The organism is Labrys sp. Lb11 (genome assembly GCF_057554225.1).
On sequence record NZ_BAAJOT010000003.1, the window covers coordinates 845432 to 900114 of the forward strand.

The window sequence follows — 54683 nt, forward strand, 5'->3', positions numbered from 1 at the left end:
CGGCCGAGGCCGCGGTCAATGCGGAAGCAGCGGGCAAGGTGCCCGAGGCCATCCGCAAGAGCGGCGTGCTGCGGGTCGGCACCAACCTGCCCTACGCGCCGATGGAGTTCTTCGAGGAGGACGGCAAGACGCTGACCGGCGTCGACGTCGATCTCATCAACGCCGTCGCCGCCCGCCTCGGGCTGAAGACCGACTTCGTCAACATGAACTGGGACGGCCTCATCCCCGCCCTGAACAGCGGCCGCTTCGAGGTGATCGCCGCCTCGGTCGGCGACTTCGTCGAACGGCAGAAGCAGGCCGACTTCGTCGACTACATGGCCACCGGCGTCTCCGTGGTCGTCGCCAAGGCCGACACCACCGACTACAAGGCCAACAAGGACCTGTGCGGCAAGCGGCTGGGCGCCTCCAAGGGCACCGACGCCTCGCGCATGGTCGGCCTCCTGGCCACGAAGTGCTCCGCCGAAGGCAAGGCGACGCCTGCGCCGAGCCTCTTCCCGGAGGACAATGCCGGGCTCCTGGCGGTGCGCAGCCAGCGCATCGACGCCTATGCCATGGATTCCATCTCGGCCGGCTACGAAGCCTCGACCGAGAAGGGCCGCACCGTCTACCGCAACGTGCTGCCGGACTTCCAGACGTCGAAGGCGGTCTACGGCTTCGTCGTCGCCAAGCCCAACCGGCCGTTGACCGAAGCCATCGCCGCCGCCCTCGGCGACGTGATGGCCGACGGCACCTATGCCGCCATCCTGAAGAAGTACGGCGTCTCCGACATGGCCATCCCCGCCGCAGCCATCAACGGAGGCGGCGAGAAGGGCTCGATGGAATGACGGCGGCCCCCGCGCCGAGCCGGACGCCGGGGTCGGCCCCCGACGCGCCGGTTCTCCCGATCAACGCCATCCCCGCCCGGTATCCCGGGCGGTGGATTTCGGGCGCGGTCTGCCTGGTGCTGGTCGCGCTCGTGGTCCGTGCCTTCGCCGCCTCCCCGCACATCGAGTGGTCGGCGGTCGCCAGCTACTTCACCGCCGCCAGCGTGCTGAACGGCCTGTGGCTGACCATCGTCCTGACCATCGTCGCCCAGTCGATCGGCATCGTCGGCGGCGTCCTCCTGGCGACGATGTCCATGTCGCCGAACCCGGTGCTCAAGGCCGTGGCCGGCGCCTATATCTGGCTGTTCCGCGGCACGCCCGCCCTGATCCAGATCATCTTCTGGTTCAACGTCAGCCTGGTCTTCCCGACGATCGCGCTCGGCATCCCGGGCACGGGCATCGGCTTCGAGGTCTCGACCAATGCCGTGATCACGCCGATGGTGGCGGCCGTGGTCGCGCTCGGGCTGAACGAGGCGGCCTACATGTCGGAGATCGTTCGCTCCGGCATCATCTCCATCGACCGCGGCCAGTCCGAGGCCGCGACCTCCATCGGCCTGACCCATGCCCAGGCGATGCGCTACGTGATCCTGCCCCAGGCCGTCCGCACCATCATCCCGCCGACCGGCAACGAGTTCATCGGCATGCTGAAGAGCACGTCGCTCGTCTCGGTGATCTCCGCGCAGGAGCTGCTGACCTCGGTCCAGCAGATCTACGCCATGAACTTCCTGACGATCGAACTCCTGATCGTGGCCAGCATCTGGTACCTGATCATGACCACCGTCGCGACCATCGCCCAGGGCTATCTCGAGCGCGCCTTCGAGCGCGGCGCCCGGCGGAGCCAGTCGGCTCGCAGCCGGTTCCTCGCCATGCTGCTCGGCGACGGACGACGCGGGCCCCACGACGCGGGAGCCCACTGATGCCCCTGCTGCGCGCCGACCATGTGCACAAGACGTTCGGGTCCGTCACCGTCCTGAACGACATCTCCCTTTCCGTGGAGAAGGGCGAGGTCATCTGCCTGCTCGGGCCCTCCGGCTCCGGCAAGTCGACCTTCCTGCGCTGCATCAACCGTCTCGAACGCATCGACGCGGGCCGCATCTACGTGGACGGCGTCCTCGTCGGCTATGAGGAGCGCGGCGGCAAGCTGTACGAGCTCAAGGAGGGCCCGCTCTGCGCCGCCCGGCGCCAGACGGCCATGGTCTTCCAGAACTTCAACCTGTTCGCCCATCTCACCGCGGCCGAGAACATCATGCTCGGTCCGCAGCGCGTGCTCGGCGTGCCGAAGCGGGAGGCCCGGGCCGAGGCCGAGGCCCTGCTGGAAACGGTGGGCCTCGCGGGCCGGGGGACGAGCTATCCCCGGCAGCTCTCCGGCGGCCAGCAGCAGCGCGTGGCGATCGCCCGGGCCCTGGCCATGAAGCCCAAGCTGATCCTGTTCGACGAGCCGACCTCGGCGCTCGACCCGCAGCTCGTCGGCGAGGTGCTGGGCGTGATGCGCCGCCTCGCCGATACCGGCATGACCATGCTGGTCGTCACCCACGAAATGGGATTCGCGCGCGACGTCGCCGACCGGGTGGTCGTGCTCGCCGGCGGCCGCATCATCGAGCAGGGGCCGGCGAAGGAAGTCCTCGCCCGTCCCTCCGACCCGCGCACGGCCGCGTTCCTGGGAAAGCAGCATTCCGATGTCCGATAGTCTCAACGGCCAGCGCGTCGCCATCCTCGGCGGCGGCCTGGTCGGCCTGTTCAGCGCGCACTACCTGATGCTGCGCGGCGCCGAAGTGGTCATCGTCGAGCGTCGGCAGCTCGGGTCGGGCGCCGCGCGCGGCAATGGCGGCCTGGTGGTGTGGACGGAGTCCACGCCCCTGGCGGCGCCCGGCGTGGTCTCGCACACGCTGCGCGCCCTGTTCTCGCGCACCAGCCCGTTCTTCGTGAAGCCGTCGTCGCTGCCCGGCAATCTCGGCTTCCTCCTGCGCTTCGCCCGCAACTGCACCGCCGAGGCCTTCCGGGCCGGCGTGGCGCGCCTCGACGTGCTGAACCGGCGCACGCAGGGGCTCTATCGCGAGTTGAAGGATGCGGGCATCGCCACGGGCGTGTCGGAAAGCGGCATCCTGCGCGTCTTCGGCGCGCGGTCCTCGGCGGAGGAGGACTATGCCATGCTCGGCATGCTCGCCGCCCGGGGCCTCGGTCCGCCGCCCGGCCCGCTGATGGGCCCCGACGACCTCAGGGACTTCGAGCCGGCCCTCGGACGGGCCGCCCGGTTCGGCTTCGTGCAGCGGGGGGAGGCCTATGCCAACCCTTCGGTGGTGGTCGACGAACTGATCGCCTCGCTGCGCAGCCGCGGCGTCGAGGCGCGGGAGGAGACGCGGGTCCTCGACGTCGTCGAGGATCGGGGCGGCGTGCGCGTCATCACCGATGCCGGCGAGGTCAAGGCCGACAAGTGCCTGATCGCCATGGGCGCCTGGTCGCGCGAGCTTGCGGGGCGGCTCGGCCTCAAGCTATCGCTGGTGCCGGGGAAGGGCTACAGCTTCTCCGTCGCGCCGGATACGATGCCGCAGCGGGCCATGGCCTTCGTCGACGCCCATGCGGGCGTGACCCCGCTCGGCGGCGGCAGGTTGCGGCTGTCCGGCACCATGGAGTTCGACGGCAGCTATGACCGCCTCAACCCGCACCGCATCGCGGCGATCCGGGCCGCCACCGAGCCCTATCTCGGCGCCATCGACTGGACCACGGCGAGCCAGCAATGGGTGGCCCCGCGGCCGATGACCCCGGACGGCGCTCCCTATATCGGCCCCGTTCCCGGACGGACCGCCACCTTCATCGCCGCCGGCCACAACATGCTCGGCTTCAGCCTCGGCCCGGCCACCGGCAGCCTGGTTGCCGAGATGATGGCCGGCGAGGCCAGCCCGGAAGCGCTGCAGGCCCTCTCCCCGACCCGATCCACCTGAAACGGAGACTTTTCCATGTCCAGCCAGCCCGTCTTCATCCCCGATCCCGATCCGGCCTCCCTGTCCTCCGACGTCGCCGGCCACGGCGACCTGCTCGTCTCGACGCAGATCCCCTCGCTCGAGGACGGCACCATCGAGCTCGGCGACATCACCGCCCAGAGCGAGGCGACGCTGCGCAGCCTCAAGACGGCGCTGGAGCGCGCCGGCAGCTCGATGGACCGCGTGCTGCACCTGACGATCTATCTCACCGACATGGCCGACCGCCCGGCCTTCAATGCCGTGTACACCAGCTACTTCAAGAAGCCCTACCCCGTGCGCTGCGCCGTCGGCGTCGCGGCCCTTGCGGTCGAGGGCATGCGCGTGGAGGTCACGGCCCTGGCGGCCAAGGCCTGACGCAGCGGTTGCGGCCGCGGTTTCCGGCCTCGGCCGCGGCCCGTGATGGCCGGCGAGGTCATGGTGCGTGTTTTCCTCGCCGGCGCCGGTCCGACGCTTCCGGCCCATGTCCGGAACCGGATGCGATTCGGGTTCCCCCTCCGTCAACGCCATCTTCACCTGCATCGGCGTTCTGTATCCCCTGGTGGCGGTCTTCAGCCAGTCGCCCCTGAAGTCGGATCGCGACGAGGGGATGGCATGAGACGGGCCCCTTCCACGCACCAGGCGGCCTGCCGCCGTCCGGGCGCCGATCCACACTGAATCCAGGCAGATAGGGGGGACGCACCATGCCCATCTCGAAAGACGTCTTCGGCTTCCTCGACGACCGCGCAGTCGATCGCTACACCATCACCAATCGGAACGGCCTCACCGCGCGCGTGATCACGTTCGGCGCACGGCTGACCTCGATGATCGTTCCCGACAAATCCGGCACGCCGGCGGACGTCGTCCTCGGCTTCGACGACGTGGCCGCCTATGCCACGACCGATCACTATCTCGGTGCCACTTGCGGTCGCTACGGCAACCGCATCCGGCAGGGGCGGTTCACGCTGGACGACAAGGCATTCCAGGTCGGCATCAACGAGGCCGGCAACCACCTGCATGGCGGCCGCAAAGGATTCGACAAGTATATCTGGGATGCGGTAGCGGACGATGCCGGCAATTCCGTCACCTTCACCCATGTGTCCCGCGCCGGAGACGAAGGCTTTTCCGGGGAGCTCGTCATCAAGGCGAAATACACCCTGACCGATGATGACCGGTTGATCATCGCCATGTCGGGAATCACCACCGAGCTGACCATTCTCAACATGGTCCACCATTCGTACTGGAACATGGCCGGGCACGATTCCGGCAGCGTCGTCGATCACGAGTTGCGGATCGACGCCGACTTCTACACCCCGGTCGGGGAAGCCCTTCTGGCAACCGGCGAAATCCTCGCCGTGGCCGGAACGCCGTTCGACTTCCGGAGCGCCAAGCCGATCGGCACCGATCTCCTGGCCGTGCCCAATGCCGGCGTCGCCGACCTCGTCGGCGGCGGCTACGACCACAACTGGGTGCTGCGCGGCTTCGGCCCCGGCCTCAGGCCGGTGGCGACGCTACGCGACCCGGCAAGCGGCCGGCGCCTGGTCCTGCACTCCACCGAGCCGGGCGTTCATGTCTACACCGGCGGCTACATCAACGAGCGCATGATCGGCAAGGGCGACAAGCCCTACAGCGCCTATGCCGGCCTGACCTTCGAGACGCAGAAATTCCCGGACTCGCCGAACTTCTCGCATTTCCCGACGACCCGCCTCGAATCCGAGGCCATCTACAACCATGTGATGGCGATCCAGTTCTCGGCGGACTGAGGCCCGGGAGCCCGGCCTCTCCCGGCCGCGGTCGAGCGCGTCACGCCGGCCCGGCCGCATCGGCATGCCGGTGGACCAATGTCCACGCGCCGTCGATCCGGCGGCGACGGCATTGCGTCCGGGATGGCCGGCTTCGGGCCGCCGCCCCAAGCCGCCGCCCCGGCGTCGGAGGCGCGCCGCCCGTGACGTCGGCATGTTCTCCGGCGTGGTTCGAGGCGAAGGCCGGCCGACCGCTTCGGCCGCTCTACGCCGGCTTCATCGCCCCTTGTCCGCAGCGAGCCGTCGCTCGATCAGGCGGACCCAGATGCTGGCGCCGATCGGCAGGATCGCGTCGTTGAAATCGTAATTGGTGTCGTGCGCCGCCGCGGCGTGATCGTCGTCGGCCTGGCCAAGCAGGAAATAGCAGCCGGGCCGCCGTTCGAGCATGTAGCAGAAGTCTTCCGACCCCATCTCGGGCGGTGGATCGACGACGACATTGTCCTCTCCCACGACCTGTCTGGCCACATCCGCCAGGATATCCGCCTGCGCGGGCGTGTTGACGGTCGGCGCGAAAGGCCGCTCATAGACGATCTCGGCCGTGGCGCCGCGACACTGGGCTTCGGCCGAGGCGATCGCCCGGACCGCCGCCTCGATCTGCCGCTGCACCTGCACGGAGAAGGTTCGGACCGTGCCGGTGATCGTCGCGACATCCGGGATGGTGTTGAATGCGTCGCCTGCCTTGAAGCTGCCGGTCGTGACGATCGCCGGCTCGTGCACATTCGTCAGCCGGCCGGGCAGCGCCTCGATGGCGAGCAGGATGCGTGCGGCAATCGGAATGGGATCGATGGCAAGGTGGGGCATGGCCGCGTGGCCGCCGCGCCCCTTGATGGCGATCTCGAAGCGGTCGGCCGCGGCGGCCACCACGCGACGATGCACCGCGACGGTTCCGACCGGTCGCTCGACATTGTGCAGGGCATACACTTCGTCGCACGCAAACCGCTGGAAAAGCCCGTCCTCCAGCATGGCCGTGGCGCCGCCCAATCCCTCCTCCGCCGGCTGGAAGATGAAATGCACGGTGCCGGCAAAGTCCGGCGACCGGGAGAGGGCCGCGGCGGCGCCCAGCAGCATCGCGGTGTGGCCGTCGTGGCCGCAGCCGTGCATCTTCCCCGGCACGCGCGAAGCGTGCGGGAGGTTGCGCGCCTCGATCATGGGCAGCGCGTCCATGTCGGCGCGCAGCCCGATCGCGGCGCCGGACCCGAGGCGCCCCCGCAAGGTGCCGACGACGCCGGTCCTGCCGATGCCGGCCGTGACGTCGAGGCCCCAGGATCGGAGCTTGTCCGCGACGAAGCGGGCCGTCTCGTGCTCCTCGAACCCGAGTTCCGGATTTGCGTGAAGGTGGCGGCGCCAGACGGTCATCTCGCCATGGAATTGCTGCACGGAGGGGACGAGCTTCATGAGGCTGCCTTCGATCGCAAACGCTGGCTGCGGACATGCAAAGCCGCCATCAGCGTCAGAAGCACGGCGGAAAAGATGATCAGCAGCACCGCGACCGCCGCGATCGCGGGGCTGATCGATTCACGCACGCCCGAGAAGATCATGCGCGGAAGGGTGCGTTCGCTGCCGGTCGACAGGAAGCTGGCGACCACGACCTCGTCGAAGGAGATGATGAAGGCGATGATGGCGCCGGTGACGATGCCCGGCGCGATCAGGGGAAGCACGACCTTGCGGAAAATGCGCGCGCGGCCGGCGCCGAGGGACGCGGCGGCGCGGACCAGCGTCCGATCGAAGGTGGACAGGCTCGCGACCACCGTGGTGACCACGACGGGGACCGCCATCGCCGTATGGGTGAAGATGATGGAAAGCTTGCTGCCGACGAGCCCGATCGTGGCGAAGAACGAAAAGGCGGCCACCCCGACGATGATGACCGGCACCACCAGCGGCGCCGCGATGACGGCGAAGATCAGGCGCTTGCCCGGAAACCGTCCCCATGCCAGCGCGATCGCCGCCGGCACGCCGAGCCCGCAGGACAGCGCGGTCGTGGCCAGGCCGATGACCAGCGAATTCCAGAGGGCATTCGGCCAGCGACGGTCGATCCAGAGTTCCGCATACCATCGCAGCGACCAGCCCGGCGTCGGGAAGGCCAGCGCGTTGCTGCTGGTGAGCGACATCGGCACGACGATCAGCAGGGGTCCGATGATGAAGGCAAGCAACGCCAGGGCGTAGGCGTACATCAGCCGGCTGCGGATGCGGTCGGCCGTCATGTCGGACGCCTGGATCTTGACCGGAAGAGCGCGCCGGCCGTCCAATAGAGGAATGCGAACAGCGCGAGGATCATCAGGAGCTGCAGCGAGAGCGCGGCGCCCATGCCCCAGTTCAGCGTATTGTTGGTGTAGAAGGCGATGTAGCTCGACACCATCTGGTCGCCGGGGCCTCCGACGAGGGTGGGCGTGATATAGTATCCGAGCGCGAAGACGAACACGATCGCGGCGCCGGACAGGATGCCGGGCAGGATAAGCGGTAACTGCACCCGCCGCCAGGCCGTGTGCCAGGGAGCCCCCAGCGACAGCGCCGCCCGCATGTAGGTCGGCGGCACCCGGCGCATGATCGAGACCACGGACAGCACCATCATCGGCAGCAGGACCTGCACCATCGCCACATAGAGCGAGAAGCGGGTGTAGACGAGATCGAGAGGCTGGGACACCAGCCCCAGGGTGAGCAGCGTCGCGTTCACCGGCCCGTTCTTCTGCAGCACGATGATCCAGATCACCGTGCGGACGAGGAGCGATGTCCAGAGCGGAAAGAGGACGAGGGCGAACATGACCCGCGACCAGGCCGGCGGAGCGCTGACGATCGCCTGCGCCAGCGGCAGGGAGAGCACGGCGCAAAGCATGGTCACGACCGCGCTGATCCAGATGGTTCGCAGCAGCACGCCGAGGAAGATCGCCTTGTCGGGCGGCGCAGGCTCGATCCCGCCGCCCTCCGCGCGCCGCAAATCCAGGCTCGCCAGCAGGTAGTAGTCCGTATAGGCCTGCCGCTGGCTGGCGATCTGGCGCCAGAGTGCGGTGTTGCCCCACCCGGGCTGGCGGGCCAGCAGCGCCTCCTTGACCGGGTGCGTGGCGAACCGGCCCTCGGCCGCGTCCTTTGCCGTCTTGATGATGAGAAAGCGCGTGCCGACGATGCGCTGGTTGATCAATTGCGCCAGCACGCCGTCCCGCCCGGCGCGCTTGGCCTCGGCCAGGTCGTCGACGAGCGCGGCGAAGACCGGCTCGTCGGGAAGGTCCGCCCCCCGGCCCCGGTCGGCAAGCGCCGCGACCGTCCGGGGCAGGCTTTGGACGATCTCGGAATTGTCGACGCCGAGCGTCAGGAAACGCCCGACCGGCCAAAGGAAGACCACGAGCGCGAAGACGACGGCCGGAACCGCCAGCAGAGCGTATCCCGCGCTCCGCCGGCGGCGCCGCGCCGGCATGGCATCGGCCGGCATGGCATCGGCCGGCATCCGCCGCCTCACTTGGCTTGCCAGGCCTTGAACCGTTCCTCGAGCGCTTCCTTGTTCTCGGTCCAGAAATCGTTGTCGTAGGCCATGCCGTGGCTCAGGTGCTCCGGCGCTGTCGGCAGGTTGTTCTTCCAGTCCGCCGGGACCAGAGCGGCCGCGTCCTTGAGGCCGGTGCCGTAGGCATAGAGCTTGGAGAAGCCGGCCTGGTTCTCGGCGACCGAGAACCACTTCAGGAGCTGGAGAGCCTCCTTCTCGTGCGGCGCGCCTTTCACGACCGCCCAGAAGTCGGTGCCATAGAAGAAGCCCGCATCCCAGACGATCTCATACGGCTTCTTCTCGTGGATCGCCTCGTTGGTGATGCGGGCGTTGAAGGCATCGCTCATCACCACCTCGCCGCTGTCGAGGTTCTGGATGCCCTGCGTCGTGGTCGACCACCAGACGATGTTGGGCTTCAGCTTGTCGAGCATGGCGAAAGCGCGGTCGACGCCCTCGGGCGTGCGCAGGACCTTGTACATGTCCTCCGGCTTGACGCCGTCCGCCATCAGCGCGTTCTCGAGAGTAAACTGCGCCTGGGCGTAGACGCCGCGCTTGCCCGGGATCTTCTCGACGTTCCAGAAGTCGGCCCAGCTCTTCGGCGCCTCCTTCACGGCATTCTTGTTGTAGGCGAGGACCGTCGCCCACGTGTCGGACGCAACGCCGCACGCATGCAGCGTGCCGGGCAGGTAGCCGGCAGGGTCGCCGGTGATGTCCGGCGCGAGCGGAACGAAGAGCCCTTCGGCGCAGCCGACCTCCATGCCGGGCGCCTCGGTCGAGACGACGTCATAGGTGATGTTGCCGGCCTGCACCTGCGCACGGACCTTGGCGATCTCCCCGCCCCATTCCTCCTGGACGATCGGCACCCCGGTCTGCGCGGTGTACCTGTCCCACACGCCATCCTTGTAGGCCTTGTCCCAGGTTCCGCCCCACCCGACCACGGTGATCGGGTCGGCGGCATGGGCCGCGCACATGCAGGCAGCCAGGGCCAGGGCCGCCACGGAGGCCGTCCTCAACACGCTCGTCATTGCCATTCCCCTCTTCAGCTTTATTGATTTGATCAAATTTCAATATCAAAACCTCTTGAGATGCAACATGAAATCGCTATAGGATCCAAAATATCGAATTTTCCCATCGGATTTGATCGAATGTCCAAGGGTGCCATGCCGCCGCGCCGCAACGCCAGTCTCGACGCCGTCCTGGCGGAATCCCGACAACGCTTCACCGACGCGAACCCGAAGAGCCTGGCGCGCCACGAGGCCGCTGCCTCGTCGCTGCCGGGCGGCAACACCCGGGCGGTCCTGTGGTACCAGCCCTTTCCGATCGCGCTGGTCTCGGGCAGCGGATGCCGGGTCACGGACCTGGACGGCCACAGCTATGTGGACCTGGTCTCGGAATACTCCGCCGGTTTCTATGGCCACTCCGACAAGACGATCGCGGACGCGTTGATCGAGGTCATCGGCGGCGGCATCCTGCTCGGCGCGCCGAACCGGTACGAAGCCCGGCTGGCAGAGGCCATCGTCGACCGCTTTCCGGCCATCGAGCGGGTGCGCTTCTGCAATTCCGGCACCGAGGCCAACATCATGGCGATCTCGGCGGCGCGGGCCATAACCGGCAAGCCGAAGATCCTGGCTTTCCGGGAGGGCTATCATGGCGGGGTCCTGACCTTCGCGCATGGCGGCTCGCCGCTCAACCTGCCTTTCCCCTTCATGTTCGGCGACTACAACGACATCGAAGGCACCGTCGCCCTCATCAGGGAGCATGCGGCCGACCTGGCGGCCGTCATCCTGGAGCCCATGATGGGCGGCGGGGGCTGCATTCCGGCGGACCGGGCGTTTCTGTCCGCGCTACGCGAAACGACGCGGGAGACCGGCGCCCTGCTGATCTTCGACGAAGTGATGACGTCGCGCCTGCACTACCGCGGCCTGCACGGCGCGCACGGCATCAACCCGGACCTTGTCACTCTCGGCAAGTATCTCGGCGGCGGCGCGAGCTTCGGCGGCTTCGGCGGCCGCGCCGACCTGATCGACAGGTTCGCCCCCGGCTCGGCCAACGCCTTCAGCCATGGCGGCACGTTCAACAACAACGTCCTGAGCATGGCGGCAGGCTTCGCCGGCCTGACGCAGGTGCTGACCGAGGACGCGAGCCGCGCCATCAATGCGCGGGGCGACCGCCTGCGCGAACGGATGAATGCGGCGCTCGAAGCCCACGGGGTCGAAGGGATCGTTCTGGGCCGCGGCTCGCTGATGAACCTGCATTTCGTCAAGAGACCGGTGAACACGCCGGCACCGCTCGACCAGGCCGACCCGTCCTGCATCGCGCTCTGGCATGTCGAGATGATCCTGCGCGGGTTCTACGTCACGCCGCGCGGCATGCTGGCGCTGTCCCTACCCTTCGGCGACGCGGAACTCGAGGGTTTCGTCGCCGCGTTCGAGGACTTTCTCACCGTCAATCGGCATGTCCTGCCGCCCAGGTTCGCCTGATGGCCGGTCGACAGCCGGACGGGGGAGCGGGGACGGCGCATGTGCGCGTGCATGCCGGCCTGAAGGAAGCGCTGATGAACGGCGAATTCCTGCCCGGCCAGCGGCTGGTGGTGCGGCAGATCGCCGAGCATTTCCACACCAGTGCCATGCCCGTTCGCGAGGCGTTTCGCCAATTGGTGAGCGACGAGGCCCTGTTCGACCATCCCAATCGCGGCGTGATCGTCCCCGAGGTCACGGTGGAGAGCATCACCGACCTGGTCAGGGTGCGCCGCACGATCGAAGGCACCGCGGCCGAATGGGCGGCGGGCACAATCAGCCAAGCGGAGATCGAGACCCTCGTCAGGCTCAACGCGCGCATGGGGGAAAGCACGGTGATCGGCGGCCTCAACGGCTATTTCGCGCTCAACCGCAGCTTCCACTTCGCCATCTATCGCGCCGCGCGGTCTCCCACGCTCTCGCAGGTGATCGAGAAGCTCTGGCTGCGTGCAGGGCCGTGGTTGACCATCGTGCGCTCGGAAGGGACGCTCGGCCTCGGCCTGCATCATCACCTCGCGATCATAGACGGCCTGCGCCGCGGCGACGGGCCGGCCACGCGCGAAGCCTTGGTCGCGGATCTCAGCGATGCCGCGGACATCATCCTGCGCGCCGCGTCCGCGGCGCGCCCGAATCCCGGACCGAGGCCCCGATCCCGCCGCCGCGCCTCGCCCCGGACGGCCGCGCAATGACGCCGCCCGTTCATGTCCGCTTCCAGAATGTCGGCAAGCGCTACGGGGATACGGTGCGCGCCGTCTCGCAGCTCGATCTCGATGTCCTGCACGGAGAGTTCCTGACCCTGCTGGGCCCGTCCGGCTCGGGCAAGACGACCGCGCTCATGATGCTGGCCGGGTTCGAGCAGCCGACCGAAGGCGAGATCCTCATCGACGGCCGGCGGGTCGATCATGTGGCGGCCAACCGCCGCGGCATCGGCATGGTCTTCCAGAACTACGCGCTGTTCCCGCACATGACCGTCGCCGAAAACCTGGCGTTTCCGCTCGAGGTGCGCGGCCTGAGCAAGGACGAGATCGCCAGGAAGGTACGCGGCGTGCTCGACATGGTGCGCCTGCCGAACGTCGCCGGGCGGCGGCCGGATCAGCTCTCGGGAGGGCAGCAGCAGCGCATCGCCGTGGCCCGGGCCCTGATCTTCGAACCCCGGCTGGTGCTGATGGACGAACCTCTCGGAGCGCTCGACAAGCAGCTCCGCGAACAGATGCAGTTCGAGATCAAGGACATTCATGCGCGGCTCGGCGTCACCTTCGTCTATGTGACGCACGACCAGACCGAAGCGCTGACCATGTCGGACCGGATCGCGGTCTTCAATGCGGGCCGTGTCGAGCAGCTGTCGACGCCGTCGGACCTCTATGAGAGGCCGGAAACCGTCTTCGTCGCCGGCTTCATCGGCGAAAACAACAGGCTGGCGGGCACCGTCGACCGGCTGGACGCCGATGGACTGGCGACCGTCGCGCTGGAGCGGTCCGGCGAACGCGTCCGCGCGGTCGCGCCGCCCTCCGGCTGCGCGCCGGGAGATGCGGTCGTGCTGTCGGTCAGGCCCGAGCGCGTCGCGCTCGTTGCGCACACCCACGGTGCCGGCAACGTGATGCCGGCGACGATCCGCCAGCGCATCTATGTGGGCGACCATCTGCGCCTGATCGCGACGACCGCATCGGAGCAGTCCTTCGTCATCAAGATCGCCAATGACGCCGCCACCGCCGCGCCGGAACCCGGAGCCGAGGTCCGCATCGGCTGGCGTGCGCGCGACTGTCTGGCGTTTCATCCATAGCAAAAGCGAACAAGGTTGGGGGGAAGCATGCAAAAGAGTTCGAAGGTCATCATCACCTGCGCGGTGACGGGGTCGATCCACACGCCGACGATGAGCCCCTATGTGCCGGTCACACCGAACGAGATCATCGACGCCGCGGTCGGCGCCGCCGAAGCCGGTGCGTCGGTCATCCATCTGCATGCCCGCGATCCGGAGACGGGCAAGCCGTCGCCGGATCCACGGCTGTTCATGGATTTCCTGCCGCGCATCAAACAGCAGACCAACGCGGTGATGAACATCACCACCGGCGGCGGCCTGAAGATGAGCCTGGAGGAGCGGCTCGAGGCCGCGCATGCGGCCAAGCCGGAGCTCTGCTCGCTCAACATGGGGTCGATGAACTTCGTGCTCAGCCACATCGTCCCCAAATATCGAGACTGGAAGTTCGACTGGGAGAAGAGCTACCTGGAGGATACCAAGAAAGGCATCGTCTCCAACACCTTCGAACAGATCGAACGCATCATCGTCGAGGTTGGCCAAGCCTACGGCACGAAGTTCGAATTCGAATGCTACGACGTCAGCCACCTCTATACGCTGGCCCATTTCCTGGACCGCAAGCTTCTCAAGCCGCCGCTCTTCGTGCAGACCATCTTCGGCCTGCTCGGCGGCATCGGCGCCGACCCCGAGGACATGCTTCACATGCGCAGGACCGCGGACCGGCTCTTCGGCAAGGATTATCTGTGGTCGGTCCTCGCCGCCGGCAAGCATCAGATGGGCCTGTGCACCATGGGCGCCGTCATGGGCGGAAACGTGCGCGTCGGGCTGGAGGACAGCCTGTACCTGGGCAAGGGCACCCTGGCCAGGAGCAACGCCGAGCAGGTGGCGAAGATCAGGCGCATCCTGACGGAGCTGTCGCTCGAGATCGCCTCGCCGGACGAGACCCGCGACCTGCTTCAGCTGAAGGGCGGCAACGAGGTGGCGTTTTGACGGGCGTCATCACCTTCGCGGGCGTCGTGCATCCCTGGATGTGCGACGCCATGGGCCATCTCAACGTTCGCCACTACGTCGCGATGTTCGACGACGCGGGCTTCCAGATTCTCGGGCGGGTGGGTGGCAGGGATGCGAGCCCGTCTCTCGGCTGGGCGGACGTCCGGATGGAGATCGAATACAAGCACGAGACGCCTGTCGGAAAGCTGGTGACCGTGACCAGCCGGATGGAGGCGATCGGCACCTCGTCGATCACCTATGTCCACGAGCTGCGGGGCACGCTGGATGACGTTCTCCACGCGACCATGCGTACGGTGACGGTGCGCTTCGACCTCGAAGCCCGCGCAAAGCGGCCGCTGGATCAGGAGGAGCGAGGCCGCGCGCAAGCCCTCATGGTCGCAGCTGCATGAGCCGCAGGCGCGCCTGCCGCGTCCTCCGGCCGGCGAGCCGTCGCTCCTTCCCCCGGGGGTCATCCCTTCGTCGACGCCGCGGCGCAGCCTCCGCTCCCGGGGCACCGCCTGACGCCTTGCCGGAGAGCGAGGCTTCGCCTCAGCTGCCCCTTGCCCGCCGGACGAGCGCCAGCAGCGCGCCGCCCATGACGCCGGCGTGCTCCTCCCGCGTCAGCCCCGGCAGAGGACCGGCGGGAAAGGTGCGGGCAAACGGCACATGCTCCAGGGCAGGACTGAAATCCGAGCCCCAATGGCAGCGGCCGGGGCCGAAGCGGTCGAGCAGCAGGGCGACGAAGGGAGCGGCAGCCGCATGCGGGTAGGCCGGATCGACCGCATAGAGGCCTGAGAGCTTGACGCCTGAATGGCCGTGCCGGGCCAGCCGCAGCAGCGGGTCCAGCCGCTCCGCCGCCTCTGTCGCCGACGGCACGGTCGCGTGGCGGCCGGGCAGGCCGAGATGCGAGAACAGCACGGCGCAGCCGGCCGCCGCCGCCACCACCGGCTCCAGCACGGCCGTCGCCTCCGGCCGCGCGTTCAGCGACAGGACGGCGCGGCGGCGGTTGAACCGGTCCCAGATCGCCGGCGGCCAGGAACCGAGCCCGAGCCCGGCCGCGGCGTCGGGCAGGTAGACCGCCAGGCCGAGATGGCCGGCATCGAGCAGGGCCTCGATCCGCTCCGGCTCCGGAGCGGGCATCGCGTCGACATAGGCCAGCGTCGCCATCCAGGGGCGGCTCTTCGCCAGGGAGCGGAGATAGGCGTTGTTGGCGGGATCCATGCCGTCGGCCTCATAGCCGATCACCAGGCCGGCCTCGACGCCGTGCCGGATCCGCAGCGCCTCGTAGGCGTCCACCTCCGACGCCTCGCCCGGCGGCGAAGCGCCGGCGCGATAGCCGTGGCGGAAGAGATGAAGATGGGCATCGGCGATGCCGGTCATGGCGTCGCGGCGCCGTGCAGGCTGGCAAGGATCATCTCGGCGGCGACGAGGCCGTTCACCGCATCGCTCGGCGTGACCGGCGCCAGGCAGCGGCCGGCCCGGATGCCGGCCAGAAAGCCGTCGAGCTCGTTGCGCAGCGGATCGTCGTCCGCCGGCGGCTCGATGCGCCGCGGCTGCCGTCCATGCACCAGGATCGGGCCGCCGGCCTCGAACTCGATGCTGCCTTCGGTGCCGACCAGCTCGACCCGATCGGCCGGCACCGACCCGGCCGGATGGATCCAGCCGGTGACGAGGTGCCAGACCGCGCCGGTCGAGCTTTCCAGCCGTGCGCTGGTGACGGAGCGGCTGCTCGCCCGCGGCAACCGGCTGGCGCTGGCGCGGACGGCCTCGCCGCCGTCGAACCAGAGGGCGAGATCGATGTCGTGGATCAACGTCATCAGCACGGGATCGATGTCGGGATAGCGCCGGGCATGGTCTTCGTCGCGGTAGCGCCGCGAGACGACGCCGACCAGCGTACCGACCGCACCGGCGCGGAGGAGGTCGGCCGCAGTCCGGTGCTGGGCGCAGAAGCGCAGGACATGGCCGGGCAGCAGGAAGGCGCGGCTCGCTGCCGCAGCTTCGGCCAGCGCCAGCGCCTCGGCCGCGGTGGGAGCGACGGGCTTTTCCACCAGCACCGGGATGCCGCGCCCGAGCGCCTCGGTCGCGAGCTCCGCATGGGCCGCGGCGGGAGTGGCGACGACGACGCCGTCCGGGGCGAAGCGCCGGAGCAGGGCCGAAGCATCCGCGTCATGGTCGGCAAGGCCGAACCGCGCCGCCGCGGTGGCGGCCGCCTCCGGCCGGATGTCGGCGACGGCGAGGTCGAGGCCGCCCGTGCCGGCAAGGCGGGTCAGGTGTTCCCGGCCGAAGGCACCGGCGCCGGCCACCATCAGCCTCATGGCACTGTCCCTTCAAGCCCGGCGCCGCAGACCACGGCGCAGATGCGGCCCGCCTGGCGCAAGGCCGGATGGCCGCTGCGCAGGGCCGCGACCGAGGCGGCGCCGGCGAGGTCGGCGGCGATGCCGAACTCGTGCCAGAGCCAGCGCGAGGCGCTGACCATGGCCTCGTCCGGAACCAGCACGATGTCGGCCACCGTATCGCGCACGATCTTGAAGATGCGCTCGTCGGTGGCGCGGCAGGACATGGTCGGAACCCGGCTGGTCAGCTCGGCGAGGGTAACGCGATGGCCGGCGTCGAGGCTGGCCTTGAGCGTCGGCGAGCCGGTCGGCTCGACGCCGACGATGCGGATCCCCGGCCGGCGCGCCTTGATCGCCGTGGCGACGCCCGAGACGAGGCCGCCGCCGCCGATGGCGAGGATGAGGGTGTCGAAACCCTCGATCTCGTCGAGCAGCTCCAGGCCGAGCGTGCCCTGGCCGGCAACCACGAGGGGATCGGCGAAGGGATGGAAATAGGCCGCGCCGGTCTCTGCCGCATGGGCGTGCGCCGCCGCATTGGAAACGGCCCATTCCTCGCCGACGATGCGCACGTCGGCGTTCCAGCTTCGCATCCTTTCGACCTTGGCCGGCGAGACGCCGGACGGCACGAAGACGACGGCCGGCACGCCGGCGACGAAGGCGGTGCGGGCGACGGCCAGGCCGTGATTGCCGCCCGAGGCGGTGACGATGCCGGCGGCGACCTCGCTCGCCGGCGCGCCGAGGAAGCGGTTCATCGCTCCGCGCGCCTTGAACGAGCCGGTGACCTGCTGCAGCTCCAGCTTCAGCACCACCTCGGCGGCCGGCAACGGCTCGCGCGCCGAGGCAACGGCCATCACTGGAGTGCGCCGCACATGCGGGGCGATGCGGATACGGGCGGCCTCGATGTCGGCGATGGTGATCATGCCACCACTCCCTCGTAGGGCGACGCCACCACGACGCAGCAATTGCCCGGTGCGACGCGGCCGGGATGGCGCCGGCCGAACAGGATGCCGTCGATGCCGTAATGCACCGGCACCGGCTCGGCGCCGAGGTCCCAGGTGCGATGGATCAGCCCGGCGACTTCGCCGGCCGACACCCTCTCGCCATGGGCGTGGAACGGCTCGAAGATGCCGTCGGCGGCAGCGTAGGCATGGGCGCCCCCGCCGCGCAGCTCCAGCACCGGCCGATCGCCGCGGCGAGGCTCTGCCGCCGGCGGCTCGATGACGCCGAGATGGGCGAGGACGTTGCGCACGCCGCGCCGGCAGATCGCCAGGGCGTCGAGCGAGACCGCCCCGGCGCCGCGCATCTCGGTGCCGACCGTCACCAGCCCGGCCCGGCAGGCCGTGGCTGTGGCTGTGCGCGGATCGCCGTGGTTGCCGATCACCACGGTATAGGGCGCGTCGAAGGCCTGCACCGCCGCGACATTGCGCCGGTGCAGGTCGGGGTCGTCCGTCGGCTCGATGATGGCGCTCGGCAGCAGGTCGAGCGAGGAGCCGCCCGAATGCAGGTCGAGGAAGGCGTCGCCCAGCGGAAAGATGCGCTCGGCGACGAAGGCGGCGATCTGCTCGGTGATGGTGCCGAGCGGGTTGCCGGGAAAGACGCGGTTGAAGTTGAGCCCGTCGACCGGCGAGGTGCGCGTGGCCGCGGTGACGGCATGGACGTTGTTGGCCGGCATCAGGATGAGCCGCCCCTGGATCGTACCGGGATCGAGGGTGCGGGCGAGCTCGGCGATGGCGATCGGCCCCTCGTACTCGTCGCCGTGGTTGCCGCCCTCCAGGACGACCGTCGGGCCGCGTCCGTTGGCGATCACGGCGATCGGCACGCGGGTGACGCCCCAGGCGTCGTTGTGGGGCGAATGCGGGAACATCACGAAGCCGACCTGCCGGCCCGGCCGATCGAAGTCGATGTCGGTGAAGGCGGTTCCGGCGTATTCGGGAAGGGGCGAGGGCATGAGGTCCGTCTGCATCGAGGATCCGCGCAAGGGTCAGCCGGCGCGCAGGGTTGCGATTGTCCGCTCGAGCCTGGCGGCGGAAGCGGGGTCGAGGGCGCCGAAGCGCATGCGGGCGCGGAAGGTGGCGCCTGGCGCCACCGTGACGAGCTGGCCCTTGGCCGTGGCTGCGGCGAGCCCGTCGGGGGGAGCGGTGGCGGGCAGCACCAGGCCGAGCACGTCCTGGTCCGGCCCGCGGGTGATCCAGCGCACGGCATGCGGCAATTCGGCCGGCCGGTGGCTGACGAAATCGCCACTGCCGTCGGGGTGGCGCTGCAGGGCGTGGGCCCAGCCTTCGGCGTCGGCCGCCGCCCGCATGGTCAGCACCAGCTCCGGCTCGATCGGCGCCCCCGGCACGAGCCGGCGGTGCCGGGCGGGATCGGCGACCACGTCGGCGTGATATGAGGCGAACGCCGCGTCCGGCGCGGGTGGCGCGGCACGCACGGCGATGTCGCGGCGATCCTCGCGCACGGTGTCGACGAGGTTGGCGCCGTCGACAGGGCGGAAATTGATGTGCCCGAGATACATCAGCGCCATGGGCGAGCGCTTGCGGTTCTCGATCGCCATCTCGGCCTCGACCGCCGCGTCGCCCAGGTGGAGCCGCAGCCGCGGCCGGGCGACATAGTCGTGGCTGAAGGCCAGGGTCTGGCGGCAGCCGCCGGTCAGCTCCATGAAGGGGCCGGCGTCGTCGCGGCCGACGATCAGCTCGGCGCTGTCATAGCAGGCGTTGGGCAGCTCGCCGTGCAGGGGATGGGAGTCGGCCGGCCCGGGATTGCCCATGGCGGCCGCGCCGCAATGGATGAAGAACGCGCCGTAAGTGGCGAGATAGTCTCGCGTCGGCATCGGCTGCTCGAACATCGAGCGCATGGTCAGGGTGCGTCCGAGGAAGACGGCGTCCCAGATCTGCTGGCCTTGCCAGGGCAGCAGGACGAGGTGGCCGGCGCCGTTCTCGATGCGCAGCGCCGCGACGCCGGAGGGATAGCGGAACGCCGACGCCGTCAGGCCGGCATGGCGCGCCACGACGGCTTCGCGCTCGCCGAACTGGGCGGGCACGAGCGCGATATGGACAATATCGTCGGACATGGCTGGCGCTCCGGCTGCAACGGCTTCAGGATGCGCGGGGACCGCGCGGCACGGCATTGGCCTCGACCGTGTGTCCCATGCGGGCGAACAGGCCGGCCGCGGCCTTGCGGATCTCGGCGAGCAGGCCGGGCTCGTCGAGCGCGACGAAGCGTCCCTTCTCCAGCACGATGCGGCCGTCGACGATCACCGTGTCCACCGACTTGGAACGCGAGGCGTAGAAGAGGTTGCGGACCATGTTGGTGGTCGGCACCATCTCCGGCCGGTCCAGGGTGTGGATGACGAGGTCGGCGCGCCTGCCCGGCTCGAGCGAGCCGATCTGCGTCTCGAGGCCGACGGCGCGGGCCCCCGCCCGCGTCGCCATGGCGAGACCGTCCTCTGCGACGAGATAGGTGCGGTCGCCATGGGCCTCGCGCGCCGCCATCACCGCCAGGTTCGCCTGGCGCCAGAGGTCGAAATCGTTCGACCAGTTGGCCGAGTCCGAGCCGAGCGCGATGTTGGCGCCGCGGCGCCACAGCTCGGCATGGCGGCCATGGAACGAGCCGCCATGGCCCCACATCATCGAGGCGGCCGGCGCCCAGGCGATCGAGGCGCCGCGCTCCACCAGCGCATCGCATTCGGCGTCGGTCAGGTGGTTGCCGTGGCCGAAGGTGACGTTGCGGTCGAGCAGGCCGATCTCCGCCAGGTGCAGCAGCGGATCCTTGCCGAAGCGGCTCCGGTCGGCCTCGGTGTCGGCCGGGCTGTAGGACTGGTGCAGGTTCAAGGTGACGCCGGCCGCATCGGCCCGGCGCTTGGCCTCGACCATCAGCTCCTCGCTGGCGGTGCCGAGGCCGAGAATGGCGACATGGCCGGTGACCAGCGCCTCCGGGGCGGCGTTGCGGGCGAGCTCGGCGCCCATGCGGTCGAGCGCCTCGGCCCGGCTCTTCGGCGCGCGGGCGAGCACGGTGCGGATGCGGGCCTGGGCGGCGCAGGCGCCGCAGGCAGCCCCATGGTCCTCCAGCATGCCCTGGGCGAAGCCCTGCGGCTGGTCCCAGATGAAGGCATCGCCCAGGATGGCGCGGATGCCGACCATTTCGGCCGCCCGCGCCGCCTCGGCGGGCGAGAGCACCGTGCCCGCCTCCATGAAGCAGGTGGTGCCGTTGCGGATCATCTCCATGCAGGCGAGCAGGACGGAGAGGAACTCCTCCTCGTCGTTGACCGTGTTGAAGAAACGGCTCTCGAAGCTGTCGAAGGCGTCGCTCTCCTTCATCTGGTCGGGCAGCGCGCCCCGGAAGATCTGGAAGGAGGCGTGCAGGTGGCATTCGACGAAGCCGGGATGCACCGGCGCCCCGCCCGCATCGATGCTGCGTGCCGCGACATAGCGCGGGGCGATCGCGGCGTCGTCGCCGACGGCGAGGATGCGGCCCCTGTCGACCACGACCGCGCCGTCGGGATGGATGCGGCCGGCATCGTCCATGGTGATGACGTAGGCGTGGCGGATGATCAGGTCCGCCGTCTGCGGCGCCCTGCCCTGTCCGGCGGTGCTCATGGCGTGTCTCCCCTCAGCAGCGTGGCCGCGGCCTGCGACCAGGCGAGCATCACCGGCGCGCCGACGGCGATCTCGTCCGCCTCCTCGTCGCGCAGGTCGGCCCAGATGACGGCGCCGTCGGCGAGCCGGGTGCCGACCCGGACGCTGGCGCCGAGATAGACGATCTCCGCCACCGTGCCGGCGACGCCCCGCCCCTCCGGCGGCGGCGCCTCGCCGCGACGCAGGCGGATGGCCTCCGGGCGGACCGACAGGCTGGCCTTGTCGCCGACCGCCAGCGGATGGGCCGGCTTCGGCACCCGGAACCGGGCCTCGGCCACGGCCAGCACCGCCGCATCGGCCCCGGCCTCGACGACGGTGCCGTGCCAGAGGTTGGTCTGGCCGATGAAGTCGGAGACGAAGACCGAGGCGGGCCGGCGGTAGATCTCCTGCGGCGTGCCGGCCTGGACGATGCGGCCGCCATTCATGATGGCGATGCGGTCGGACATCACCAGGGCTTCGGTCTGGTCGTGGGTGACGAAGATGAAGGTGGCGCCGAGCTTGCGCTGGATGGCGCGCAGCTCCAGTTGCATCTGCTCGCGCAGCTTGAGGTCGAGCGCCGAAAGCGGCTCGTCGAGCAGCAGCACCTTGGGCTCGCCGGCCAGCGCCCGGGCAAGCGCCACGCGCTGGGCCTGGCCGCCGCTGAGCTGGGTGGGCGCGCGCTCTCCCAGCCCCTCGAGGCGGACCAGCGCCAGCATCTCCTCGACCCGGGAGTCGATGCGTGCCCTCGGCCATTTGCGCAACTTGAGGCTGTAGGCGACATTGTCGCGCACGCTCATATGCGGGAACAGCGCCCCGCGCTGGAACACCATGTTGGTCGGGCGGCGCTCGGGCGGCCGGTCGGTGACGTCCTCGCCATAGATGCGGATCCGGCCTTCGCTCGGCGGCTCGAAGCCGGAGATGATGCGCAGCAATGTCGACTTGCCGCAGCCGCTGGCGCCTAGCAGCGAGACGAACTCGTTGTCGGCGACGGCGAAGTCGACCCGCTCCAGCGCCCTGGCCGCGCCGAAATGCTTCCTGACACCGATGATTTCGACGGCGGCCTCGGTCACGATGGCGTCTTTCTGTTGAACAGGTTCGAGGCGACGACCAGGCAGACCAGCAGCGCCAGCAGGATCGTCGCGATGGCGTTGATCGACGGGTCGACGCCGCGCCGCATCAGTCCCCAGACCAGCACCGGCACCGACTGCTGGTTGCCGATGTTGAACCAGGTGACGACGAACTCGTCGAGCGACAGCGCCGCGGCGAGCAGCGCCGCGCCGATGACGGAGGGGCGGATCAGCGGGAATGTGATGTCGCGGAAGGTGCGGACGGGCGAGGCCCCGAGGTCGCGAGCCGCCTCCAGGGTCGAGAAGTCGAAGGTCTCGAGCCGGGCGTTCATGGTCAGCACCACGAAGGGCAGGCTGACGAGGACATGGCCGATGGCGGTGTTGACCAGCCCCTGCGGCATGCCGAGCACGCGGAAGAACACGGCCAGCGAGATGCCGATCACCAGAAGCGGCACGATCGCCGGCAACAGGCTGGCGGCCAGCAGGGCCTCGCGCAGCCGCCGGCTCTTCAGGGCGGTCAGGCCGAAGGAGAAGGCGGCGCCGACGATGCCGGCCAGCAGCGCCGAGAGGGCGGCGAGCGTCAGGCTGTTGGCGAGCGCCGTCGACATCAGGGGGTTGGTCAGGGCGTTCTCGTACCAGCCGAGCGTCAGGCCCTCGATCGGCATGCTGAGCCGCGGCGAGGTGGTGAAGGAGAACAGCACGATCACCACGATCGGCGCGTAGAGATAGAGCAGCACCGCGATCGCGAACAGCGCGGGCAGCAGGCGGGAACGGCTCACCATGTCGTCACCCAGCGGATGGCGCGGGTCACGGCGAGATAGATCGCCAGCATCGCCGCGACGGTGACGAAGGCGAGGGCCGCGCCGAGCGGCCAGTTCGAGCCGATGCCGCGGAACTGGTCGGCGATGACATTGCCGATGAGCAGGCTCTGCGTGCCGCCGACCAGGCTCGGCGTGACGAAGTCGCCCGCCGCCAGCAGGAAGGCGAAGGCGAAGGCCGTGCGCACGCCCGGCAGCGCCATCGGCAGCAGCACGGTGCGCACCAGGTGCAGCCGGCCGGCGCCGAGGTCGCGGGCCGCCTCCAGGTGGTCGCGCGAGATGTTGAGCATGGCCGAATAGATCGGCAGCACCGCCAGCGGCAGCAGCAGGCCGCTCAGCGTCACCACCACGGCGAAGTTGCTGTAGATCAGGAACTCCAGCGGCTCGCCGACGACGCCGAGCCATTGCAGGGTCGCGTTGAGCAGGCCCTGCTTGCCCAGGATGGTGCGCCAGGCATAGATGCGCACGAGGTAGCCGCTGAACAGCGACAGCAGCACCAGTTGCAGGATCAGTTGGCCGCGCCGCTCGAACACGAAGCGCATGCAGGCCGACAGGGCGAAGGCGACCGGCACGACGATGCAGGCGGTGACGAAGGCGACGCCGATGGTGCGCGCCAGCAGCACCCGGTGCAGGGGCGAGGCGAAGATTTTCTCGTAATTGGCCAGCGTCGCGCCGGGGATCAGCTCGAATCCCTTGGCGGTCCAGAAGCTGAGCACGAACAGGCAGGCCATCGGCACGGCGAAGAAGACGGCATAGAACGACCCGGCCGGCAGCAGCGGCCCGAGCCGCCGCCAGGAACTCCGCGCCGATGCGGAAGGGGTGGGGGACATCGTCGTTTCCGGACTTGCCACGGCGCATGGACGCTGGAGCTCCCCTCTCCCGGCCGGGAGAGGGGTACGGCCGTGCTTGCTGGGCTACGACACCTTGAAGGTCTGCCAGGCCTCGACCCAGGCGGCGGCGCCGACGACCTCGCCCTCCGGCTCGCGCGGCGGCACGACGATCTGGGTGCCGAGGATGCCGCCGCCGGCATCGCGGACATTGGCATAGGGGTAGAGGTCGCGCAGGCCGGGATCGAGCAGGTCGAAGGCGGCCTCGACCGTGCAGCCCGAGCCGAGCTCGGTGGCGAGGGCGGCGTTGGACTTGGCCGAGGTCATGAACTCGATGAAGCCGTAGGCATTGTCGAGGTTCGGGGCTTCGACCGCGATGGCATAGGCGTCGGACCAGAAGAAGGTACCGTCGACCGAGGGCGAGCCCACCACCAGCTTCACGCCCTTCTGCTTGGCGATCAGCGTCTGGTAGGCCCAGCCGCCGATGCCGATGGAGGCATCGCCACGGATCAGCACGTCGGCCATGTCGCCGTGGGAGGCGCCGATGGTGACGACGTTCGCCTTCATCGCCAGCATCGCCTTGAGCACCTCCTGCAGCTGCGCCGCGGTGAGGCGGCTCGGCTCGGGCATGCCGAGGGAGACGGCGTAGAGCCAGATATTGCCGAAGGGGTCGTCGAGCAGCACCAGCTGGCCCTTGTACTTGGCATCGGCGAAATCGGTGTACTTGGGCGGCATCGCCTCCCACTTGGCCGGATTGAACACGCAGGGCTCGTCGCCCCAGATCATCGGAATGCCGTAGGTCTGGCCGGCGCGGGTCAGCCAGGGCGCATCGCGGAAGGCCGGAAACAGGCCCTTGGCGCTGGGGATGCGAGAAAGATCGAGCGGCTGGAACAGCTCGTCCTTGGAGGCCAGGATGGCGCGCTGGAAGTCCTTGTTCGGCGTGAGCAGATCCATGGAGCCGCGCCCGCCCGTGTTCATGCGCGTCAGCGCCTCGTCGGCGGCCGACTGGAACGAAGCCTGGAGTTTGATGCCGTTGGCCTCCAGGAACGGCTTGGCGACGTTGCCGCCGTGCTCGCCGTCCCAGCCGAAGAAGTTGAGCTCTCCGCCGAGCGCGGCCGCCCGCGCCGGGCCGCCGAGCACGGTCATCGTCGCCAGGCCCGCCGCGCCCTGGATGAAGCGGCGGCGGTCGAGCCGGGCGTGCAGCTTGGCGTCGAGCACGCTCTTCAGTCGATGATCCATGGCGGTCTCCTCTTCGGGATTGTCTTGAATCTGGATGGCAGCACGGGAGAAACAGGACCGGCACGCGAGCCGGTTGCGGACCGGCCTGCGGCATGACATCGGCGCCGGCGCCCGAGGCATGGTTTCGCCGCCGATATCGCGACTAGACTTGGTTTCGCATATGAAGTCAAGTATCACTTGTAAAACCAATAGGAGACGACGCGTGGACGAGAACGCGGAGGACAGGGGCGACCGGGCGACCTATTCGGCGCCGGCGCTGGAGAAGGGGCTGGACATCATCGAGCTCCTGGCGGCGACGGCCGAGCCCATGACCGCCCGGCAGATCGGCGAACGGCTCGGGCGCTCCAAGAACGAGATCTTCCGCATGGTCTACGTGCTGGTCGAGCGCGGCTACCTGCACCGCGATGCGGCAACGGACCGGCTGATGCTCAGCAACAAGCTGTTCGAGCTCGGCATGCGCACGCCGCGCTCGCGCTCCCTGGTCGAGGTGGCGCTGCCGGTGCTGGAGCGGCTGAGCAACGCCGTCGGGCACGCGGCCCACCTGGTCGTCGTCAACCGGGGGGAGACGGTCGTCGTCGCCACCGCGACCGGACGCTCCGAGATCAATTTCTCGCTGCAGCTCGGCTATCGCCGCCCGGCGATCGACGCCGCCTCCGGCCAGACCATCATCGCCTTCCAGCCCCCCGAGCTGCGCCGGCGCCTGATCGAGGAGAGCGCGGCGCTCACCGGCATCCGGCCGGATCTCGAGGCCCTGCAACGCCAGCTCGACCGCATCGCCGCCGATGGCTCGACGGTGTCGGCCAGCCACGACGTCCTCGGCGTCACCGATATCTGCGCGCCGATCCTCGACAAGGCGGGTCGCGGCGTCGCCAGCGTGGTGATGCCCTGCCTGCGCCGGGTCGGCGCGGCCGAGCAGGACGAGGCCCTGCGCCAGGCCCTGGCGGCAGCCTGCGCCGACATCAGCGCCGCCCTGCTCTGAATTCGCCTTTGCCCAAAATCCGTTTGGCGCGCTATCTCGTCGTGCCGGCGTGATCGCCGCCAGCCGGCGCTGGCGATGTCATCGAGTTCTCGGCTGGATCGGGACACCGTAAGACGTCCGGCGCGTCGGCATCGCTCCAGGGGCCCGCAATCTCGCCTCCCGCCGGGTCTGGACAAGGTCGATCTGAGGACCGGCCCGAATGCCGGCCGGGGCCGGCGGACGCGGAACAAGGCGCGGGTCGCCTCGTTGAGGAGCTGTCGTCCAGCCATCCCGGTGCCGCCATGTCGTTCTCACGCGCCTTCGCCAACTTCGCCCACGCCGTCGCCACGGCGGCGGGCCATCCGGTGACCTTCGCGGTCTGTTGCCTGAGCTTGCTCGCCTGGGCCGCTGCCGGTCCCTTCTTCGGATTCTCCGACACGTGGCAGCTCGCCATCAACACCGGCACGACCATCGTCACCTTCCTGATGGTGTTCCTGATCCAGAACACCCAGAACCGCGACGGCGCGGCCATCCAGGTCAAGCTCGACGAGTTGATCCTCACCAGCGCCGCCCAGGACATCTTCGTCGGCATCGAGCATCTCAGCCAGGAGGAGGTCGAGGAGTTCCGCCGCAAATGCGTGGCCGCGGCGAAGATCCACGCCGCCAACGCCTCGACCGCCACCTGAGCCGCCGGTCCCGGCGGATCGAGGACGCCCGTGCCGCTTGCCGTGGGCCGGCCATGGAACCAGGATGCCGGAACCGGGATTGGGCAGGAAGGGGCTGGCGACGCCGGCTCGGCCCAGGCGCGCGCCGCGAACGGCAAGTCCGGCGCGCCGCGCGCCGCATCGGGCCGGTCAACCGAAGATCGAGACGCAGGAGCCTGCCATGTTCGTTCGAGATGCCATGTGCCGCGATGTCCAGCTCGCGCGGCCGGACCAGACCATCGCCGAGGTCGCCCGGATGATGGCCGACAAGGACATCGGTTTCATGCCCGTCGGCGACAATGACCGCCTGGTCGGCATGATCACCGACCGGGACATCGTGGTGCGGGCGCTGGCGCGCGGCGCCGACGGCCAGTCACGCGTGCGCGACGCCATGACCGCCGAGGTCAAGTACTGCTTCGAGGACGACCAGATCGACCGCGTGGCGACGATCATGGGCGAGCAGCGGATCCGCCGCCTGCCGGTGGTGAGCCGCGACAAGCGCCTGGTCGGCGTGGTCTCGCTGGCGGACGTGGCGCACAGCCAGGACGCGGAAACCGCCGGCCTCGCCTTCGGCAGCGTGACCGAGCCCGGCGGCCTGCATTCCCCGCCGGCCCACGCCTGAGGGGCGGCGCGCGCCGCGGCCGGCGCCCCTCGCTCACAGAACCGGGGCCCGGCCCGCAGGCTCGGGCCCCAGGAGGACGCTTGATGCCCGATCCCGATCCGAAGAAGCCGACGCCGGACGGTCCGCCGCCCAGGCCGGACGTTCCGCCGCCGACGCCCGATCCCGACCACGACCCGCCGCCCGTCGAGGAACCGGATCCGCAGGAGCTGCCGGACGAGATCCCCAACCCGAACCCCGACGAGCAGTCACCGCCGATGCGGATGCGGCACCGCCGCGAGCGGCATGAGCCCGCTGTCCCCCTGCCCTGAGGATGCGCCGCCGGATCAGGCCGCCGCCAGCGCCAGCGCGATGCCCTGGCCGACACCGATGCACATGGTGACGAGGGCGCGGCCGGAGCCACGCTCGCGAAGGTCGAGCGCTGCGGAGCCGGCGATGCGCGCGCCCGACGCGCCGAGCGGATGGCCGAGGGCGATGGCGCCGCCGTGGGCGTTGACGTGCCCGGCGTCGTCGGCGACGCCGAGGCCGCGCAGCACGGCCAGCGCCTGGCTGGCGAAGGCTTCGTTGAGCTCGACCACGTCGAAATCGGCGATGCCGAGCCCGAGCCGCCGCATCAGCTTCTGCGAGGCCGGCAGCGGGCCGATCCCCATGATCCGCGGCGGCACGCCGGCCGTGGCCGCGCCGAGGATGCGGGCCATCGGCGTCAGGCCATGGCGCCGGCAGGCGGCGGCGGAAGCGATGAGCAGGGCCGCCGCGCCGTCATTGACGCCGGAGGCATTGCCCGCGGTGACGGTGCCGCCCTGCCGGAACGGCGTCGGCAACCGGGCCAGCCCCTCCAGGGTGGTGTCGGCCCGGGGATGCTCGTCCGCCTCGATGCTGGTCACCGCGCCCTTGCGGCCCGGGATCCGGACGGGAACGATCTCCCGCGCCAGCCGGCCGCTGCGCTGCGCCGCCGCGGCCCGCTGCTGGCTGCGCAGGGCGAAGGCATCCTGGTCCAGGCGCGAGATGCCGAACTCGGCCGCGACGTTCTCTCCGGTCTCGGGCATGGAGTCGGTGCCGTACCGGGCCTGCATCAGCGGATTGACGAAACGCCAGCCGATCGTGGTGTCGTGGATCTCGGCGGCCCGGGAAAAGGCCGCCTCCGCCTTGGGCATGACGAAGGGCGCGCGGGACATGGATTCGACCCCGCCCGCCAGGACCAGCTCGGCCTCGCCCGCCCTGATCTGGCGGGCGGCGATGGCGACCGCGTCGAGCCCGGAACCGCACAGCCGGTTGACCGTGGTGCCCGGCACCGAGGCCGGCAGCCCGGCCAGCAGGCTCGCCATGCGGGCGACGTTGCGGTTGTCCTCGCCCGCCTGGTTGGCGCAGCCGAGCACGACCTCGTCGATGGCCGCTGGGTCGAGGCCCGGATGGCGCTCCACCAGGGTGCGCAGCGGCAGGGCCGCAAGGTCGTCGGGACGCACCGGGGCGAGCGCTCCGCCGAAGCGCCCGATCGGCGTGCGGACGGTGTCGACGATGTAGGCGTCCATCGGCTCAGGCCCCGGCATGGGCCCGCCGGGTGCGGGCGTGGAGGTCGCGCAGCACCGAAAGCTCCGTCGCGGTCGGCGGCGGCGTTTCGGTGAGCGCCTCGGCGAAGCGCAGCCGCCAGCCGCAGCCCGCCTGCACCTGCTCGCGCGTCACGCCCGGATGCAGGGACATCACGGTCAGCTCCTTGCTGTCCGGATCGGGCGCCATCACGCACAGATCCGTCATCACCCGCGTTGGGCCCCTGGTGGCGAGGCCGAGCCGGCGGCGGTGGTCGCCGCCGGTGCCGTGGCCCATCGAGGTGACGAAGGGCAGCGTCTCGACGAAGGTGCGCTGGCCCATGGCCATGGTGATGAACACCTCGCCGCAATGGGCGGCGATCTCCGGCGCGCCGCCCCCGCCGGGCAGGCGCACCTTCGGCCGGTCATAGGCGCCGACCACGGTGGTGTTGAGGTTGGCGAACCGGTCGATCTGCGCGCCGCCGAGGAAGCCGACGGTGATGCGCCCGCCCTGCAGCCAGTAGCGGAACATTTCCGGCACCGGCACCGTGGTCAGGGCGGTGTCGCACAGCTCGCCGTCGCCGATCGAGAGGGGCAGTACGTCCGGGCGCGTGCCGATGGTGCCGGATTCGTAGATCAGGGTGATGCCCGGCGCATGGGTCAGGCGCGCCAGGTTGCAGGCGGCCGAGGGCGCGCCGATGCCGACGAAGCAGACATCCTCGTTGCGCAGGGCGCGGGCGGCCGCGACGGTCATCATCTCGGTGGGCGTGACATCGCTCATGACGGCCTCCTCACGCGGCCTGCGCATGGCGGGCGAAGGCCGCCGCATCGCGGGCGAGGATGTTCTCCCGGACCCAGGCGGCAAAGCTGTCGCGGTCGCGGGAGATCGCGTCCCAGGCGAGGTAGAAGGCGTTCGAGCGGCGGTAATAGCCGTGGGCGTAGGACGGGAAGGCGCCGCCCGGCACCACGGCGATGGCGCCGACCGTCCAGGCCGGCAGGATCACCGCATTGGCCGAGCGCGGACCGAAGCTGTCGACCACCTCCTCCACCGTGACGATCGAGCGCCGGGCCGCCAGCACCGCCTCCTTCTGCACGCCGAGGATCCCTTCGATCAGCACATTGCCGTCCCGGTCGGCCCGCAGCGCGTGGATGATGGCGACGTCGGGCCGGATCGCCGGCACCGTCGCCAGCCGCTCGCCGGTATAGGGGCATTCGATCGCGCGGATGGTCGGATTCACCTTGGGCAGGTCGGCGCCGACATAGCCGCGGAACACGGCGAAGGGCAGGTTGGCGGCGCCGGCCTCGTAGGCATGGGCCATTGCGGCGTGGGAGTGCTCCTCCAGCTCGATCGGGTTGGGAAAGCCGTTCTCCACCGCGTCGCGCATGCGGTGCAGCGAGCCGACGCCGGGATTGCCGCCCCAGGAGAATGTCAGCTTGCGGGCTGCGCCGACGCCGATCAACTGGTCGTAGAGGATGTCCGGCGTCATGCGGATCAGCTTCAGATCCCGCCGCCCCTGCCGGATGACCTCATGGCCGGCGGCATAGGGGATGAGGTGGGTGAAGCCCTCCATGGCGACACTGTCGCCGTCGCGGAGATTGGCCTCCACGGCCGAGGCCAGGTCGAGGAACTCTGCCATTGCGCGTGTTTCCGGACTTTGGAATGTGCGTATACCGCACAATCGTGCTTTCTCCGCCCAGTGTAAGCGCAAGCTGCCCTTGCCGGTCAAGGGCGAATTGTGAACACCTGTTCGTATATCGCACACTGCTGAAAGTCGGTTGGTTTTGGGCCGAACCGTTATCCCATGCCGCCACGCGCCGTCCGTGCGATCGCTGATTGAACCGCTGCGGCTGCCATGCAATTCAGGGGGCGCAGAATGCGATTCCGCGTCCGCGACCCGACCGATCCCCGCCCGGGACGGCCCCCCGCCGGCTTTCCGCCGGCCCGTGGGGACCGGGAGACGGACCCACGAAAGGGAATGGAATGAGTGCCCTTCAACTCGGCACGCTCGAGAAGGCGGTCAAGATCCTGGACCTCTACAACGAGAATGCCGAGAGCTTCACCTTCTCGGAGATCGTCGCCAAGACGGGCCTCGAGAAGGGCTCGGTGCAGCGGCTGCTGTTCACCCTGCAGAATCTCGGCCTGCTGCGCCGGCACCAGAAGAGCAAGCGCTACAGCCTGTCGCCGCGCTTCATCTCCTTCGCGGTGTCCTTCTGCCAGACCGATCCGCTGATGCTGCAGGCCCTGAAATATGTCGAGCCTCTGGCGCGCCAGACCACCGAGGCGGTGAGCGTGGCGCTGATGGACGGGGCGCATGTGTTCTACGTCAACCGGGTGCCCAACCTGGTCAGCCACGATTTCGCGCTGCTGCCCGTGCGCCGCTACGCCTTCTGCACCGCCGCCGGCCGGACGATGATGGCCTGCATGCCGGATGCGGATGTCGACCGCATCCTCAGCCATTCGCCGATGCAGCGCCTGACCAGCCGCACCATCGTCGACCCCGAGGAGATCCGGCGCCTGCTCGTCGTCTTCCGCAAGGAGGGCATCGCCTGGCAGGACGGCGAGGTGCTGGAGAACGAGATCGGCATCGCCGCCCCCATCCTCGGCGACGGCGGCGTGCCCGTCGCCGCGGTGGCGATGTCCCTCGACAAGGCGCAGTTCGACCTTGACAGCGCCCGCGAGCGCTTCAGCGCCCTGATCCAGACCGCCGCCCGCGACATGTCGAACCCGGCCCTGTCGGCGAGCCGCTTCCCGCCGTCCTGGTGAGGGCCTCTACCCGCCGGACTGGCCTGCGGCCGGCGCCCGTGCCCGCTCGAACAGCTGCAGCACGTTGCCGTCGGGATCGGCGACGGTGAGGGTGCGGCCATGGCTGCCCATGTCGCGCTCGCCGAGCACGGTGCCCCCGGCCTCCGCCACCCGTCCGCGCATGGCGTCGAGGTCGTCGGTCTCGAACACGATCACCGCGCCCCTCGCCCCGGCGGCGGCCTCCTCGGGCGCGGCGAGCGCGAAATTGGCGCCGCCGACGCCGAACTGCACCCAGCGGGCGGCGTCGGCGAACTTCACCGGCAGGCCGAGGCCGGTCTCGTAGAAGGCCCGCGCCCGCCCGACGTCGGCGACGGTGTAGTAGCTGTTCTGCAGTCGCGTGATCGCCATGGCTCCCTCCCCGCTCAGGCCGCCGCGCGCGCTTCGGCGAGCGAGCGGTCGATCGCCCGGCTGAGCTTTTCCGCGATCTCGTCGAGCTGGCGCTCCTCGAGGATGTAGGGCGGCGCCAGCAGCACGTGGTCGCCGCGCCGGCCGTCCAGGGTGCCGCCGGAAGGATAGCACATCAGGCCCTCGGCCATGGCGTTGGCCTTGATCCGCGCATGCAGCCGCAGCGCCGGGTCGAACGGCGCCTTGCTCGCCCGGTCCTCGACCAGCTCGACGCCCCAGAACAGGCCCCGCCCGCGGATGTCGCCGACATGCTCATGCCCTTCGAACAGCTGGCGCAATCGCGCGGACAGGCCGAGGCCGAGCGCGCCGACCCGCTCGAGCAATCCCTCCTCGATGACGGCGCGCTGCACGGCCAGCGCCCCGGCGCAGGCCGCGGCATGGGCGACATAGGTATGGCCGTGATGGAAGAAGCCGGAGCCGGCGACGATTGTCTCGTAGACGCGCGAGGACGCGATCGTCGCGCCGATCGGCTGGTACCCCGCGCCCAGGCCCTTGGCGACGGCCACGACATCGGGCACGACGCCTTCCTGCTCGCAGGCGAACAGCGTGCCGGTGCGGCCCATGCCGCACATCACCTCGTCCAGGACGAGCAGGATGCCGTACCGGTCGCAGATCTCGCGCAGGCGCCGGAAATAGCCGGGCACCGCCGGCACCGCGCCCAGGGTGGCGCCGACCACCGTCTCCGCGACGAAACCGATGATCGTTTCCGGCCCGAGGCGCCGGACGGCAGCCTCCAGCTCGCGCGCGAGCCGGTCGCCATAGGCCTCGGCGCTCTCGCCCGCCTCCTGGCCGCGATAGGCGTAGCAGGGCGAGACATGCTCGACATCGATCAGGATCGGCTCGAACAGGGCGCGCCGCCCGGGGTTGCCGCCGACCGAAAGGGCGCCGAGCGTGTTGCCGTGATAGCTCTGTCGCCGGGCGATGAAGCGCCGCCGGCCGGGCTCGCCGCGCTCGACGAAATATTGCCGGCAGAGCTTGAGCGCCGCCTCGATCGCTTCCGATCCGCCGGAGAGGAAATAGACGTGATCGAGCCCGGGCGGCGCGCGCCCGGCCAGCAGTTCCGCCAGTTCCTCGGCCGCAGGCGTCGTGAAGAAGGAGGTGTGGGCGAAGGGCAGCGTGTCGAGCTGGGCCTTGATCGCCTCGATCACCTTGCGGTGGGTGTGGCCGAGGCAGGAAACCGCCGCCCCGCCCGAGGCGTCGAGATAGCGCCGGCCGTCGGCGTCGACGACATAGGCGCCCTCGCCGCGGACGGCCATGGGATAGGCCTGCCTGGGCATGCGATGGAAGACATGGGTCATGGGTGCCGTCCCGGTTTCGCCTCGATCAGGCGTGTCGATCCAGGGCATGGAAGCGCCCGTCGAAATAGACGAGCGGCCGCTCGGCCTCGCCGATCTCGACCGCGGTGACGATGCCGACCACGATGATGTGGGAGAACATCGGGATCAGCCGGCCGGTGCGGCAGTCGACATGGCAGAGGGCGCCGGTCAGCCGGGGCGGCCCGCTGCCCGGGCTCGCCGCGACCAGGCTCTCGCGCGCCGCCGGGCCGAGCCGGCCGGCATAGGCCTCGGCCTCGCGCGCCTGCGCCTCGGCCAGAAGGTGGACGGTGAAGCGGCGTGCCTCGCGCAGCGCCTCCAGCACGCCGGAGGACCGGCGGATCGACACCAGCAGCGACGGCGGCTCCATCGACAGCGAGGTCACCGAGGTGGCCGTCAGCCCGGCGGTGGCGGTGCCGTGGCGGACGCTCACGGCGCAGACGCCGCCGGCGAGCCTGCGCATGCCGGATCGGAAGGCATCGGCGAGCGAAGCCTCCGCGCCGGCTTCGGCCAGGGGCGAGGCCGCGGCCAGCCACGGCTCCTCCTCCAGGATCTCACCGAGAGGCAGCGCGAGCGCGCCCATCACGCCACCGCCGCGTGCACCGTGTCGGCCGCCAGGGCCTTGCGGACCTTGGGCATCACCTCGGCGCCGAACCGCTCCATGGAGCGCAGGGCGGCGCGGGATTCGATGCCCGCCGGCCACATGAAGCAGCTCAGGTCGGTGATGCCGACGGTGCGGATCTCGTGCACCAGGCGCTCGGCGACGGTGTCGGCGTCGCCGATCGGCAGCGCCGCCTGGATCGCCTCGAGCGTCGGCTCGCCCTCGACGGGCAGGTCGGCGATGATGTGGCCGTCGAGCACCTGGGCGCCGACCCGCATGTGCCCGGCGCAGCGCCCGGCATAGCGGATCCCCTCCGCCACCTTGCGCAGCTCGGCGCGGTCGTCGGAGACGAAGACGTAGCGCTGGGCGGCGAAGCGCCGGCCGGCCAGGTCATGGCCGGCCTGGGCATACTGGGCCGCGAGGTGGGTGCGCACCGCCTGCAGCGCCGCCGTGTCGCCCCAGCCGACCGTGCAGAACGGCACCGCGTCGGTGGCGATGGCATGGCGGATCATCGCCGGCGTCCAGGCGACGAAGAACGTCTCCAGGCGGCGCGGCCGGTAGAGGCTGATCGCCTGCGGCACGTCGGGCAGCTGGTACATCTTGCCGGCATAGCGGAAGCGGTTGGTGTGCACCGCCTGGTCGATGATCTGCCAGATCTCCAGCATGCGCTCCTGGCGCTCGGCGAGATCGGCGCCGAAGGCGTCGAACTCGAAGCGCTGATAGCCCGAGCCGATGCCGAGCACGGCGCGGCCATGGCTGAGCTGGTCGAGCAGCGCGACCTCCTCGGCCACCCGGATCGGGTTGTAGAGCGGAGCGACAATGACCGCCGGCCCGAGCCCGATGCGCTTGGTCTCGCGCGCGACCGCCGCCGCCATCATCAGCGGCGAGGGGCACAGGCTGTAGTTGGAGAAGTGGTGCTCGGCGAACCAGGCGACGTCGAAGCCGAGATCGTCCGCCAGCCTGGCGCAGGCGATGGTGCCCGCGAACACGTCGCGCTGATCCAGCCCGTACTGGTTCATCAGGTTGAAGAGACCGAACCGCATCTGCTTCTCCATATCATATAGTGATTTCATTTTATCGATATACGATAAAAGATGTCAACCGGGTTGCGTCGCCCCGAGGGCGATTTCGAAGGGGCGGGCTGCCCCTCCCATCCGGGCGGGTGGCCGGCTCCGGGCCGGTGTCAGATGCCGACGATCACCTCGCCGCCATTGGGGCTGATCACCTGTCCGGTGATGAAGTCGGCCTGGGGCGAGGCGAGGAAGGCGACGGTGTAGGAGAGCTCGCGCGGATCGGCGTAGCGGCCGAGGGGCACGCGGGCGACCTTCTGGGCCATGCGGGCCTCGATGTCGGGCTGCGACAGCACCATCTCGGTGACGACGCCGCCGGGAGCCACCGCGTTGACATGGATGTTCCAGGGCGCCAGCTCCTTGGCCCAGGCCTTGGTCAGGCCGAGCAGGGCGGCCTTGGCGCCGCAATAGGGCGAGGCATAGTGGTGCCCGACCATGCCCCAGATCGACGAGATGTTGATGATCTTGCCGCTGCGCTGCTGCTTCATCAGCGGCACCACGGCCCGGGTGGCGAAGAAGCTGCCCTTCACATGCACCGCGAACATGCGGTCGAAATGCTCCTCGGTCGTGTCTTCGATCACCGGCTCGCCGCCGATGCCGGCATTGTTGACGAGGATGTCGATGCGGCCGAGCCGTTGCCCGGTCTCGGCCAGCAGCGCCGCCGTGCGGTCGGTGTCGGCGATGTCGCAGGCGAGCGAAGAGGCCTCGCCCCCGGCCTTGCGCACCAGCGCCGCCGTCTCCTCGGCCTTGTCGCCCTGGATGTCCTGCGCCACGATCCGGGCGCCGCGCTCGGCCAGCAGCAGCGCGTGCGCCCGGCCCATGCCGGCGCCGGCGCCGGTGATGACGGCCACCTTTCCCTGAAGTTCAGCCATGTCCCTCTCCCTCGATGCCTGCCGGCGCCGGCTCCGCCGCGCCGGAATTGCGCGTGCCGTGCAGGCACGCCTCGTCCTTCGCCGCACAGCCGCACGGCGTCGCTCGTCCGCGCCTCCGCATGGGAAGCGCCTGGCTCTAGAATCCGACGATCGTCTTGCCGCCGTTGGGGCTGACCACCTGTCCCGTGATGAAGGCCGCCTCGTCGCTGACGAGGAAGGCCAGGCTCGATGCGATCTCCTCCGGCTGGGCCCAGCGGCCGAGCGGCACGGCCTGCTCCTCCCGGCGCACGCCCTCCTCGCCCAGGGTCTGCAGCACCATCCGGCTCCAGACGCCCCCCGGGGCGATGGCGTTGACGGTGATGCCGAAGGGCGCCAGCTCCTTGGCCCAGGCCTTGGTCAGCCCGAGCACCGCGCCCTTGGCCGCGATATAGTCGGAGGCGACGTCGTGCCCAGCCTGAGCCCAGCGCGAGGAGACGTTGACGATCCGGCCCCAGCGCCGCTGCTTCATCGACGGCACCGCCGCCCGGGCGCAGAAGAAGCTGCCCTTGACGTGGATGCCGATCATCCGGTCGAAGGCGGCGGCGTCGATCGCCTCGATCGGCCGGTCGATGCCGATGCCGGCATTGTTGACGACGATGTCGATGCGCCCGAAGCGCGCCAGCGTCTCGCCGGCCATGCGGTCGATGGCGGCGACGTCGGCGATGTCGAAGGCGTGGGTCGCGGCCTGCCCGCCGGCCTCGGCGACCAGTTGCGCCGTCTCGGCGAGGCCGCGCTCGTCGATGTCCTGCAGCACCACGATCCCGCCGAGCGCGGCGAGCCGCCGGGCATGGGCACGCCCCATGCCCGACCCGGCTCCGGTGATGACGGCGACCTTCCCGGCAATGTCCGGCATCGTCTCAGTTCCCCATGACCAGGAGGGCGTCCCGGCGCCGCCAACCGACCTCGATGCGCTGGCCCGGCTCCAGCAGGGTGATGTCCGGGCGCGTGGGAATGCGGGCCGTCATCACGATGTCGGCCGCCTCCAGCCGGACCCGGTAGCGGACGCTGCCGGTGGTGTAGACGACGTCCTCGACCCGGCCTGAGAAGGCGTTGTCGAGCCCGCCGGCCCCCTCCCCCAGCACGACGTTCTCCGGCCGGATGCAGACCGCCGAAGCCTGCCCCCGCTCCTCGGGCACGGTGGCGCGGACCTTGAGGCCGCCCGTCGTCGTCACCATGGCCTCCTCGCCGTCGAGCGCGGCGACGGTCTCGGCCGGCAGCAGCGTCGCCTCGCCCAGGAAGCTCGCCACGAACGGCGTCGCCGGCCGCTCGTAGAGCCGGCGCGGCGAGGCGACCTGCTCGATCCGGCCGCCGCGCATGATGGCGATGCGGTCGGCCATGAACGCGGCCTCATGCTGGTCGTGGGTGACGTAGATCACCGTCGCGCCGAGCGCGGCCTGGAACTTCTTGATCTCCTCCTGCATCTCCTCGCGCAGGTTCTTGTCGAGCGCGCCGAGCGGCTCGTCCATCAGCAGGAGCAGCGGGTCGTAGACGGCGGCGCGGGCCAGCGCCACGCGCTGCTGCTGGCCGCCGGAGAGCTGCGCCGGGCGGCGGTCGGCCATGGTGTCGAGGCGCACCATGGCGAGCATGCGCGCCACACGCGCCGCGATCTCGGCCTTGGGACAGCCGCGCATGCGCAGGGGGAAGCCGACATTCTCCGCCACGGTCATGTGCGGGAACAGGGCATAGTTCTGGAACACCATGCCGAAGTTCCGCCGATAGGGCGGTACCGCGACCACGTCGGCGCCGTCGACCCGGATGGCGCCGGCCGAAGGCGGCACGAAGCCGGCCGTGATGCCGAGCAGGGTCGACTTGCCCGAGCCGCTCGGGCCGATGATGGCGAAGAACTCGCCGGCGGCGACGCGCAGCGACGTCGGTTGGAGGGCCTCGAACTCGCCATAGCTCTTGGCCACCGCCTCGAAGTCGACGACCGCGCCGATCCTGCTGGACATCGTGGATGCTCGTCCTGTGTCGACCTTGATGTGCTGGTTCATCGCGCAGCCTCCCGGGTCTTGCGTGCGCCGAAGCGGTCGGCCAGCGCCGCCACGGCCAAGAGGCCGACGGTCAGGGTCAGCAGGACGACCGTCGCCGCGGCGATCACCGGCGTCATCTGGTAGTTGAGCTGCTCCCACAGGAGGCGTGGCACGGTCCGCGTCTCCGGGCTGGTCAGGAAGATCGCCAGGATCAGCTCGTCGAACGAGAAGGTGAAGGAGAAGATGAAGCCGACGACGACGCCGACCCGGATCATCGGGAAGGTGACGAACCGGAACGTGTTCCAGGGATTGGCGCCCAGCGTCATCGCCGCCAGCTCGAATGTCGGCGCATAGCTGCGCAGCGAGGCGGCCACGGTGATGAACACCAGCGGCATGCACACCACCGCGTGGCCGAGCAGGATGCCCGCATAGGTGCCGTTCAGCCCGAGCCGCACCATGATCGGGAACAGCCCGATCGCCAGCACGATCTGCGGCAGCACCAGCGGCGCGATCATCAACGCCGACAGCGCCCGCCGGCCCGGCAACTTGCCGCGGACCAGGGCAAGGGCCGCCAGCGTGCCGAACGTCGTGGCCAGCAGCGCGGCGGGAATGCCGATGCGGATGCTGTTGAGGATGGCGATGCGGTAGTCGGGGCTGGCGGCGAAGGCCTCGTACCAGCGCAGCGAGAAGCCAGGCGGCGGAAAGCTGAGGAACGGCTCGCTGCTGAACGACAGCGGCACGATCACCAGCGTCGGCATCACGAGGTAGGCGAGGACGAGGACGGCAAAGGCGGCGATGCCGATGCCGACGACGCGCCATGCTCCGGGGCCGGCCATCACGTCGCCTCCCCCACGGGCCTGCCGCCGCCGACGCGGCCCATCGCCCGCTCATAGACCATGAACAGCACGCAGGTCAGCACCAGCACGATCGTCGCCAGCGCCGAGGCCAGCGGCCAGTTGAGCAGGCGCGAGGCCTGCTGCTCGATCAGCACCGCGATCATCGTCTTCTGGCCGCCGAGCAGGGCCGGCGTGATGTAGAAGCCGAGCGAGGAGATGAACACCAGCACGCAGCCGGCGCTGATGCCCGGGATCGACAGCGGCAGGTAGACATGGATGAACTGGCGCCAGGGGTTGGCGCCGAGCACGGCCGCGGCGCGCAGCACCGTGCCGTCGATGCCGCGCATGGCGCTGAGCAGAGGCAGGATCATGAAAGGCAGCATGATGTGGATCATCGCCACCTGCATGCCGACGCCGTTGCTCATCAGCTTCAGCGGCCGGTCGATCAGGCCGCTGCCGAGCAGCATCTCGTTGAGCACGCCGCGGCGCTGCAGGATGACGATCCAGGCATAGGTGCGGATCACCGTGCTGGTCCAGAACGGCACCAGGATCAGCACCAGGCCGACATGCAGGAGGCCGCCCCTGGCCCGGCTGACCACGAAGGCCAGGGGATAGCTCAGCACCAGCGTCGCCAGCGTCACCAGCAGGGCGGTCTGGAAGGTGTAGAGCACGACCGAAAGGGTGCTGTCGTTCGACAGGATCTCGGCATATTGGCCGAAGCCGGGCGTCGGCCCGGAGAAGCTCTGCGCCACCACCACCCCGAGCGGAGCGAGGAAGAACAGGGTGAGGAGCAGGATGGGCGCGAGGAGGAGGAGAGCGTTCCCCCGCCCCGGCGCCCAGGGACGACGCCAGGCACGGGCCGGCTCGGCCGTCGTCGCAACCGGCGTCGCGCGTTGCAGCATCCCGGTTCCTCCGCTCAGGCGAGCAGCCAGGCGTTGAAGCGGTCGAACACCGCTGGCCCGGACTCGGCCCAATAGGCGAAGTTCTGGAACACCGCCGTCTTGCTGTTCTCCGGCGAGTTGGGCAGCAGCGCCCGTTCCTGCGGGTTGAGCAGCTCGAAGGCCTTGGTGTTGACCGGGCCGTAGGGGATCGACTTGGAGAAGGTCGCCTGGTTCTCCGCCGCCATCATGTTGGCCAGGAACTCCATGGCCAGCTTCTTGTTGCGCGCGCCCTTCGGGATCACCATGGCGTCGCAGACATAGAGGGCGTTGTCGAAGGTGTAGTCGATCGGCGCGCCGTCGAGCTTGGCCTTGAACAGGCGCCCGTTCCAGGCCGTGCCGACATCGACCTCGCCGCCGATCAGGAGCTGGGCGCTCTGGGCTCCGGAGGACCACCAGGTCAGGTCCGGCTTGATCGCATCGAGCCGCTTAAAGGCGAGGTCGAGGTCGATGGGATAGAGCTTGTCGCGCGGCTGGCCGCCGCCCATCGCCGCCACCTCCAGCGTCTGCGGCGCCAGCTTCCACAGGCTGCGCTGGCCGGGCTTGGCCTTGGCGTCGAAGAACTCGGACCAGTCCTTGGGCCGGTTGTCGGCGGCGAACGTCTTGGTGTTCCAGGCCATGACATAGGCGGCGACGTCGGCCAGCATGTAGAATTCGTTCACCGCCTCGGGAAGCAGCGCCGACTTGTCGATGACGCCGTAGTCGATCGGCTCCAGCAGGCCGAGCCGCGCCAGCGCCGCCGCCTCGGTGGCGTCGATGTTGAGCAGGTCGACGTCGACCGCGTTGTTCTCGACCATCGCCTTGACGCGGGCGGTGTCCATGTAGGGCGCGCCGAGGATCTGGACGCCGGTCTTGGCCTTGAACGTGTCGAAATAGGCCTTCTTGTAGGCCTCCTCCAGCGCGCCCCCCGAATTGGGGATCGTCATCGTCGCGGGCTGGGCCCGCACCACCGCCGGCATGCCGATCGCGGCGCCGGCCACACCGGCCGTGAGGCCCGCCAGCAGGCCGCGGCGGCTGATGCCGCGCCCGGTTGTCGTCTTCGAAGCAGGAACGTCGACCATCGTCTTTCCCCTCTGTTGGATCATGGCCGTCTTTGCACTCTCGTGCCGGACGGTCGCTCCGCCGGCCGTTCTGACGACGGCCCTGCGGCGGAGCGGCCGCGTCACACCATCACGATTCCTCCGCTGGCGATCACGGTCTCGCCGGTCATGTAGCGGTTGCGCGCGCTCGCCAGGAAGCAGACCACCTCGGCGATGTCGCCCGGCGCGGCGACGCGGCCCAGCGGCGTGCTGCGGGCGAGATCCTCGTAGATGCCGAGCGCGCGCAGGTTGGGCGTGTCGATCGGTCCGGGCGAGACGGCGTTGACGAGGATGCCGTCCGGGGCGAGTTCCTGGGCGAAGGACTTGGTGAAGCTGATCACCCCGGCCTTCGCCGCCGCATAGTGGGCGTTCTTGGCATAGGGGATGTAGGCGTCGATCGAGGCGACGGAGACGATGCTGCCAGCCCGGCGCGGCTTCATGTGCAGGGCCGCCGCCACGGTCATGTGGAACATGGCCCGCAGGTTGACGTCGAACATGTGGTCCCAGGCCTCGTCGTCGATCTCCAGCATCGGCTTGCGCGGATAGACGCCGGCATTGTTGACGAGCACGTCGACGGTCCCGAGCCGTTCGGCCGCCTGGGCGAAGGCGCGATGGGCGTTCTCGCGGCGGCGGATGTCGGCGGCGATGCCGTGCGCCTTGTCCGGCCCGCCGAGCCGCTCGACCGCGCCCTGCAGCCCGGCCGCGTCGACATCGATGATCGCGACAGTGGCGCCGCGCTGCACGAAGAGCTCGGCGATGGCGAAGCCCAGACCCTTCACGCCTCCGGTGATGGCGACGGTCCTGCCGGCGAGTTCGGGCGAAACGGTGGTCATGGTCATCCCTCTTGCGCGCTGGACGCGACACGGCGTCCTTGGTGGCGCCGATTTATTATGATCGATATACGATATTCAGTATTGATATTCGATAAAGATTGGATTGCAAGCCTTTTGTTGGAGCGGACTGTCCTGGTTGCGGGAAGATCGGAGGGAGGCGTGCGTGCCTCGCCGGGCATGTCCGAGCCGGCATCGGATGCAGCCGGCCCAGGCAGCGTCTCGCGGCTCTCGCCACGATTGACCTTGCATTTTCCAATGCAAAATCAACGCTGCTCAGACTTGGAAGCAAGCAGGCTCGAGAGAACCGGCTTGGGCCGTTCGCGGTGCGGCCGGCCATGCCCTTGCCGCGCAAGCTTGTCTGAATGGCGCACAACCATTCGAGCAGCGCCCGATTTGTGGCCCAGCTTCCCCCTCTGGTCAAGGGCGAAATCCGCATGTATGTTCGCATATCGCACATGATTGCGAGGCACCATGACGTCGGCACTGCGCATCCGCGAAGGCGACCTGATCGGCGGCTTCATCAAGGGCCTGTCGGTGATCGAGGTGTTCGACCAGCGCCACGAGAAGCTGAGCATCGCCGACGTCGCCCGCCTCGCCGGCCTGGAGCGGGCCTCCGCCCGCCGCTGCCTGCTGACGCTGGTCCATGCCGGCTATGCCGAGTTCGACGGCAAGTTCTTCCGTCTGACGCCGGCGGTGCTGAAGCTGGGCTACGCCTACCTCTCATCGACGCCCCTGCCCCGCATCGTCCAGCCCTTCCTGGAGCAGCTGTCGGAGAGCGTGCAGGAATCCTCCTCCGCCTCGATCCTCGACGGCGCGGAGGTGGTCTATGTCGCCCGCTCAGCCCAGCGACGCGTCATGGCGATCGGGCTCAATGTCGGCAGCCGCCTGCCCGCCTACTGCGCCTCGATGGGGCGGGTGCTGCTCGCGGCCCTGCCGGAGGAGGAGGCGCGGCGCCGGCTCGAATCGGGCAGGCGCGAGAAGCGCACCCCGCGCACCCTGACCGGCATCGGCGAATTGATGAAGGAACTCGGCCGGGTGCGTCAGCAGGGCTACGCCCTGATCGACGAGGAATTGGAGCTGGGCCTGCGCTCGATCGCCGTGCCGATCCTCGACGCCCGCGGCGCCGTGGTGGCCGCCGCCAATGTCGGCGCCCAGGCCCTGCGCGCCACGCCCGAGCGCCTCGTCGGCGACGTCCTGCCCCGCCTGCTCGCCCTGCAGTCCGAGCTGCGCCGGGTCCTGGCCTGAGGCCGCGGCTCGCGGCATGATCGCGGTCGGCGGGCACCGCGCGTCGCCGGCGGACAGGCCCCGGGGCTTGCCGGATCGTCGGTGGGCTGAGATACGGCTGCCGGGGCCGGGCGGATCCGGCTCCCGCCCGAGCCCGCTTGCCATGACGCTTCGAGACCTGCCGTCCAGCTTCGCCCCCGAGGCCGTCGCCGCCATCGACGGGCGGCTCGCCGCGATCATGGCCGAGCAGGGCGTCGCCATTCCCTGGGCGATCGAGAGCGGCAGCCGCGCCTGGGGCTTTCCCTCGCCGGACAGCGATTACGACTGCCGCTTCGTCTTCGTCCGCCCGGCCGAGCACTATGTCTCGCCCTGGCAGCGGCGCGACGTGATCGAGACGCCGCTGGAGGGCGAGCTCGACGTCAACGGCTGGGAGCTCGGCAAGGCGCTGCGCCTCTTGCTGAAGGGCAATGCGGTGATCACGGAAGGGTTGCGATCGCCGGCGATCTATCGGGGCTAGCCGGGCTTTCGCGACGAGTTCCTCGCCTTCGCCATGCGCTTCGCCGACCGCGACCTGGTCGGGCGCCACTACCTCCATCTCGGCGAGCGCCAGCGGCGCACCTATTTCGGCGACGGCAAGGCGGTGCCGCAGAAGAAGATCTTCTACGCGCTGCGCCCGACGGCGGCGCTGCGCTGGCTGCGCCTCCACCCCGGACGGGCGATCCCGCCGATGCATTTCCCGACGCTGATGGCCGAATGCGAACCGCCGGCCGACGTGGCCGGCCTGACCGCGGACCTGATGGCGCGCAAGGCCGTGACCCGCGAGCTCGGCGTCGAGCCGCTGCCGGCGCCGATCGGCGCCTTCATCGACGGCGAGTTCGGCCTCGCCTGCGACGCCTTCGAGCGCAAGGCCGTCCGGGTTTCCGAGGAGGCGCGGCACGAGGCCGACGCCTTCTTCCGCCGCGCCGTGGCGCGCTTCGGCGGCCCGTAGCGCCCCCTACCGCGAGAACACCGACCAGCCCGTCTCGCGGGCGATCGCCTCGAGGGCGAGGGTGCCCACCAGGGAATTGCCGTTGGCATTGAGCCCGGGCGACCAGACGGCGATCGAGGCCTGCCCCGGCACGATGGCGAGGATGCCGCCGCCGACGCCGCTCTTGGCCGGCAGGCCGACGCGGAAGGCGAAGTCGCCGGAGCCGTCATAGTGGCCGCAGGTCAGCATCAGCGCGTTGATGCGGCGGGCCCGTTCCTTCGACACCACGCCGAAGCCGGTCAGCGGGTTGCGCCCGCCATTGGCCAGGAACAGCCCGGAGCGGGCGAGCTGCCGGCACGACATGGCGACGGCGCAATGGTGGAAATAGACGCCGAGCACCTTGTCGGCGGGATGGTGGATGTTGCCAAAGGCGCGCATGTAGTTGGCGAGCGCCACGTTGCGAAAGCCGGTCTCGGTCTCCGAGCGGGCCACCTCCCGGTCGATGACGATGGTCTCGTCGTCGGCGAGGAAGCGCACGAAGCGCAGGATCTCGCCGATCGCCTCGCGCGGCTGATGCCCGGCCAGGATCACGTCGGCGACGACGATGGCGCCGGCATTGATGAAGGGGTTGCGCGGGATTCCCTGCTCATGCTCGAGCTGGACGATGGAATTGAAGGCGGTGCCCGACGGCTCGCGGCCGACCCGCGACCACAAGGCATCGCCGATCTTGCCGAGCGCCAGCGTCAGGGTGAACACCTTCGACACGCTCTGGATCGAGAACACCTCGTCCGCGTCCCCGGCGACGAAGGAGCGGCCGTCGACCGTCTCGACGGCGATGCCGAGCCTGTCCCGCTCGACCTTGGCGAGTTCCGGAATGTAGTCGGCGACACGCCCCTCTGCCGTCCTCGCCGCCAGGGTCCGGTGGATCGTGTCGATCAGCGTCTGCATGGCGCCTCATTCCGCAAGCGTCCCGGTCCCGCCCGCGCGATGCCGGAACGCACGCGGCTCGGATCGCGGGGGCAAGGGACCGGGGTCATGGCGGCACCTTATCGCGGCCTCCGCCGGTAGGCGACTGCCGCCGGCAATTGGATGGAAGCCGTCGCTCCGTTGCCTTGCGGCCGCCGATGCGCGACAAGATCCGGAAAAATCGGACGTCCGCAGCCGGCAGACCGGAGGCTCCGCGGACGGGAGGAAACATGGGCGGATTGACGCCGATCGTCGCGGTGCTGGTCTACGGCGCCTTCCTGTTCGCGATCGCCTACCGGTTCGATCGCCGGGGCATCTCGCCGCGCCTGTCGCGCTATGCCTTCCCGCTCTCCCTGGCGGTCTATTGCAGCAGCTGGACCTTCTTTGGCGGGGTCGGCACGGCCGCCTCGAGCGGCTGGACCTATCTGTCGATCTATCTCGGGCCGATGCTGCTCTTCCTCATGGCGCCCGGCTTCATCACCCGCATCGCCCACCTCAGCGAGCAGGCCGGCGCCACCTCGATCGCCGATTTCATCTCCGCCCGCTACGGCCGCAGCCGCGACATCGCCGCGATCGTCGCCATCTTCGCGCTGCTGGCCTCGATCCCCTACATCGCCCTGCAGCTGCGCTCGGTCTCGACCACCTTCGCCGTGCTGGTCGGCCTCGACCGCTCCCTGGCGATCGGGCCGCTGGTCGCCATGCTGCTGGCCGCCTTCTCCATCAGCTTCGGCGCCCGGCGCTACGAGGTCGCCGGCCGCAACGAGGGCGTCGTCGCCGCCATCGCGGTCGAATCGCTGATCAAGCTGGCGACCTTCGTCGCGCTCGGCCTCTTCGCCCTGGTGCTGTTCTTCGGCGCTCCCGTCGAGGCGCGGTGGGCCGGCGCCGCCGCGCTCGAGCACCGGCTTCGGCCGGACGGCCTGTCGCTGGAGTTCCTGGTCCAGACCCTGCTGGCCGGCGCCGCGATCCTGTGCCTGCCGCGCCAGTTCTATGTCGGCATCATCGAGGCCCCCGGGGGCGCACAGATCGAGGCCGCGCGCGGCCCCTTCGTCGCCTATCTCGCGGTCATCTCGGTCATGGTGCTGCCGCTCGCCCTCGCCGGCCTGACGCTGCTGCCCGCCGCCGCCCCGGCCGACCTGCACGTGCTCAACCTGCCGCTCAGCACAGGCAGCGGGCCGATGGCGCTGCTCGCCTTCCTCGGCGGCTTCTCCGCCTCGACCGCCATGGTGATCGCCGAGACCATCGCCCTGTCGACCATGGCCACCAACGACCTGCTGGCGCCGCTGATCCTGCGCAGCCGCAGCGTGGTCGCCGACGCCGACGTCGGCCGCGCCATGCTGCGGGCGCGCAGGATCATCATCGTCGCCATCATCGGCGTCGCCTTCGCCTATTCGACCGCCATCGATTCATCGCGCTCGCTCGCCTCGATCGGCCTGATCGCCTTCGTCGGCGTGGCCAACTTCGCGCCGGCCCTGGTCGCCACCGTCGTCTTCGACTTCGACAATGCCCGCGCCGTGCGCGCCGGCCTGGTCGGCGGCCTCCTGGTCTGGTGCTACTGCCTGCTGCTGCCCTCGATCGGCCGCTACGACCTGCCCGGCATCCTCGGCGCCGCCAGCGGCAACTGGCTCGATCCCCATGCCCTGTTCGGCATCGACCTCGGCTCCTCGATCGTGCACGGCACGATCTGGAGCCTGACGGTCAATGTCGGGCTGATGGCCTTCGTGCGCTATGCCCTGCCCCGGCACGAGACGCTGGCGGCCGAGCCGGTGGGCGGCGGCTTCGGCCATGTCACCACGCTCGGCGAGCTGCGCTCGCTCGTCGCCCGCTTCGTCGGCGACCAGGAGGCGGCCGAGAGCTTCGACCTGATCCGCATCGGCCCGAACCGGGCCGGCGATCCCCATGCGCCCATCGACGGCCCGGCGGCGCGCCTGGCCGAGCGGCTGATCTCCGGCGTCATCGGCGCGCCCTCCGCCCGCCTGATCGTCACCTCGACCATGGCCGGCTCGGCCATGGACGTCGGCGACGTCGTCCGCCTGCTCGACGAGAGCGGCCAGAGCCTGCAATTCTCGCGCGGGTTGCTGTCGGCGACGCTGCAGGCGATCGACCCGGGCGTCAGCGTCGTCGACCGCAACCAGCGCCTGGTCGCCTGGAACCCGCGCTATCTCGAGCTGTTCGAATATCCCGACGGCTATGTCGCCGTCGGCCGGCCGATCGGCGACCTCATCCGCTACAATGCCGAGCGCGGCGAATGCGGCCCCGGCGAGGTGGAGGCCCATGTCGAGCGCCGCCTCGCCCATCTCAGGCGCGGCCAGCCGCACAGCTTCGAGCGCCGCCGTCCCTCCGGACGCTGGATCAAGACCGTCGGCCGGCCGATGCCGGGCGGCGGCTATGTCATGAGCTTCACCGACATCACTGCCGAGAAGGAGCGCCAGCGGGAGCTGGAGACGCGGGTGGAAGCGCGCACCCATGAGCTCGCCAGCATCAATGCCGAGCTCGACAAGGCCAAGACCGTCGCCGAGGCCGCCACCCGCGACAAGACCCGCTTCCTGGCCGCGGCCAGCCACGACCTGCGCCAGCCCCTGCACGCCGCCCGCCTGTTCTGCGCCGCCCTGGCGGGCCAGGCCGACGAGCGCGACAAGCCGCTGCTCGACCATCTCGACAAGGCGATCGGCTCGGCAGACACGCTGCTGCGCGCCCTGCTCGACGTCTCCCGGCTCGATGCCGGCGGGGTGACGCCCAAGCCCGAGGCCTTCGATCTCGGCGAGCTCATCGGCGAGCTCGCCGCCGAGATCGCGCCGCTCGCCCGCGAGCGCGGCCTGCAGCTCTGCGCCCGCCCGACCGCCCTGCGGGTGGTGACGGACCGCTCGCTGCTGCGCTCGGTCCTGCAGAACTTCCTCTCCAACGCCGTGCGCTACACGCCGGCCGGACGGGTCTGGATCGGGGCGCGGCGGCGCGGCGGCCGGGTGCTGATCGAGGTGCGCGACAGCGGGCCGGGCATTGCCGCGGCCGACCAGGCCCGGGTGTTCCGCGAGTTCGAGCGCCTGGAGAGCAAGGGCAGCGCCGGCGGCGGCGTCGGGCTGGGCCTGGCTATCGTCGAGCGCATCGCCCGGCTGCTCGATCTGCCGCTGTCGCTGCGCTCGGCCCCCGGCCGGGGCTCGACCTTCGCCGTCTCCGTGCCCGAGAGCCCGCTGCCCGCCGAGCCCGGCCGGGCCCAGCCTGCGGTCGAGCCGCTGCGGGCCGAGCTGAAAGGCATGCGTGTGCTCTGCCTCGACGACGATGCCTCGGTGCTGGCCGCGCTTGATGCGGCGTTGCGCTCGCGCGGCTGCGAGGTCCTGCTCGCCAACACCGTTGCGGGGGCCCTCGCCCTGGCCCGTCGGCATCGGCCGGCGGCGGCGTTGATCGACTACCAGCTCGGCGAAGACCACGACGGGCTCGACGTCGCCGACGCCCTGCGCGAACAGGACGCCTTCATGACGCTGGCGCTCCTGACGGCCGATCAGGCCCTCGCCGGCGAGCCCCGCCTCGCCGAGCTGCGCATCACCATGATGCACAAGCCGGTCGACCCGGCCCGGCTCTGGCCGCTGCTGGCCGGCCAGGCGCCGGAGCTCGCGGCGGCTTCGGGCTAAAGCGTTCTGCGATTTGACGGACTCGCGTCAAGTCGCAAAGACGCGTCGAAACAAGGAGTTGGAGCAAAGCGCGTTTCCACCAAAACGCGCTTTGCTCTAGTCGGAAGGCGCCGTCGCCCAGGCCCCGGCCGCCGGGCCGCGTTCAAGCGGCCGGCCACACCGCCTGGAGTTTTTCGCCGGCGAGGATGCGCCGGCGCGCCTCGGCCTCGTTGCGCCCGAGCGCATCGGCGGCGTCGGCAACGTCGCGGACCCGTTCCTTCGGGATGACGACCACGCCGTCGATGTCGCCGAAGATCACGTCGCCCGGCCGGATGGTGACGCGGCCGATGGTGACGGGCACCTGCGCCGTCTTCGGCTCCTTCTTGCCGGTGACGCCGACCGGACTCGCCCCGAGGCCGAACAGCGGATAGCCGAGGGCGCGGACCTGCGCGAGGTCGCGCACCGTGCCGTTGACCACGGTGGCGGCGGCGCCGCGCATATGGGCTCCCGTGCTCATCAGCTCGCCCGAGCAGGCGCCGCCGGCGCAGGACGCCTCGCACACCAGGATGGTGCCCTTCGGCGTGTTGTCGATGGCGTGGTGATAGACGTCCTGCGGCTCGCCCTTCCGGTCGGACGGAGCGAACTGCACCGTCACCGCCGGCCCGCACACCACGGCGCCGGGCGCCAGCGCGCCGAGCAGCGAGACGCCCTCGACATGGCCCCACAGGCCGAGATGCTCCATGCTGTCGTGCACGTCGCCCGAATACCAGGCCTTCAGGCGCTCGATCGCCTCCCAGTCCGTGTCCGAATAGTCGAAGTCAGGCATTCCCGTCGTCCTTGCGGTTGGCGTTTTCGATGGCGACGCGCAGATACGCGGCGCTGTTGTCGATGTGAGCCCGCATCAGCACCTTGGCGGCGCCTTCGTCGCGGTCGCGGACCCGGGCATAGATGTCGGCGTGCTCGGCATAGGCCGCATCGAGCGACTTGCTCGGCACGCGGCTGGTGACGCGGATGACCTCGCCGATCAGGCCGTAGAGGTTGTCGTAGAACACCGAGAGGATCTCGTTGCCGGCCGAGTGGACCAGGGCGAGGTGGAAGGCCGCGTCCGCCCGGGTGAAGCCGGTGAAGTCGCCGCCGTCGCGGGCGCGGCGCATCTCCTCCAGCGCGGCCTCGATCTTGGCGTCGGCCGGCTCGGCCCGCGCCGTCAGCAGCCCCAGAACCTCGGTCTCGATCATCCGGCGCACCACCATCAGCTGGACGAGATAGTGCGGATCGGTCGAGAACAGCTGGCGCACCGTCACCGCCAGCGTGCCGAGGAACTCGCCGACATCGTCGCGCACCACGATCGTGCGCTCGCCATGCCGCCGACGCACCAGCCCCTTGGTCTCCAGGATCTGCACTGCCTCGCGAACCGAACGCGTCGAGACGCCGAAATCCCGGGCGATCTCGCCTTCCGAGGGCAGGCGCTCGCCGATTGCCAGTTCGCCGGACAGGATCTGCGCCTCGAAGGCGCTGGCCACCGACGAATGCAGCTTGTCCCGGCCGGGGATGCGCGGGGTCTTCATCGGCGCGACCACGCCCCGGCATCGGGCCGTTCCAGCTCCGCCGCGCGCCTGCCCGCCATCTGCTCCCCTCCCCGTTCGCCCCGATGATCGTCCGCGAGTCGCGGCCGCCATGAAAGCCGCCGGCTTCGTCCCGTCTGTCCTGCATGCGGCCGAAAGCCGCCCGAGGCATGCTTGACACCTACTTATGTCATAAGTCATATGTCAAGAGCAGACTCGATCCGCAGGGATCGGGAGCCCGAGGCCGGCCTTCGCCGGTGGCCGGGCCGCACATCGATCGCCGGCGGAACGACGCGCGATCCCGCCCCGCCGGAGCGCTCCGGCGCGACGAAGGACAATCAACGGAGGAAACGATGATCGGACGAATCACGCGCCGGGCCGCGGCCGTTCTCGGGGTGGCCGCCCTGCTGGCGCTGCCCGCGGTGCCCGCCCTGGCTCAGACCACGGCCAGCATCGAGAAGAAGGGGCGGGTCGCCATCGGCGTGCTGACCGGCATCCCGCCCTACGACACGATCGACGCCTCCGGCAACACCGCCGGCTTCCTGGTCGACCTGGCCAGGGACGTGGCCAAGGATCTGGGCGTCGAGGCCGAGATCGTGCCGGTCAACAACGCCTCGCGCGCGGCCGCTCTCGAGTCCGGCCGGGTCGACATCCTGATCGCCCAGATGACGGCGACGCCCCAGCGCGCCAAGACCTTCCTGATGACCAACCCCTACGGCGCCTACGAGATGCGCTTCGTCGCGCCCAAGGACATGAAGCTGACCTCCCTCGACGACCTGAAGGGCAAGCGCGTCTCCGTGCCCAAGGGCAGCACCCAGGACGTCGCCGTCAGCGGCTACGGCATCGAGGGCCTGGAGGTGGTGCGCTTCGACGACGACGCCCTCGCCATGCAGGCGCTTATCTCCGGCCAGGTCGACGCCACCGCCGCGGTCGCCGCCGTCGCCAACGACGTCATCGGCAAGCGCAAGCTCGATACTCTCGAAGTCAAGGCCGAGGTGCCGATCTTCACGCTCTACTGGTCGATGGCCGTGCGCAAGGACGCCACCGAGTTGCACCAGTGGCTGAACAACTTCATCTACTACAGCGAGATCACCGGCAATCTCGACGCGCTGCACAGGAAGTGGATCGGGATCCCGATCCCCGGCGGCAAGCTGCCGACTTTCTGATCTTCGCTCAGGCACCCGCGCGGCCGGCGCGAGGCGGCATGTGCCGCCCGCGCCCTCCGGCCCGGCAGGAGAGGCGCCCTTGGCCTATGAAATGAACTTCATCCCGGTGTTCGCCCGGACGCCCGAGCTCGTCGAGGGCACGGTCAACACCCTGGTGCTGTCGGGCCAGGCGATCGCCATCGGGCTGGCCGTCGGCCTCACCGTGGCGCTGTTGCGCGTCGACGGGCCGAAATGGGGCGCGGCCGCCGGCAGGTTCTATGTCGAGGCCTTCCGCAACACGCCGCTCCTGGTGCAGATCTTCCTGGTCTATTTCGGCCTGCCCTATATCGGCCTGCGGCTGCATGCCAACCAGGCCGCCGTGCTGGCGGTCTCGCTCAATCTCGGCGCCTATTCCGCCGAGATCTTCCGGGCCGGGCTGCTGGCGATCCCGCGCACCCAGATCGAGGCGGGGCTGGCGCTCGGCCTCTCCCGCCTGCAGGTGATGCGCTACGTCGTCATCGTACCGGCGCTGCGCGTCGTCTATCCCGCCCTCACCGGCCAGCTCACCCTCACCTTGCTCGGCACCTCGATCGTCTCGGCGATCTCGGCCACGGAGCTGACCCTGGCCGGCGCCAAGATCGAATCCCAGACCTTCCGCAGCCTCGAAACCTTCCTGGTCGTCGCCGCCATCTACATCGTCATGACCTTCTGCTTCCGCCTGCTCTACTGGCTGGTCGGCCTGTGGCTGTTCCGACGCAAGCCGGCGGCGCGCTCTGCCGCGGCTGCGGCCGCCGCCCGCGAGGGAGCCGGCGCATGATCCAGTCCTTCGGTTGGTCGAGCGTCGAGTTCCTGCTGCAGGGCCTGACCTGGACGGTCGGCCTCTCCACGCTGACCTTCGTCTTCGGCGGCGTCCTCGGCCTCGTCTTCGCCCTGGCACGCGCCCTCGGCCCGCGCTGGCTGAAGCTCATGGTGGCGACCTACATCCAGCTGGTGCAGGCGACGCCGCTGCTCATCCTGCTCTTCCTCGCCTTCTACGGCCTCAGCTTTCTCGGGCTCTACTTCCCGCCGCTCGCCGCCGCCGCCATCTCGCTCACCATCTACGCCACCGCCTTCCTCGCCGACATCTGGCGCGGCTGCATCGAGGCGATCCCGCGCACGCAGTGGGAGGCGGCGGACGCCCTGGCGCTCAGCCGCATCGAGACGCTGCGCCACGTCATCCTGCCCCAGGCCTTCCGCATCGCCCTCGGCCCGACGGTCGGCTTCATGGTGCAGATCGTCAAGAACACTTCGGTGACCGCGCTGATCGGCTTCGTCGAGCTGACCCGCGCCGGCCAGTTGCTGAACAACATGACCTTCCAGCCCTTCCACGTCTTCCTGACGGTGGCCGCGATGTACTTCGCGGTCTGCTACCCGCTGTCGTGGTGGAGCGAACGGCTCAAGGAGAGACGACGTGCCGGCGCTGCGCATTGAGAACCTGCGGAAATCCTACGGCGCTGTCGCCGTCCTCGAGGGCGTCGACCTCAGCGTCGACCATGGCGACGTGGTGGCGGTGATCGGCCGCTCGGGCTCGGGCAAGAGCACCATGCTGCGCTGCATCAACGGCCTGGAGCGCTTCGAGGGCGGCACGATCGAGGTCGCCGGCCACACGGTCGACACCTCCAGCGCCCATCTGCGCGCCCTGCGCCGCGAGGTCGGCATGGTGTTCCAGAGCTACAACCTGTTCCCGCACCTCAACGTCGCCGAGAACATCACCCTCGCCCCCCGCGTGGTGAAGGGCGCGTCCCGGGCGGAGGGAGAGGCGCTGGTGGCTGAGGTGCTGGCGCGGGTCGGCCTCGCCGACAAGGCCGGCGCCTATCCCGACGAGCTCTCCGGCGGCCAGCAGCAGCGCGTCGCCATCGCCCGCTCGCTGGCGATGAAGCCCAAGGTCATGCTGTTCGACGAGGTCACCTCGGCGCTCGACCCGGAACTGACCGGCGAGGTGCTCAAGACCGTCGCCGAGCTCGCCGGGGCCGGCATGACCATGCTGCTCGTCACCCATGAGATGGGCTTTGCCCGCGGCGTCGCCAACCGGACCGTGTTCATGCACGAGGGCCGCGTCTGGGAGGAAGGCCCCTCCGAACGGCTCTTCGCCGAGCCCCGCACGCCCGAGCTCCGCACCTTCCTCGCGCCCAACCTCAAGTGAGGCGCGGCCCCTTCCGTCCCCGAGCGCGGCGCCATGCCGGCGCAACCCACAGGAGAACCCCGTGACAGTCCCCGAGAACCGCAGCCTCGCGGCCAAGCTGCAGCGCGGCGAGGCCACCTTCGGCTCGACCTTCTACACCGGCACCACGGTCGCGATCGAGGTCGCCGGCCATTGGGAGCTCGACTTCGCCTTCATCGATGCCGAGCACACGCCCGTCAACATCGACAGCCAGATGGAGAAGCTGGTGCTGGCCGCCCTGCTCGCCGGCATCGCGCCGCTGGTGCGCGTGCGTGGCACCAACGAGTGGGACATCCGCAAGGCGCTGGAGTTCGGCGCCACCGGCATCATCGTGCCGCAGGTCAACACCGCCGACCAGGCGCGCGCCATCGTCCGCGCCGCCAAGTTCCCGCCGCTCGGCCGGCGTGGCGGCGACGCCTCCTGCCGCGCCGCCGGCTTCGCCGGGCCGGGCTTCCAATGGTCGGCCTACATGGAGCGCGAGAACGCCGGCAAGCTCGTCATCCCCATGGCCGAGAGCTTCGAGTTCTTCGACAACATCGACGAAATCCTCGATGTCGAGGGGATCGACGTCATCAATTTCGGGCCGGCGGACTATTCGATCTCGCGCCGGATCTCGATCGACTACTCGATGTCGCATCCGGAAGTCGACGAGCGTCTCGCCGAGCTGATCGAGAAATGCCACGCCCGCGGCATCAAGGTGATGGCGCCCTGCATCCCCCCGATCGCCGACAACGTCGTCGCCCTCAAGAAGCGCGGCGTCGACATGATCATCATGGGCAACGACGTGATGTTCCTGAACGAAGGCAATCGCCGCGTGCGCGAGGCGATCGAGACCGCCGCCAAGACGGCCTGACCCATCCCCACCGGAGCATCCCGACATGAGCGACATCTTCAGCATCGACAACCGGGTGGCCGTGGTCACCGGCGGGCTCGGCCAGCTCGGCACCCAGTTCACCAAGTCCCTGGCCGAGGCCGGCGCCAGGGTCGCGATCTACAGCCGCCGTCCCTTCGGGGCAGCGCAGATCGCCGAGAAGTTCCCCGGCCTGGAGGACCGCATCCGCGTCTACGAGGCCAGCGTCTCCGACAAGGCGGCGCTGGAGGAGGCCACCCGCCAACTGGTCGCCGACTGGGGCGTGCCGCACATCCTGGTCAACAATGCCGGCATCGATTCCAAGCCCAACGGCCCGGCCGAGCAGAACGCCCCGTTCGAGGT

The 54683-nt window shown here is 69.8% G+C and carries 55 protein-coding genes and 1 pseudogene (2 of these 56 running past the window's edge); 25 read left to right on the forward strand and 31 right to left on the reverse strand.

All coding sequences use genetic code 11. The annotated features are described in order from the left end of the window. The 6 genes from AC27L4_RS13695 to AC27L4_RS13720 all read left to right on the forward strand — a co-directional run. Positions 1-824, forward strand: partial view of an ABC transporter substrate-binding protein gene (locus tag AC27L4_RS13695; RefSeq protein ID WP_487142747.1) — the 3' portion only. 88 nt of this gene lie to the left of the window's left edge; the window shows 824 of its 912 coding nt (coding positions 89-912); the start codon falls outside the window, past its left edge; the stop codon is at positions 822-824. After that, positions 821-1780, forward strand: coding sequence for an amino acid ABC transporter permease (locus AC27L4_RS13700; protein ID WP_487142748.1), 960 nt, complete (start codon positions 821-823; stop codon positions 1778-1780). Before AC27L4_RS13695 ends, AC27L4_RS13700 begins: the two co-directional genes overlap by 4 nt. After that, positions 1780-2550 (forward strand): amino acid ABC transporter ATP-binding protein, encoded by a 771-nt coding sequence (locus AC27L4_RS13705; protein WP_487142749.1) that lies wholly within the window; start codon positions 1780-1782, stop codon positions 2548-2550. Before AC27L4_RS13700 ends, AC27L4_RS13705 begins: the two co-directional genes overlap by 1 nt. Next, positions 2540-3802, forward strand: coding sequence for an NAD(P)/FAD-dependent oxidoreductase (locus AC27L4_RS13710; RefSeq protein WP_487142750.1), 1263 nt, complete (start codon positions 2540-2542; stop codon positions 3800-3802). Before AC27L4_RS13705 ends, AC27L4_RS13710 begins: the two co-directional genes overlap by 11 nt. A 15-nt stretch (positions 3803-3817) precedes the next feature. Further along, a complete protein-coding gene (locus tag AC27L4_RS13715) occupies positions 3818-4195 on the forward strand; it encodes a RidA family protein (protein WP_487142752.1) in 378 nt (125 codons plus the stop codon). A 326-nt stretch (positions 4196-4521) separates the two neighbouring features. Then, complete coding sequence (locus tag AC27L4_RS13720) at positions 4522-5580, forward strand: aldose epimerase family protein (protein ID WP_487142753.1); 1059 nt, start codon at positions 4522-4524, stop codon at positions 5578-5580. A 255-nt stretch (positions 5581-5835) separates the two neighbouring features. Here the strand turns inward: AC27L4_RS13720 and AC27L4_RS13725 are convergent, their stop codons facing one another. From AC27L4_RS13725 to AC27L4_RS13740, 4 genes are read right to left on the reverse strand one after another with little or no spacing between them, the layout of a single operon-like run. Next, the gene (locus tag AC27L4_RS13725) at positions 5836-7014 is read right to left on the reverse strand and encodes an amidohydrolase (RefSeq protein WP_487142754.1); all 1179 of its coding nucleotides are present in this window, start codon (positions 7012-7014) and stop codon (positions 5836-5838) included. Next, positions 7011-7820, reverse strand: coding sequence for an ABC transporter permease (locus AC27L4_RS13730; protein WP_487142756.1), 810 nt, complete (start codon positions 7818-7820; stop codon positions 7011-7013). The genes AC27L4_RS13725 and AC27L4_RS13730 overlap by 4 nt, the downstream gene beginning before the upstream one ends. Next, positions 7817-9055, reverse strand: coding sequence for an ABC transporter permease (locus tag AC27L4_RS13735; protein ID WP_487142757.1), 1239 nt, complete (start codon positions 9053-9055; stop codon positions 7817-7819). The genes AC27L4_RS13730 and AC27L4_RS13735 overlap by 4 nt, the downstream gene beginning before the upstream one ends. Before the next feature lie 8 nt (positions 9056-9063). Continuing rightward, positions 9064-10113, reverse strand: coding sequence for an ABC transporter substrate-binding protein (locus AC27L4_RS13740; RefSeq protein ID WP_487142758.1), 1050 nt, complete (start codon positions 10111-10113; stop codon positions 9064-9066). A 60-nt stretch (positions 10114-10173) separates the two neighbouring features. Here AC27L4_RS13740 and AC27L4_RS13745 point away from each other — a divergent pair, with 60 nt between their 5' ends. From AC27L4_RS13745 to AC27L4_RS13765, 5 genes are read left to right on the forward strand one after another with little or no spacing between them, the layout of a single operon-like run. Beyond that, positions 10174-11568, forward strand: coding sequence for an aspartate aminotransferase family protein (locus AC27L4_RS13745; RefSeq protein WP_487142759.1), 1395 nt, complete (start codon positions 10174-10176; stop codon positions 11566-11568). Next, positions 11568-12293: a GntR family transcriptional regulator gene (locus tag AC27L4_RS13750; RefSeq protein WP_487142761.1), complete on the forward strand. Its 726-nt coding sequence runs from the start codon at positions 11568-11570 to the stop codon at positions 12291-12293. Before AC27L4_RS13745 ends, AC27L4_RS13750 begins: the two co-directional genes overlap by 1 nt. Then, on the forward strand, positions 12290-13384 hold the full coding sequence (locus AC27L4_RS13755; RefSeq protein WP_487142763.1) for an ABC transporter ATP-binding protein: 1095 nt from the start codon (positions 12290-12292) through the stop codon (positions 13382-13384). Before AC27L4_RS13750 ends, AC27L4_RS13755 begins: the two co-directional genes overlap by 4 nt. Before the next feature lie 27 nt (positions 13385-13411). Then, on the forward strand, positions 13412-14347 hold the full coding sequence (gene kce / locus AC27L4_RS13760; protein ID WP_487142764.1) for a 3,5-dioxohexanoate:acetyl-CoA acetone transferase: 936 nt from the start codon (positions 13412-13414) through the stop codon (positions 14345-14347). Beyond that, positions 14344-14757, forward strand: coding sequence for an acyl-CoA thioesterase (locus tag AC27L4_RS13765; protein ID WP_487142765.1), 414 nt, complete (start codon positions 14344-14346; stop codon positions 14755-14757). Before kce ends, AC27L4_RS13765 begins: the two co-directional genes overlap by 4 nt. A 139-nt stretch (positions 14758-14896) precedes the next feature. On the opposite strand, the gene AC27L4_RS13770 is transcribed toward AC27L4_RS13765, so the two are convergent. From AC27L4_RS13770 to AC27L4_RS13815, 10 genes are all read right to left on the reverse strand, one after another. Beyond that, complete coding sequence (locus tag AC27L4_RS13770) at positions 14897-15727, reverse strand: amidohydrolase family protein (RefSeq protein ID WP_487142767.1); 831 nt, start codon at positions 15725-15727, stop codon at positions 14897-14899. Beyond that, positions 15724-16662, reverse strand: a complete 939-nt coding sequence (locus AC27L4_RS13775; protein ID WP_487142768.1) for a Gfo/Idh/MocA family protein — start codon at positions 16660-16662, stop codon at positions 15724-15726. Before AC27L4_RS13775 ends, AC27L4_RS13770 begins: the two co-directional genes overlap by 4 nt. Next, positions 16659-17600 (reverse strand): threonine ammonia-lyase, encoded by a 942-nt coding sequence (locus AC27L4_RS13780; RefSeq protein WP_487142770.1) that lies wholly within the window; start codon positions 17598-17600, stop codon positions 16659-16661. The genes AC27L4_RS13775 and AC27L4_RS13780 overlap by 4 nt, the downstream gene beginning before the upstream one ends. Then, positions 17597-18643, reverse strand: a complete 1047-nt coding sequence (locus tag AC27L4_RS13785) for a succinylglutamate desuccinylase/aspartoacylase family protein (RefSeq protein ID WP_487142772.1) — start codon at positions 18641-18643, stop codon at positions 17597-17599. The genes AC27L4_RS13780 and AC27L4_RS13785 overlap by 4 nt, the downstream gene beginning before the upstream one ends. Before the next feature lie 18 nt (positions 18644-18661). Next, positions 18662-19747 (reverse strand): DUF4432 family protein, encoded by a 1086-nt coding sequence (locus AC27L4_RS13790; protein WP_487142774.1) that lies wholly within the window; start codon positions 19745-19747, stop codon positions 18662-18664. Between the two features lie 25 nt (positions 19748-19772). After that, positions 19773-21272 (reverse strand): amidohydrolase family protein, encoded by a 1500-nt coding sequence (locus tag AC27L4_RS13795; protein WP_487142776.1) that lies wholly within the window; start codon positions 21270-21272, stop codon positions 19773-19775. Beyond that, a complete protein-coding gene (locus AC27L4_RS13800; RefSeq protein ID WP_487142777.1) occupies positions 21269-22360 on the reverse strand; it encodes an ABC transporter ATP-binding protein in 1092 nt (363 codons plus the stop codon). Before AC27L4_RS13800 ends, AC27L4_RS13795 begins: the two co-directional genes overlap by 4 nt. Then, entirely contained in the window at positions 22357-23139 is a 783-nt protein-coding gene (locus tag AC27L4_RS13805) for an ABC transporter permease (RefSeq protein WP_487142778.1), read from the reverse strand. The genes AC27L4_RS13800 and AC27L4_RS13805 overlap by 4 nt, the downstream gene beginning before the upstream one ends. Beyond that, on the reverse strand, positions 23133-24005 hold the full coding sequence (locus tag AC27L4_RS13810) for an ABC transporter permease (protein ID WP_487142779.1): 873 nt from the start codon (positions 24003-24005) through the stop codon (positions 23133-23135). Before AC27L4_RS13810 ends, AC27L4_RS13805 begins: the two co-directional genes overlap by 7 nt. A gap of 84 nt (positions 24006-24089) precedes the next feature. Beyond that, positions 24090-25241, reverse strand: coding sequence for an ABC transporter substrate-binding protein (locus AC27L4_RS13815; RefSeq protein ID WP_487142780.1), 1152 nt, complete (start codon positions 25239-25241; stop codon positions 24090-24092). Between the two features lie 202 nt (positions 25242-25443). Between AC27L4_RS13815 and AC27L4_RS13820 the strand changes: the two genes are divergently transcribed. The 4 genes from AC27L4_RS13820 (at position 25444) to AC27L4_RS13835 (ending at position 27833) form a co-directional block, all read left to right on the forward strand. Continuing rightward, positions 25444-26220: an IclR family transcriptional regulator gene (locus AC27L4_RS13820; protein ID WP_487142781.1), complete on the forward strand. Its 777-nt coding sequence runs from the start codon at positions 25444-25446 to the stop codon at positions 26218-26220. Between the two features lie 281 nt (positions 26221-26501). Beyond that, positions 26502-26885: a low affinity iron permease family protein gene (locus tag AC27L4_RS13825; protein WP_487142782.1), complete on the forward strand. Its 384-nt coding sequence runs from the start codon at positions 26502-26504 to the stop codon at positions 26883-26885. A gap of 199 nt (positions 26886-27084) precedes the next feature. Continuing rightward, the gene (locus tag AC27L4_RS13830) at positions 27085-27525 is read left to right on the forward strand and encodes a CBS domain-containing protein (RefSeq protein WP_487142783.1); all 441 of its coding nucleotides are present in this window, start codon (positions 27085-27087) and stop codon (positions 27523-27525) included. Positions 27526-27608: 83 nt separating this feature from the next. Continuing rightward, complete coding sequence (locus AC27L4_RS13835; protein WP_487142784.1) at positions 27609-27833, forward strand: hypothetical protein; 225 nt, start codon at positions 27609-27611, stop codon at positions 27831-27833. A 15-nt stretch (positions 27834-27848) separates the two neighbouring features. On the opposite strand, the gene pcaF is transcribed toward AC27L4_RS13835, so the two are convergent. From pcaF to AC27L4_RS13850, 3 genes are read right to left on the reverse strand one after another with little or no spacing between them, the layout of a single operon-like run. Next, complete coding sequence (gene pcaF / locus AC27L4_RS13840) at positions 27849-29051, reverse strand: 3-oxoadipyl-CoA thiolase (protein ID WP_487142785.1); 1203 nt, start codon at positions 29049-29051, stop codon at positions 27849-27851. 4 nt (positions 29052-29055) lie between these two features. Further along, positions 29056-29826, reverse strand: coding sequence for a CoA-transferase subunit beta (locus AC27L4_RS13845; RefSeq protein WP_487142786.1), 771 nt, complete (start codon positions 29824-29826; stop codon positions 29056-29058). 10 nt (positions 29827-29836) lie between these two features. Next, on the reverse strand, positions 29837-30682 hold the full coding sequence (locus tag AC27L4_RS13850; RefSeq protein ID WP_487142787.1) for a CoA transferase subunit A: 846 nt from the start codon (positions 30680-30682) through the stop codon (positions 29837-29839). A gap of 344 nt (positions 30683-31026) precedes the next feature. Here AC27L4_RS13850 and AC27L4_RS13855 point away from each other — a divergent pair, with 344 nt between their 5' ends. Beyond that, positions 31027-31809, forward strand: a complete 783-nt coding sequence (locus AC27L4_RS13855; protein ID WP_487142788.1) for an IclR family transcriptional regulator — start codon at positions 31027-31029, stop codon at positions 31807-31809. Between the two features lie 6 nt (positions 31810-31815). Here the strand turns inward: AC27L4_RS13855 and AC27L4_RS13860 are convergent, their stop codons facing one another. From AC27L4_RS13860 to AC27L4_RS13910, 11 genes are all read right to left on the reverse strand, one after another. Beyond that, positions 31816-32196: a VOC family protein gene (locus tag AC27L4_RS13860; protein WP_487142789.1), complete on the reverse strand. Its 381-nt coding sequence runs from the start codon at positions 32194-32196 to the stop codon at positions 31816-31818. 14 nt (positions 32197-32210) lie between these two features. Continuing rightward, positions 32211-33551, reverse strand: a complete 1341-nt coding sequence (locus AC27L4_RS13865; protein WP_487142790.1) for an aspartate aminotransferase family protein — start codon at positions 33549-33551, stop codon at positions 32211-32213. A 25-nt stretch (positions 33552-33576) separates the two neighbouring features. Next, positions 33577-34149, reverse strand: a complete 573-nt coding sequence (locus AC27L4_RS13870) for a flavin reductase family protein (protein WP_487142791.1) — start codon at positions 34147-34149, stop codon at positions 33577-33579. After that, positions 34149-35210, reverse strand: coding sequence for an LLM class flavin-dependent oxidoreductase (locus AC27L4_RS13875; protein WP_487142792.1), 1062 nt, complete (start codon positions 35208-35210; stop codon positions 34149-34151). Before AC27L4_RS13875 ends, AC27L4_RS13870 begins: the two co-directional genes overlap by 1 nt. 140 nt (positions 35211-35350) lie before the next feature. Beyond that, positions 35351-36109 (reverse strand): SDR family NAD(P)-dependent oxidoreductase, encoded by a 759-nt coding sequence (locus AC27L4_RS13880; protein WP_487142793.1) that lies wholly within the window; start codon positions 36107-36109, stop codon positions 35351-35353. 136 nt (positions 36110-36245) lie between these two features. Next, on the reverse strand, positions 36246-37001 hold the full coding sequence (locus AC27L4_RS13885; protein WP_487142794.1) for an SDR family NAD(P)-dependent oxidoreductase: 756 nt from the start codon (positions 36999-37001) through the stop codon (positions 36246-36248). A 4-nt stretch (positions 37002-37005) separates the two neighbouring features. Then, complete coding sequence (locus AC27L4_RS13890) at positions 37006-38097, reverse strand: ABC transporter ATP-binding protein (RefSeq protein WP_487142795.1); 1092 nt, start codon at positions 38095-38097, stop codon at positions 37006-37008. A 38-nt stretch (positions 38098-38135) separates the two neighbouring features. After that, positions 38136-38954, reverse strand: coding sequence for an ABC transporter permease (locus AC27L4_RS13895; protein ID WP_487142796.1), 819 nt, complete (start codon positions 38952-38954; stop codon positions 38136-38138). After that, on the reverse strand, positions 38954-39856 hold the full coding sequence (locus AC27L4_RS13900) for an ABC transporter permease (protein WP_487142797.1): 903 nt from the start codon (positions 39854-39856) through the stop codon (positions 38954-38956). Before AC27L4_RS13900 ends, AC27L4_RS13895 begins: the two co-directional genes overlap by 1 nt. A gap of 14 nt (positions 39857-39870) precedes the next feature. Then, complete coding sequence (locus tag AC27L4_RS13905; RefSeq protein WP_487142798.1) at positions 39871-40953, reverse strand: ABC transporter substrate-binding protein; 1083 nt, start codon at positions 40951-40953, stop codon at positions 39871-39873. Positions 40954-41054: 101 nt separating this feature from the next. Beyond that, entirely contained in the window at positions 41055-41804 is a 750-nt protein-coding gene (locus tag AC27L4_RS13910) for an SDR family NAD(P)-dependent oxidoreductase (protein ID WP_487142799.1), read from the reverse strand. Positions 41805-42293: 489 nt separating this feature from the next. On the opposite strand from AC27L4_RS13910, the gene AC27L4_RS13915 reads away from it, so the two are divergent. Beyond that, a complete protein-coding gene (locus tag AC27L4_RS13915; RefSeq protein ID WP_487142941.1) occupies positions 42294-43049 on the forward strand; it encodes an IclR family transcriptional regulator domain-containing protein in 756 nt (251 codons plus the stop codon). A 142-nt stretch (positions 43050-43191) separates the two neighbouring features. Continuing rightward, positions 43192-44016: pseudogene (locus AC27L4_RS13920) on the forward strand (nucleotidyltransferase domain-containing protein). 6 nt (positions 44017-44022) lie between these two features. Here AC27L4_RS13920 and AC27L4_RS13925 read toward each other — a convergent pair. Beyond that, on the reverse strand, positions 44023-44943 hold the full coding sequence (locus AC27L4_RS13925; RefSeq protein ID WP_487142800.1) for a glutaminase: 921 nt from the start codon (positions 44941-44943) through the stop codon (positions 44023-44025). A gap of 248 nt (positions 44944-45191) precedes the next feature. Between AC27L4_RS13925 and AC27L4_RS13930 the strand changes: the two genes are divergently transcribed. Then, positions 45192-48584 (forward strand): PAS-domain containing protein, encoded by a 3393-nt coding sequence (locus AC27L4_RS13930; protein ID WP_487142801.1) that lies wholly within the window; start codon positions 45192-45194, stop codon positions 48582-48584. A 142-nt stretch (positions 48585-48726) separates the two neighbouring features. Here AC27L4_RS13930 and AC27L4_RS13935 read toward each other — a convergent pair whose 3' ends face one another. Further along, entirely contained in the window at positions 48727-49389 is a 663-nt protein-coding gene (locus AC27L4_RS13935; RefSeq protein WP_487142802.1) for an RraA family protein, read from the reverse strand. Next, entirely contained in the window at positions 49382-50128 is a 747-nt protein-coding gene (locus AC27L4_RS13940; protein ID WP_487142803.1) for a FadR/GntR family transcriptional regulator, read from the reverse strand. Before AC27L4_RS13940 ends, AC27L4_RS13935 begins: the two co-directional genes overlap by 8 nt. 350 nt (positions 50129-50478) lie before the next feature. On the opposite strand from AC27L4_RS13940, the gene AC27L4_RS13945 reads away from it, so the two are divergent. From AC27L4_RS13945 to AC27L4_RS13970, 6 genes are all read left to right on the forward strand, one after another. Beyond that, the gene (locus AC27L4_RS13945; RefSeq protein ID WP_487142804.1) at positions 50479-51291 is read left to right on the forward strand and encodes a transporter substrate-binding domain-containing protein; all 813 of its coding nucleotides are present in this window, start codon (positions 50479-50481) and stop codon (positions 51289-51291) included. A gap of 79 nt (positions 51292-51370) precedes the next feature. Next, complete coding sequence (locus AC27L4_RS13950) at positions 51371-52087, forward strand: amino acid ABC transporter permease (RefSeq protein ID WP_487142805.1); 717 nt, start codon at positions 51371-51373, stop codon at positions 52085-52087. Then, the gene (locus AC27L4_RS13955; protein ID WP_487142806.1) at positions 52084-52740 is read left to right on the forward strand and encodes an amino acid ABC transporter permease; all 657 of its coding nucleotides are present in this window, start codon (positions 52084-52086) and stop codon (positions 52738-52740) included. The genes AC27L4_RS13950 and AC27L4_RS13955 overlap by 4 nt, the downstream gene beginning before the upstream one ends. Continuing rightward, positions 52721-53452, forward strand: coding sequence for an amino acid ABC transporter ATP-binding protein (locus AC27L4_RS13960; protein ID WP_487142807.1), 732 nt, complete (start codon positions 52721-52723; stop codon positions 53450-53452). Before AC27L4_RS13955 ends, AC27L4_RS13960 begins: the two co-directional genes overlap by 20 nt. 61 nt (positions 53453-53513) lie before the next feature. Then, entirely contained in the window at positions 53514-54323 is an 810-nt protein-coding gene (locus AC27L4_RS13965) for an HpcH/HpaI aldolase family protein (RefSeq protein ID WP_487142808.1), read from the forward strand. 25 nt (positions 54324-54348) lie between these two features. Beyond that, positions 54349-54683, forward strand: partial view of an SDR family oxidoreductase gene (locus tag AC27L4_RS13970; RefSeq protein ID WP_487142809.1) — the 5' portion only. 484 nt of this gene lie beyond the right edge of the window; only the first 335 of its 819 coding nucleotides appear in the window; the start codon lies at positions 54349-54351; the stop codon falls past the right edge of the window.

Excerpts from the sequence above, each read along its gene's own strand:
- AC27L4_RS13700 (WP_487142748.1), top strand. The coding sequence starts at position 821 with ATGACGGCGGCCCCCGCGCCGAGCCGGACGCCGGGGTCGGCCCCCGAC.
- AC27L4_RS13705 (WP_487142749.1), top strand. The coding sequence starts at position 1,780 with ATGCCCCTGCTGCGCGCCGACCATGTGCACAAGACGTTCGGGTCCGTC.
- AC27L4_RS13710 (WP_487142750.1), top strand. The coding sequence starts at position 2,540 with ATGTCCGATAGTCTCAACGGCCAGCGCGTCGCCATCCTCGGCGGCGGC.
- AC27L4_RS13715 (WP_487142752.1), top strand. The coding sequence starts at position 3,818 with ATGTCCAGCCAGCCCGTCTTCATCCCCGATCCCGATCCGGCCTCCCTG.
- AC27L4_RS13720 (WP_487142753.1), top strand. The coding sequence starts at position 4,522 with ATGCCCATCTCGAAAGACGTCTTCGGCTTCCTCGACGACCGCGCAGTC.
- AC27L4_RS13725 (WP_487142754.1), bottom strand. The coding sequence starts at position 7,014 with ATGAAGCTCGTCCCCTCCGTGCAGCAATTCCATGGCGAGATGACCGTC.
- AC27L4_RS13730 (WP_487142756.1), bottom strand. The coding sequence starts at position 7,820 with ATGACGGCCGACCGCATCCGCAGCCGGCTGATGTACGCCTACGCCCTG.
- AC27L4_RS13735 (WP_487142757.1), bottom strand. The coding sequence starts at position 9,055 with ATGCCGGCCGATGCCATGCCGGCCGATGCCATGCCGGCGCGGCGCCGC.
- AC27L4_RS13740 (WP_487142758.1), bottom strand. The coding sequence starts at position 10,113 with ATGACGAGCGTGTTGAGGACGGCCTCCGTGGCGGCCCTGGCCCTGGCT.
- AC27L4_RS13745 (WP_487142759.1), top strand. The coding sequence starts at position 10,174 with ATGCAACATGAAATCGCTATAGGATCCAAAATATCGAATTTTCCCATC.
- AC27L4_RS13750 (WP_487142761.1), top strand. The coding sequence starts at position 11,568 with ATGGCCGGTCGACAGCCGGACGGGGGAGCGGGGACGGCGCATGTGCGC.
- AC27L4_RS13755 (WP_487142763.1), top strand. The coding sequence starts at position 12,290 with ATGACGCCGCCCGTTCATGTCCGCTTCCAGAATGTCGGCAAGCGCTAC.
- kce (WP_487142764.1), top strand. The coding sequence starts at position 13,412 with ATGCAAAAGAGTTCGAAGGTCATCATCACCTGCGCGGTGACGGGGTCG.
- AC27L4_RS13770 (WP_487142767.1), bottom strand. The coding sequence starts at position 15,727 with ATGACCGGCATCGCCGATGCCCATCTTCATCTCTTCCGCCACGGCTAT.
- AC27L4_RS13775 (WP_487142768.1), bottom strand. The coding sequence starts at position 16,662 with ATGAGGCTGATGGTGGCCGGCGCCGGTGCCTTCGGCCGGGAACACCTG.
- AC27L4_RS13780 (WP_487142770.1), bottom strand. The coding sequence starts at position 17,600 with ATGATCACCATCGCCGACATCGAGGCCGCCCGTATCCGCATCGCCCCG.
- AC27L4_RS13785 (WP_487142772.1), bottom strand. The coding sequence starts at position 18,643 with ATGCAGACGGACCTCATGCCCTCGCCCCTTCCCGAATACGCCGGAACC.
- AC27L4_RS13790 (WP_487142774.1), bottom strand. The coding sequence starts at position 19,747 with ATGTCCGACGATATTGTCCATATCGCGCTCGTGCCCGCCCAGTTCGGC.
- AC27L4_RS13795 (WP_487142776.1), bottom strand. The coding sequence starts at position 21,272 with ATGAGCACCGCCGGACAGGGCAGGGCGCCGCAGACGGCGGACCTGATC.
- AC27L4_RS13805 (WP_487142778.1), bottom strand. The coding sequence starts at position 23,139 with ATGGTGAGCCGTTCCCGCCTGCTGCCCGCGCTGTTCGCGATCGCGGTG.
- AC27L4_RS13810 (WP_487142779.1), bottom strand. The coding sequence starts at position 24,005 with ATGTCCCCCACCCCTTCCGCATCGGCGCGGAGTTCCTGGCGGCGGCTC.
- AC27L4_RS13815 (WP_487142780.1), bottom strand. The coding sequence starts at position 25,241 with ATGGATCATCGACTGAAGAGCGTGCTCGACGCCAAGCTGCACGCCCGG.
- AC27L4_RS13825 (WP_487142782.1), top strand. The coding sequence starts at position 26,502 with ATGTCGTTCTCACGCGCCTTCGCCAACTTCGCCCACGCCGTCGCCACG.
- AC27L4_RS13830 (WP_487142783.1), top strand. The coding sequence starts at position 27,085 with ATGTTCGTTCGAGATGCCATGTGCCGCGATGTCCAGCTCGCGCGGCCG.
- AC27L4_RS13835 (WP_487142784.1), top strand. The coding sequence starts at position 27,609 with ATGCCCGATCCCGATCCGAAGAAGCCGACGCCGGACGGTCCGCCGCCC.
- pcaF (WP_487142785.1), bottom strand. The coding sequence starts at position 29,051 with ATGGACGCCTACATCGTCGACACCGTCCGCACGCCGATCGGGCGCTTC.
- AC27L4_RS13845 (WP_487142786.1), bottom strand. The coding sequence starts at position 29,826 with ATGAGCGATGTCACGCCCACCGAGATGATGACCGTCGCGGCCGCCCGC.
- AC27L4_RS13850 (WP_487142787.1), bottom strand. The coding sequence starts at position 30,682 with ATGGCAGAGTTCCTCGACCTGGCCTCGGCCGTGGAGGCCAATCTCCGC.
- AC27L4_RS13855 (WP_487142788.1), top strand. The coding sequence starts at position 31,027 with ATGAGTGCCCTTCAACTCGGCACGCTCGAGAAGGCGGTCAAGATCCTG.
- AC27L4_RS13860 (WP_487142789.1), bottom strand. The coding sequence starts at position 32,196 with ATGGCGATCACGCGACTGCAGAACAGCTACTACACCGTCGCCGACGTC.
- AC27L4_RS13865 (WP_487142790.1), bottom strand. The coding sequence starts at position 33,551 with ATGACCCATGTCTTCCATCGCATGCCCAGGCAGGCCTATCCCATGGCC.
- AC27L4_RS13870 (WP_487142791.1), bottom strand. The coding sequence starts at position 34,149 with ATGGGCGCGCTCGCGCTGCCTCTCGGTGAGATCCTGGAGGAGGAGCCG.
- AC27L4_RS13875 (WP_487142792.1), bottom strand. The coding sequence starts at position 35,210 with ATGCGGTTCGGTCTCTTCAACCTGATGAACCAGTACGGGCTGGATCAG.
- AC27L4_RS13880 (WP_487142793.1), bottom strand. The coding sequence starts at position 36,109 with ATGGCTGAACTTCAGGGAAAGGTGGCCGTCATCACCGGCGCCGGCGCC.
- AC27L4_RS13885 (WP_487142794.1), bottom strand. The coding sequence starts at position 37,001 with ATGCCGGACATTGCCGGGAAGGTCGCCGTCATCACCGGAGCCGGGTCG.
- AC27L4_RS13890 (WP_487142795.1), bottom strand. The coding sequence starts at position 38,097 with ATGTCCAGCAGGATCGGCGCGGTCGTCGACTTCGAGGCGGTGGCCAAG.
- AC27L4_RS13895 (WP_487142796.1), bottom strand. The coding sequence starts at position 38,954 with ATGGCCGGCCCCGGAGCATGGCGCGTCGTCGGCATCGGCATCGCCGCC.
- AC27L4_RS13900 (WP_487142797.1), bottom strand. The coding sequence starts at position 39,856 with ATGCTGCAACGCGCGACGCCGGTTGCGACGACGGCCGAGCCGGCCCGT.
- AC27L4_RS13905 (WP_487142798.1), bottom strand. The coding sequence starts at position 40,953 with ATGGTCGACGTTCCTGCTTCGAAGACGACAACCGGGCGCGGCATCAGC.
- AC27L4_RS13910 (WP_487142799.1), bottom strand. The coding sequence starts at position 41,804 with ATGACCACCGTTTCGCCCGAACTCGCCGGCAGGACCGTCGCCATCACC.
- AC27L4_RS13925 (WP_487142800.1), bottom strand. The coding sequence starts at position 44,943 with ATGCAGACGCTGATCGACACGATCCACCGGACCCTGGCGGCGAGGACG.
- AC27L4_RS13930 (WP_487142801.1), top strand. The coding sequence starts at position 45,192 with ATGGGCGGATTGACGCCGATCGTCGCGGTGCTGGTCTACGGCGCCTTC.
- AC27L4_RS13935 (WP_487142802.1), bottom strand. The coding sequence starts at position 49,389 with ATGCCTGACTTCGACTATTCGGACACGGACTGGGAGGCGATCGAGCGC.
- AC27L4_RS13940 (WP_487142803.1), bottom strand. The coding sequence starts at position 50,128 with ATGAAGACCCCGCGCATCCCCGGCCGGGACAAGCTGCATTCGTCGGTG.
- AC27L4_RS13945 (WP_487142804.1), top strand. The coding sequence starts at position 50,479 with ATGATCGGACGAATCACGCGCCGGGCCGCGGCCGTTCTCGGGGTGGCC.
- AC27L4_RS13955 (WP_487142806.1), top strand. The coding sequence starts at position 52,084 with ATGATCCAGTCCTTCGGTTGGTCGAGCGTCGAGTTCCTGCTGCAGGGC.